General features: G+C 27.3%; 47 protein-coding genes, 7 tRNA genes and 1 pseudogene (1 of these 55 running past the window's edge). 30 read left to right on the forward strand and 25 right to left on the reverse strand.

The annotated features are described in order from the left end of the window. The 3 genes from MBCUT_RS02910 to MBCUT_RS02920 all read left to right on the forward strand — a co-directional run. Positions 1-3,468: beta strand repeat-containing protein (locus MBCUT_RS02910; RefSeq protein WP_157082448.1), on the forward strand; the 3,468-nt coding region annotated here is incomplete at its 5' end. A 346-nt stretch (positions 3,469-3,814) separates the two neighbouring features. Then, the gene (locus MBCUT_RS02915) at positions 3,815-4,141 is read left to right on the forward strand and encodes a hypothetical protein (RefSeq protein ID WP_067258701.1); all 327 of its coding nucleotides are present in this window, start codon (positions 3,815-3,817) and stop codon (positions 4,139-4,141) included. 3 nt (positions 4,142-4,144) lie between these two features. Further along, entirely contained in the window at positions 4,145-4,543 is a 399-nt protein-coding gene (locus MBCUT_RS02920) for a type II toxin-antitoxin system VapC family toxin (RefSeq protein WP_067258703.1), read from the forward strand. 62 nt (positions 4,544-4,605) lie between these two features. Here MBCUT_RS02920 and MBCUT_RS02925 read toward each other — a convergent pair whose 3' ends face one another. From MBCUT_RS02925 to grpE, 6 genes are all read right to left on the reverse strand, one after another. Further along, the gene (locus tag MBCUT_RS02925; RefSeq protein WP_067258705.1) at positions 4,606-4,941 is read right to left on the reverse strand and encodes a DUF2149 domain-containing protein; all 336 of its coding nucleotides are present in this window, start codon (positions 4,939-4,941) and stop codon (positions 4,606-4,608) included. Between the two features lie 41 nt (positions 4,942-4,982). Continuing rightward, positions 4,983-5,633: a MotA/TolQ/ExbB proton channel family protein gene (locus MBCUT_RS02930; RefSeq protein ID WP_067258708.1), complete on the reverse strand. Its 651-nt coding sequence runs from the start codon at positions 5,631-5,633 to the stop codon at positions 4,983-4,985. Positions 5,634-5,906: 273 nt separating this feature from the next. Continuing rightward, a complete protein-coding gene (locus MBCUT_RS02935) occupies positions 5,907-6,614 on the reverse strand; it encodes a DUF2162 domain-containing protein (RefSeq protein ID WP_067258710.1) in 708 nt (235 codons plus the stop codon). 420 nt (positions 6,615-7,034) lie between these two features. Continuing rightward, the gene (gene dnaJ / locus MBCUT_RS02940) at positions 7,035-8,177 is read right to left on the reverse strand and encodes a molecular chaperone DnaJ (RefSeq protein ID WP_067258712.1); all 1,143 of its coding nucleotides are present in this window, start codon (positions 8,175-8,177) and stop codon (positions 7,035-7,037) included. A 503-nt stretch (positions 8,178-8,680) separates the two neighbouring features. Then, positions 8,681-10,555, reverse strand: coding sequence for a molecular chaperone DnaK (dnaK, locus tag MBCUT_RS02945; RefSeq protein WP_067258714.1), 1,875 nt, complete (start codon positions 10,553-10,555; stop codon positions 8,681-8,683). Between the two features lie 328 nt (positions 10,556-10,883). Further along, positions 10,884-11,501 carry a nucleotide exchange factor GrpE gene (grpE, locus tag MBCUT_RS02950; protein WP_084270690.1) on the reverse strand — a complete coding sequence of 206 codons (618 nt, stop codon included), beginning with the start codon at positions 11,499-11,501 and terminating at the stop codon, positions 10,884-10,886. A 257-nt stretch (positions 11,502-11,758) separates the two neighbouring features. Between grpE and MBCUT_RS02955 the strand changes: the two genes are divergently transcribed. Next, positions 11,759-12,259: an ArsR/SmtB family transcription factor gene (locus tag MBCUT_RS02955; RefSeq protein ID WP_084270691.1), complete on the forward strand. Its 501-nt coding sequence runs from the start codon at positions 11,759-11,761 to the stop codon at positions 12,257-12,259. Positions 12,260-12,396: 137 nt separating this feature from the next. Here the strand turns inward: MBCUT_RS02955 and hypF are convergent, their stop codons facing one another. Further along, complete coding sequence (gene hypF / locus MBCUT_RS02960) at positions 12,397-14,739, reverse strand: carbamoyltransferase HypF (RefSeq protein WP_067258719.1); 2,343 nt, start codon at positions 14,737-14,739, stop codon at positions 12,397-12,399. A 516-nt stretch (positions 14,740-15,255) separates the two neighbouring features. Between hypF and larB the strand changes: the two genes are divergently transcribed. Both larB and MBCUT_RS02970 read left to right on the forward strand, forming a co-directional pair. Further along, on the forward strand, positions 15,256-16,038 hold the full coding sequence (gene larB, locus MBCUT_RS02965; protein ID WP_067258721.1) for a nickel pincer cofactor biosynthesis protein LarB: 783 nt from the start codon (positions 15,256-15,258) through the stop codon (positions 16,036-16,038). A gap of 547 nt (positions 16,039-16,585) precedes the next feature. Then, positions 16,586-17,224, forward strand: coding sequence for a GNAT family N-acetyltransferase (locus MBCUT_RS02970; RefSeq protein ID WP_067258722.1), 639 nt, complete (start codon positions 16,586-16,588; stop codon positions 17,222-17,224). 195 nt (positions 17,225-17,419) lie between these two features. On the opposite strand, the gene hisE is transcribed toward MBCUT_RS02970, so the two are convergent. The 4 genes from hisE to MBCUT_RS02990 form a co-directional block, all read right to left on the reverse strand. Beyond that, a complete protein-coding gene (hisE, locus tag MBCUT_RS02975; RefSeq protein WP_067258724.1) occupies positions 17,420-17,710 on the reverse strand; it encodes a phosphoribosyl-ATP diphosphatase in 291 nt (96 codons plus the stop codon). A gap of 25 nt (positions 17,711-17,735) precedes the next feature. Further along, positions 17,736-18,578, reverse strand: a complete 843-nt coding sequence (locus tag MBCUT_RS02980; RefSeq protein WP_067258726.1) for a CBS domain-containing ParB/RepB/Spo0J family partition protein — start codon at positions 18,576-18,578, stop codon at positions 17,736-17,738. Between the two features lie 42 nt (positions 18,579-18,620). Beyond that, positions 18,621-19,976, reverse strand: coding sequence for an Asp-tRNA(Asn)/Glu-tRNA(Gln) amidotransferase subunit GatB (gene gatB / locus MBCUT_RS02985; protein ID WP_067258728.1), 1,356 nt, complete (start codon positions 19,974-19,976; stop codon positions 18,621-18,623). A 592-nt stretch (positions 19,977-20,568) separates the two neighbouring features. Further along, complete coding sequence (locus MBCUT_RS02990; RefSeq protein ID WP_067258729.1) at positions 20,569-21,570, reverse strand: radical SAM protein; 1,002 nt, start codon at positions 21,568-21,570, stop codon at positions 20,569-20,571. Between the two features lie 616 nt (positions 21,571-22,186). On the opposite strand from MBCUT_RS02990, the gene MBCUT_RS02995 reads away from it, so the two are divergent. From MBCUT_RS02995 to MBCUT_RS03020, 6 genes are all read left to right on the forward strand, one after another. Further along, positions 22,187-22,846: a zinc ribbon domain-containing protein gene (locus MBCUT_RS02995; RefSeq protein ID WP_067258730.1), complete on the forward strand. Its 660-nt coding sequence runs from the start codon at positions 22,187-22,189 to the stop codon at positions 22,844-22,846. A gap of 168 nt (positions 22,847-23,014) precedes the next feature. Continuing rightward, positions 23,015-23,087 (forward strand) — tRNA-Asn (locus MBCUT_RS03000). Positions 23,088-23,092: 5 nt separating this feature from the next. Beyond that, a tRNA-Ile gene (locus tag MBCUT_RS03005) sits at positions 23,093-23,166 on the forward strand. A 48-nt stretch (positions 23,167-23,214) separates the two neighbouring features. Then, positions 23,215-23,289 (forward strand) — tRNA-Glu (locus tag MBCUT_RS03010). A gap of 89 nt (positions 23,290-23,378) precedes the next feature. After that, positions 23,379-23,461: transfer RNA gene (locus MBCUT_RS03015), tRNA-Leu, on the forward strand. Between the two features lie 48 nt (positions 23,462-23,509). Next, positions 23,510-23,585: transfer RNA gene (locus MBCUT_RS03020), tRNA-His, on the forward strand. 58 nt (positions 23,586-23,643) lie between these two features. Here MBCUT_RS03020 and MBCUT_RS10770 read toward each other — a convergent pair. Further along, positions 23,644-23,793, reverse strand: coding sequence for a hypothetical protein (locus tag MBCUT_RS10770; protein ID WP_157082449.1), 150 nt, complete (start codon positions 23,791-23,793; stop codon positions 23,644-23,646). Positions 23,794-24,028: 235 nt separating this feature from the next. On the opposite strand from MBCUT_RS10770, the gene hjc reads away from it, so the two are divergent. From hjc to MBCUT_RS03035, 4 genes are all read left to right on the forward strand, one after another. After that, on the forward strand, positions 24,029-24,436 hold the full coding sequence (hjc, locus tag MBCUT_RS03025; protein ID WP_067258733.1) for a Holliday junction resolvase Hjc: 408 nt from the start codon (positions 24,029-24,031) through the stop codon (positions 24,434-24,436). Positions 24,437-24,651: 215 nt separating this feature from the next. Continuing rightward, a tRNA-Cys gene (locus MBCUT_RS03030) sits at positions 24,652-24,723 on the forward strand. A gap of 48 nt (positions 24,724-24,771) precedes the next feature. Further along, positions 24,772-24,911 (forward strand) — tRNA-Trp (locus MBCUT_RS10775). A gap of 184 nt (positions 24,912-25,095) precedes the next feature. Next, entirely contained in the window at positions 25,096-26,298 is a 1,203-nt protein-coding gene (locus tag MBCUT_RS03035; protein ID WP_067258734.1) for a tyrosine-type recombinase/integrase, read from the forward strand. Positions 26,299-27,159: 861 nt separating this feature from the next. On the opposite strand, the gene MBCUT_RS03040 is transcribed toward MBCUT_RS03035, so the two are convergent. Both MBCUT_RS03040 and MBCUT_RS03045 read right to left on the reverse strand, forming a co-directional pair. Next, positions 27,160-27,441, reverse strand: coding sequence for a DUF4364 family protein (locus MBCUT_RS03040; RefSeq protein ID WP_084270693.1), 282 nt, complete (start codon positions 27,439-27,441; stop codon positions 27,160-27,162). 281 nt (positions 27,442-27,722) lie between these two features. After that, positions 27,723-28,004, reverse strand: a complete 282-nt coding sequence (locus MBCUT_RS03045) for a helix-turn-helix domain-containing protein (RefSeq protein ID WP_245634932.1) — start codon at positions 28,002-28,004, stop codon at positions 27,723-27,725. 131 nt (positions 28,005-28,135) lie between these two features. On the opposite strand from MBCUT_RS03045, the gene MBCUT_RS03050 reads away from it, so the two are divergent. The 6 genes from MBCUT_RS03050 to MBCUT_RS03070 all read left to right on the forward strand — a co-directional run bounded on the left by MBCUT_RS03050 (position 28,136) and on the right by MBCUT_RS03070 (position 31,347). Beyond that, positions 28,136-28,489 carry a zinc ribbon domain-containing protein gene (locus MBCUT_RS03050; protein WP_067258736.1) on the forward strand — a complete coding sequence of 118 codons (354 nt, stop codon included), beginning with the start codon at positions 28,136-28,138 and terminating at the stop codon, positions 28,487-28,489. An 8-nt stretch (positions 28,490-28,497) separates the two neighbouring features. After that, positions 28,498-28,893 (forward strand): double zinc ribbon domain-containing protein, encoded by a 396-nt coding sequence (locus MBCUT_RS03055; protein ID WP_067258737.1) that lies wholly within the window; start codon positions 28,498-28,500, stop codon positions 28,891-28,893. 136 nt (positions 28,894-29,029) lie between these two features. Next, positions 29,030-29,458: a hypothetical protein gene (locus MBCUT_RS03060; RefSeq protein ID WP_067258741.1), complete on the forward strand. Its 429-nt coding sequence runs from the start codon at positions 29,030-29,032 to the stop codon at positions 29,456-29,458. 163 nt (positions 29,459-29,621) lie between these two features. Continuing rightward, the gene (locus MBCUT_RS03065) at positions 29,622-29,846 is read left to right on the forward strand and encodes a hypothetical protein (protein WP_067258743.1); all 225 of its coding nucleotides are present in this window, start codon (positions 29,622-29,624) and stop codon (positions 29,844-29,846) included. A 93-nt stretch (positions 29,847-29,939) separates the two neighbouring features. Further along, complete coding sequence (locus tag MBCUT_RS10780) at positions 29,940-30,086, forward strand: hypothetical protein (RefSeq protein ID WP_157082450.1); 147 nt, start codon at positions 29,940-29,942, stop codon at positions 30,084-30,086. Positions 30,087-30,438: 352 nt separating this feature from the next. Further along, positions 30,439-31,347 carry a GIY-YIG nuclease family protein gene (locus MBCUT_RS03070; RefSeq protein WP_067258745.1) on the forward strand — a complete coding sequence of 303 codons (909 nt, stop codon included), beginning with the start codon at positions 30,439-30,441 and terminating at the stop codon, positions 31,345-31,347. 1,793 nt (positions 31,348-33,140) lie between these two features. Here the strand turns inward: MBCUT_RS03070 and MBCUT_RS03075 are convergent. Then, complete coding sequence (locus MBCUT_RS03075) at positions 33,141-36,542, reverse strand: hypothetical protein (RefSeq protein ID WP_067258747.1); 3,402 nt, start codon at positions 36,540-36,542, stop codon at positions 33,141-33,143. A 782-nt stretch (positions 36,543-37,324) separates the two neighbouring features. Here MBCUT_RS03075 and MBCUT_RS03080 point away from each other — a divergent pair. Beyond that, a complete protein-coding gene (locus MBCUT_RS03080; protein ID WP_245634933.1) occupies positions 37,325-37,858 on the forward strand; it encodes a transposase in 534 nt (177 codons plus the stop codon). A 70-nt stretch (positions 37,859-37,928) separates the two neighbouring features. Here the strand turns inward: MBCUT_RS03080 and MBCUT_RS03085 are convergent, their stop codons facing one another. Beyond that, on the reverse strand, positions 37,929-38,174 hold the full coding sequence (locus tag MBCUT_RS03085; protein WP_067258752.1) for a tyrosine-type recombinase/integrase: 246 nt from the start codon (positions 38,172-38,174) through the stop codon (positions 37,929-37,931). Further along, positions 38,146-38,298, reverse strand: a complete 153-nt coding sequence (locus MBCUT_RS11250) for a hypothetical protein (RefSeq protein ID WP_169805380.1) — start codon at positions 38,296-38,298, stop codon at positions 38,146-38,148. The genes MBCUT_RS03085 and MBCUT_RS11250 overlap by 29 nt, the downstream gene beginning before the upstream one ends. Before the next feature lie 137 nt (positions 38,299-38,435). Between MBCUT_RS11250 and MBCUT_RS03090 the strand changes: the two genes are divergently transcribed. Further along, positions 38,436-39,005 (forward strand): site-specific integrase, encoded by a 570-nt coding sequence (locus tag MBCUT_RS03090; RefSeq protein WP_067258754.1) that lies wholly within the window; start codon positions 38,436-38,438, stop codon positions 39,003-39,005. Between the two features lie 364 nt (positions 39,006-39,369). On the opposite strand, the gene MBCUT_RS03095 is transcribed toward MBCUT_RS03090, so the two are convergent. The 4 genes from MBCUT_RS03095 to MBCUT_RS03110 all read right to left on the reverse strand — a co-directional run bounded on the left by MBCUT_RS03095 (position 39,370) and on the right by MBCUT_RS03110 (position 44,281). Continuing rightward, positions 39,370-40,068, reverse strand: a complete 699-nt coding sequence (locus MBCUT_RS03095; RefSeq protein WP_067258757.1) for a hypothetical protein — start codon at positions 40,066-40,068, stop codon at positions 39,370-39,372. Continuing rightward, a complete protein-coding gene (locus tag MBCUT_RS03100; protein ID WP_067258759.1) occupies positions 40,065-43,010 on the reverse strand; it encodes an HsdM family class I SAM-dependent methyltransferase in 2,946 nt (981 codons plus the stop codon). Before MBCUT_RS03100 ends, MBCUT_RS03095 begins: the two co-directional genes overlap by 4 nt. Positions 43,011-43,731: 721 nt before the next feature. After that, a complete protein-coding gene (locus MBCUT_RS03105; RefSeq protein ID WP_067258760.1) occupies positions 43,732-44,103 on the reverse strand; it encodes a DUF2283 domain-containing protein in 372 nt (123 codons plus the stop codon). Then, positions 44,096-44,281, reverse strand: a complete 186-nt coding sequence (locus MBCUT_RS03110) for a hypothetical protein (RefSeq protein WP_067258761.1) — start codon at positions 44,279-44,281, stop codon at positions 44,096-44,098. Before MBCUT_RS03110 ends, MBCUT_RS03105 begins: the two co-directional genes overlap by 8 nt. A 293-nt stretch (positions 44,282-44,574) precedes the next feature. Between MBCUT_RS03110 and MBCUT_RS03115 the strand changes: the two genes are divergently transcribed. Further along, the gene (locus tag MBCUT_RS03115) at positions 44,575-45,855 is read left to right on the forward strand and encodes a hypothetical protein (RefSeq protein WP_067258763.1); all 1,281 of its coding nucleotides are present in this window, start codon (positions 44,575-44,577) and stop codon (positions 45,853-45,855) included. 301 nt (positions 45,856-46,156) lie between these two features. On the opposite strand, the gene MBCUT_RS03120 is transcribed toward MBCUT_RS03115, so the two are convergent. After that, complete coding sequence (locus tag MBCUT_RS03120; protein ID WP_067258765.1) at positions 46,157-46,690, reverse strand: site-specific integrase; 534 nt, start codon at positions 46,688-46,690, stop codon at positions 46,157-46,159. Positions 46,691-47,846: 1,156 nt separating this feature from the next. Here MBCUT_RS03120 and MBCUT_RS03125 point away from each other — a divergent pair. Continuing rightward, the gene (locus MBCUT_RS03125) at positions 47,847-48,467 is read left to right on the forward strand and encodes an MBL fold metallo-hydrolase (protein ID WP_067258767.1); all 621 of its coding nucleotides are present in this window, start codon (positions 47,847-47,849) and stop codon (positions 48,465-48,467) included. 139 nt (positions 48,468-48,606) lie between these two features. Here the strand turns inward: MBCUT_RS03125 and MBCUT_RS03130 are convergent, their stop codons facing one another. The 3 genes from MBCUT_RS03130 to MBCUT_RS03140 all read right to left on the reverse strand — a co-directional run bounded on the left by MBCUT_RS03130 (position 48,607) and on the right by MBCUT_RS03140 (position 51,703). Continuing rightward, positions 48,607-49,257: a potassium channel family protein gene (locus MBCUT_RS03130; protein WP_067258773.1), complete on the reverse strand. Its 651-nt coding sequence runs from the start codon at positions 49,255-49,257 to the stop codon at positions 48,607-48,609. 376 nt (positions 49,258-49,633) lie between these two features. After that, the gene (locus MBCUT_RS03135; protein ID WP_157082451.1) at positions 49,634-51,088 is read right to left on the reverse strand and encodes a TrkH family potassium uptake protein; all 1,455 of its coding nucleotides are present in this window, start codon (positions 51,086-51,088) and stop codon (positions 49,634-49,636) included. A gap of 393 nt (positions 51,089-51,481) precedes the next feature. After that, positions 51,482-51,703, reverse strand: coding sequence for a TRAM domain-containing protein (locus MBCUT_RS03140; RefSeq protein ID WP_067258777.1), 222 nt, complete (start codon positions 51,701-51,703; stop codon positions 51,482-51,484). A 502-nt stretch (positions 51,704-52,205) separates the two neighbouring features. On the opposite strand from MBCUT_RS03140, the pseudogene MBCUT_RS03145 reads away from it, so the two are divergent. From MBCUT_RS03145 to MBCUT_RS03160, 4 genes and pseudogenes are all read left to right on the forward strand, one after another. After that, positions 52,206-53,255, forward strand: a pseudogene (locus tag MBCUT_RS03145) (UPF0104 family protein); the annotation flags it as partial. Between the two features lie 549 nt (positions 53,256-53,804). Beyond that, on the forward strand, positions 53,805-54,698 hold the full coding sequence (fhcD, locus tag MBCUT_RS03150; protein ID WP_067258781.1) for a formylmethanofuran--tetrahydromethanopterin N-formyltransferase: 894 nt from the start codon (positions 53,805-53,807) through the stop codon (positions 54,696-54,698). A 659-nt stretch (positions 54,699-55,357) separates the two neighbouring features. Next, a complete protein-coding gene (locus tag MBCUT_RS03155) occupies positions 55,358-55,891 on the forward strand; it encodes a beta-class carbonic anhydrase (protein ID WP_067258784.1) in 534 nt (177 codons plus the stop codon). A gap of 598 nt (positions 55,892-56,489) precedes the next feature. Continuing rightward, positions 56,490-57,671 carry the 5' portion of a bifunctional ADP-dependent NAD(P)H-hydrate dehydratase/NAD(P)H-hydrate epimerase gene (locus tag MBCUT_RS03160; protein ID WP_067258786.1) on the forward strand. It continues 393 nt past the right edge of the window, so 1,182 of the gene's 1,575 nt are visible here — the first part of the coding sequence; the start codon lies at positions 56,490-56,492; its stop codon lies beyond the right edge, outside the window.

Consider the following 57,671-nt stretch of genomic DNA (forward strand, 5'->3'; position numbering starts at 1 on the left):
AATAGTTCTTCTACTAATGCTGAGATTCAGGCTTTCCTCAGTAATACCTCTGCAGGTGACAATGATGTTACCTTTGAGGAAGGAAATTATAGTCAGATCACTGGTTTAACTGTAGGAAGAAGTGTTAGCATCTCATCCAACGGTACAGTGAATATACAAGGTACTAACACAGGTACACTGTTTACTGTCACATCACCGAACGTAAAGATCGTTAATTTGAATATAAGCAGGTATAACTTCGCTATTAATTTAAACAGTGGTAATTTATCGGTTATTGGTTGTAATATGAGTACAATCGATAGAAGTATCCATTTGTCTGGTGCTTCTTTGACTGGTGTTTTACTGGAAAATAATACTATAATTTCTTCTGTAAACAGCATTAATTATGGTGCTGTATATGTAAACGCCACAGCTAGATCAGTTGTTAACATTACGGTTAAAGGTAATAATATCCGAGGCAACGGTACATCTAACTCGAATAGCGTGCGTTTCAACGTTTCTAGTTGTAATAATACTCTATTTTTCGACAACAACAACATCACAGGAACATACGGTGTTTATCTGTATGCAGAAACCAGCAACAACACCATAACCATCACCAACAACAACATCACAGGATCATCCGCATACGGTGTTGAGCTTCGTGCATACACCAGCAACAACACCATAACCTTCACCAACAACAACATCACAGGACCATACGCTGTTGTTCTGTATGCATACACCAACAATAACACCATAACCATCACCAACAACAACATCACAGGAACATCCTACTCTGGTGTTTATATGTATGCATACACCAGCAACAACACCATAACCTTCACCAACAACAACATCACAGGAACATCCTCATACGGTGTTGCTCTGTCTGCATACACCAGCAACAACACCATAACCTTCACCAACAACAACATCACAGGACCATCCGGTGTTTATTTGTATGCATACACCAGCAACAACAACATCAACTTCACTGATAACAATATTGGGGGTGCATCTTATGGTATGTATGTTAACTGTAATAATAGAGGTTTTAGTGGTTTGTCTGTAGTGAATAACACTATTAATGCTACTAACTCTGGTGGTATTGGTATTGGGTTTGTTAATCTTAATCCAACTGATTTGAGTGATATTCTTGTTTCTGGTAACAACATTTTTGCTGGAACAACTACTGGTACTGGTATTAGTTTTGTTACTGGTCTAGCTTCTGTAACTAATGTTACTATCAATTATAATCGTGTTTTAGCTAATACTGGTTTGAGTATTCCAGCAACAACTGCTGGTAGTGTTGATGCTAACCTTAATTGGTGGGGAATTAACAATATAACTGGTAAAATTAATGGTATTAATACCAGTAACCATTATATTTTGAATATTACTAACTCTAGTAGTTTGGATAATCTTAATATTGGTGACAAAGTTAATTTTTCTCTGTTAGTATTGAATACTACTTTGACCAATGATGGTGTTGGAAATTTACCTGATTTTGTCATTAATGGTACTTTTAATGGTATAGCTTATAATTCTAGTCGTGCTGATAATTTTACTTATATCTTCAATATTTCATCTTTAGGAAATCAGACTGTACATGCTTCTTTAGACGATCAATATGTGAATAGAACTTTTGCTGTAATTGCTGCAATAAAAAATTCTACTAATTCAACTATTGTTATTAGTCTTAATCCTGCTCAAATTGGTGAAAACATCACTGTTAGTGGTCAGTTAGCTAATTATACTGGAATATCTAGTGTTAATGTTACTGTTGATGGCACAATATTTACGAATATTGCTGTTGATGTTTCTGGTTATTGGGAGTTAAATTATACTACTAATCGTACTGGAACTGATTTAGAGATTATTGTTAGCTTTGCTGGTGATGCTAATTACGATGCATTTAGCAATTCTACTACTTTCACAGTAAATAAGAATAGTACTAATTCAACTATTGTTATTAGTCCTAATCCTGCTCAAATTGGCGAAAATATCACTATTAGTGGTCAATTAGCTAATTATACTGGTGTTACTCAGGTTAATGTTACTGTTGATGGCACAATATTTACTAATGTATCTGTTAATAATGGTTATTGGGAGTTAAATTACACTACCAATCGTACTGGAACTGATTTAGAGATTATTGTTAGCTTTGCTGGTGATGCTAATTACGATGCATTTAGCAATTCTACTACTTTCACAGTAGCTAAGAATAGTACTAATTCTACTGTTGTTGTTAGTCATAATCCTGCTCAAATTGGCGAAAATATCACTATTAGTGGTCAATTAGCTAATTATACTGGAATATCTAGTGTTAATGTTACTGTTGATGGCACAATATTTACGAATATTGTTGTTGATGTTTCTGGTTATTGGGAGCTAAATTACACTACCAATCGTACTGGAACTGATTTAGAAATTGTTGTTAGCTTTGCTGAGGATAATAATTACGATGCATTTAGCAATTCTACTACTTTCACAGTAAATAAGAATACTACCAATTCAACTATTGTTATTAGTCTTAATCCTGCTCAAATTGGTGAAAACATCACTGTTAGTGGTCAATTAGCTAATAATACTGGAATATCTAGTGTTAATGTTACTATCGATGGTACACTATTTAATGTACCTGTTAATGGTTCTGGTTATTGGGAGCTAAATTACACTACCAATCGTACTGGTACTTTCGATATAGTTGTTAGTTTTGCTGGTAATGATAATTACACAAGCTTTAGTAATTCTACTAGCTTTAATGTTACTAAGTTAGCTATTAATTCAACTGTAAATGTTCCTAAAACTGTTAAAGTGGGTAAAACCATAACAATCAGTGGTTTGCTTGTTGATGAGAGTGGCAATCCAGTAGCTAATGCTCCGATTACTGTTACTGTTGGTGGTAAAGTTTATTCTTTGACTACTGATTCTAATGGTCGATGGAGTCTTACTTACAAACCAACACACACAGGAACCGTCGATGTTACAGTAAATTATACTGGAAACGATAGATGCTTTAGCTATACCAATACTACAGTTTTTAATGTTGTAAAAGGTCAAGTTATTGTTGATATTGATGTAGTTAAAAATTCTGATGGATCTGTTGATGTAATTGTGACAGTGACTGACGAATACGGCGATCCAATACCAGACTACAAAGTTAATATTGATTTGGATGGTAAAAACATTGGAAATATCGTTACTAATGTTCTTGGTATTGGAAGAATCCATATACCAACTAATAAACTTAGTGTCGGTCATCATGTGATTACAGTCTCATCTGATAATGCAAACTACAATGTTAATCCAGTTTCAGTTGAATTTGAAACCCAAAACAACAATAATGATACTAATAATACTAATAAAACAAGTGATAATCCAGTAGCTACAGCTACTATGAAAAATACAGGAATACCGATAATAACTATCATATTAGTGTTGATAAGTGTGTTTGGAATAACTATTAGAAGAAAACAAAATTAAACATTTTTTTGGGAGGATATTTATTTTTCTCCTCTATTTATTTATTTTTTTTATTCATATTTGTAATTTATTAACTAATTAAAGTTTTTTTTTTTATTGTTTATCGATTAATTATAATAATTATGAGAGTGTTTCATAATTACTTTTTCACTAAATAAATCTACAAGATTTGAATAAATTATTCAGATAAATTAAACAAAAAAATCTCGCTGATTTTTACAAATTTGTTCATACAAAACTTAATTATGAGACACTCCCTATATTAATTTTTTTTAAAATATTTAAATAATATGTGAATCCATATAATATATGTAAAACCATATTAAATAAAAAGGATTTGATATTTATGTCAACTGTAAAAACCACTTTAAATATAGATTCTGAAACAATGCGAAAAATAAAATTAATTGCATTAAATAAAAATAAAACACAGACAGAAATAGTAAATAAAATATTAAAACAAGGAGTAATAAATGAAACAGAAATAAATGAGAATGATACATTAGAAGAGAGAATAAACAAAAATCCAAACCTTAAATTAATGAAAAAATCTAAATATGTTTTAGATAAAGATAATGCTAGAAAATCATTTGAAAATTTAAAAGGGAGTATCAAAACAGAAAAGTCAGTAAATGCAGTTAAACTAATAAATGATGTAAGAAAAGGAGATTAATAAATGATATTTTTAGATGCTGACTTTTTAATGTCATTTTTTATTGATACTGAAGATAACCACGAAAAAGCCACACAGATATATGAAAAAATCGAGAATGAAGAATTAATAATATCTAATTCAATTATATTAGAGATCATGACTGTTTCAAATATTAAAATAAAAGTTAGCAAAGAAAAACTAAAAGAAATTTATATTAGTTTAAACAGTGGCTTATTTAATATAATTGAAGATATTAAAATATATGATGAGACTATGGAAAGACAAATCAATTATCATCCTCAAAGACTTCCTTTTTTTGATTGTTTATACCTTGAGCTAATGGAACAATTAGGAATAACAAAAATAGCTACATTTGACAAACACTTTAATAATAAAGGAATTGAAGTAATAGATCATTGAATTAAGTAAAAGGTTTTTACATAATATAGATGGCTAAAATTTTAATGATCTGTTATTAATTATTATTCTATCATGATTAATTTTCCCGTTTTGGGGTCTTTGTAGACTTTTCCCATTTCAACATATCCTTCACCTGAGCTATTAGATGTGTCTGGGGTGTCATTTAGCTCTTTTCCTTGATTGAGCTCGGAAACTTTTTGCATTGCATCTATTGTGTCTTGTTTTTGTTGTGGGGTTGTCTCATCATTGAAGATAACGGCTTGCATGTTCCAGGACATTACTAAAAATACTAATAGGCCTACTGCTATTACTAGCATCGCATCGACAAGATTTCCTGTACCTGCCATGGGGTCTTCTTCTACTCTTGATGAGCGTCGTGTACGTTTACGTCGGACCATAGTTTTACACCTTTTATATTTTATAAAAGAAAATGTTTTTTTTATTTGTTAAGTTTTAAAAAGTCTAAGGCTGCATCTGATAATGCTTCAAGATTTGATAAGTATTCATCATACCATCTTTTCCTGATTTTAGATACTAGGTATCCTACTGCTCCTGCACCGATACCCACTACTGTCGTGTCAAATGCGACGATAATTGCTTCTGCAAGTGTGTTAACATCTCCACTACCTAGAGCGGCTAATCCTGGTCCCATAGGAATTAAAGTCCCCATTAATCCTAAAGTTGGACCAATACGTGCCATAATATCTGTTTTTTCAAGGATTTTATCTATTGAGTTTTCTTCTTGTTCTATTAGTTTACGAGCTAAAGTTTCACTTGATTCTGTTGATAGATCATTAGATGAAACGAGTTCGATTAAATCGTTTTTCTGTTTGTTGGGAATAGGAGAGTCTGAAATAATCTTTTGAACTTCTTCTTCACTTTTTGCTAATGAAATATCATGAATTAAGTTTTTTATTATTAAAACTGGTATTTTTTTCCTACTGGTATATTCTGAAATGAGTCCTCCTAGAGTTATAACTGCATACACAACAAAAATCAACAATATAATTATCACGGGAATTAGTAAACTTTGGGAAATAACATTCAAACCAGAGGTTAAAAATTCACTTCCAGGAATATTTGCAACCATTTAAATCACCTAAGCATTATTATAAACATATAATTAGAAATATATAATTAATTTAATAAATTATTAATTTAATAAATTTGAAAGATCATATTAAATTTAATAAGTCTGAAAGATTATATTAAATTTAATCATGCCAAATTACTATCTTTAATTACTTAAAATACATTACATTTATTTTTTTATCAATTATTACATATAATATCACTATCTTTAATTTATTAATGATATAATTAGAAATAAGTTGTATCAAGAAATTTCAAGTTAAAACTTATGCTATTTTAAGAAGCTATTTTTTCGAGTTAGTATAATTCCTATAGTTATTAAAATTATGCTAGCAATAGCTATCCATATTATAGCCCCAGTATGTTCAATAGTTATTGAACCCATACTTTTTTGTAAAGTAGTAGCTATATTTGGAAGGAAAAGAGCAGATACTAGAAAATACAAACCTAAGAAAAACATAAAATTTCCAAGAACTATAGGATATGGTTTTTTTATAACTCTCATAAATAAACCAGATGCAAAATAAGAAACTAGTATAGTTACAACTAAAGCTAAAACTACATATGGACTTAAATCATTAACACCTAATCCTATTGTAGGAGCAACTAGTAATATGCTTACAACAATCGATAGAAAACAGCAAGGGCATGGAGCAATAACAGCTAAAGCCGCAGCAGTTGATGTATTTTTCTCATGAACTTTCCATTCTCTTATAGTTAAAACTCCTGCCACAATCATGATAGTTGCCATGATTAGGAAAAACACACTATTATAAGAGTAAATAAATTCAGTCACTTCTGCTGAATAGAAAGAAGCTATTCTTGTAATTAGATAAACACCAAGGCCATAACCAATAGCTATCCCAGCTATGATTTTTTTTGGAAAATTAGCCATACCTGAAGCTAATCCTACTTTAATTCCAAAAACTAAGACTGCAGCAAGAATACCGAATTGCCATAACATACTTATTGTATCCATAATTTATGCCTCGAACTTATTATAATATGATTATTAACTTAAGAACTATATAAAGTTTATTTTAACTTTAATAAAGTTTGTTTGAACACTATAATTTTTTATACATTCTTTATTTGATAAAAAATAGATTAGGTATATTATTGAAAAAAAATGTTTTTATTAGAATTAAAATTAGTAAAAAATAGATTAGGTATATTATTGAAAAAAAATGTTTTTATTAAGAATTAAAATTAGTAAAAAATAGATTAGGTATATTATTGAAAAAATGTTTTTATTAGAATTAAAATTAGTAAAATATTAAAAAAAGAAGTAATAGCTATTAAATCAGCCAATACTAACTTATTGGAATGATCATTGTTTTAGATAGCTATATAATAAATAAATATGTTAGGTAGATCTAAACGGATTACTGCTTATCATTCAATGATTAATAGCTTCTTTAACTTTATCAAAGAAACCTTTTTCATATTTTTGGATTTCTTCACCACTGATTTCAGCAAATTCTTCAAGGAGTTTCTTTTGTTGATCATTAAGCTTTTGGGGAACAACAACGTTAACAGTAACATAGAGGTTTCCTTTAGATTCTCTTCTCATTAAAGGCATTCCTTGTCCTCTTAGGCGGAATACAGTTCCACTTTGAGTTCCTGCAGGTATTTTTAATTTAGCTTCTCCATCAATAGTTGGGATATCTATGTTGTCTCCTAAACTTGCTTGGACAAAGCTTATTTGTTGTTCATAGTAAAGATTAGCTCCTTCTCTTTCAAAGTACTTGTGTTGTTTAATGTTTATTAAGACTATTAAATCTCCATATCCTCCATTAGCATCTCCAACATTTCCTTCTCCTGGGACTCTAAGACGTGAACCTGATTCAACACCTCTAGGAATTTTTATATTAATTGTCTTATTCTCTTTGATTTTTCCCTTACCATTACACTCTTTACAAGGATCTGTAATAATCTTGCCTTCACCATTACATTCTCTACATGGCCTGACATTCATCATCTGACCTAAGATTGTATTAGTTACTTGTTTTACTTGTCCAGTACCTCCACAGGTTTGACAAGTTTCAGGACTGCTTCCTGGCTCTGATTTGCTACCATGGCAAATAGGACAGCTTACATCATGTTTTATGTTTATGTCCCTTTCTATGCCTGAAGCTGCTTCTTCTAAGCTGATTTCAACTTCGCCGTAAATATCTGAACCTCTTTGGGGTCCTCCTTGGCCTCTTCCTCCACCAAATCCAAACATTTCAAAGATATTTCCAACATCAAAACCACCAAAACCTTGGAAAATATCATCAAAGTTGACATTTCTGAATATATCTTCATTAGAAAATCCATTCATTCCTGCATGACCAAATTGATCATAAGTACTTCTTTTTTCTTCATCAGACAAAACAGCGTAAGCTTCACTTATCTCTTTAAACTTTTCACTACCTTCTTCATCTTCACTAACATCTGGATGATATTTCATAGCTAATTTACGATAAGCTTTTTTTATCTCTTTCTTATCCGCTCCCTTCTCAACTCCGAGAACATCATAATAGTCACGCTTTTCTGGCATTTAGTCACCTATAGTATAAAATTGATTAAAAATAAAAAATTATTGTAATTAATATTCTAGTTTCTTGATTCAGTTCTTAATTATATAAGTTATAAATTAATTAATTTTGTAATGGGTATTTTATTTTCTTAATTTAATTATTTTAATTTATTTTAATTATATAAGTTATAAATTAATTAATTTTGTAATGGGTATTTTATTTTCTTAATTTAATTATTTTAATTTATTTTAATTATATAAGTTATAAATTAATCATAATAGTATTCATAATCAAATAAATAACAAACAATTCATTTGTAAAATTAAGTATTCATATGAAAATTTAGAAACAAATTTAAGTATGATTTTAACTAAAAATTAGGTAGGGATATTAGGATACTAATAGTTATAGTTTAACTAGTATATATCCTTTGATATTACTACCTTTTTAATAGATCTTATTTAGATTCTTATTATCTATAATTCATCGATTTAATATCAAATATATTGCTTTTTAGAGATTATTATTTTTTAACTTCATAATCAGCATCGATAGTATCATCATCCTCATTTGAATTAGGATTTTGATTAGGGGCTCCTTGATCAGCTCCAGCTTGATTTTGTTGTGCTTGCTGTGCTTCTTGATATATTTTTGCACCTATTTCTTGAACAATTTTAGTTAATTCTTCAGTTTTTTCTTTAATAGCTGAAATGTCGTCACCAGGAATGAGTTCTCTAAGTTCTCCAACTAATTTTTCAATATTTGATTTTTCATCATCAGAGATTTTATCTTTTAGCTCTTCAAGAGATTTTTCAGCAGTGTAAATCATTGAATCTGCATTGTTACGAACTTCAATCTCTTCTTGTTTCTTTTTATCTTCTTCAGCATTTATTTCGGCTTCTTTGACTTTTTTGTCAATTTCTTCATCAGATAATTTAGTTGAAGCCGTAATTGTAATAGCTTGTTCTTTTCCAGTTCCCATATCTTTAGCTGATACATTAATAATACCATTTGCATCTATATCGAATGTAACTTCGATTTGAGGAACTCCTCTTGGTGCAGCTGGGATTCCTACTAACTGAAATCTTCCAAGTGTGGTGTTATCAGATGCCATAGGTCTTTCACCTTGTAAAACGTGAATATCCACAGAAGTTTGATTATCAGCTGCTGTTGAAAATATTTGGCTTTTTTTTGCAGGAATAGTCGTATTTCTGTCTATGAGCTTGGTTGCAACTGCTCCCATAGTTTCAATACCAAGGGAAAGTGGAGTAACATCAAGAAGAACGAGATCTTTAATTTCTCCAGCTAAAACTCCTCCTTGAATAGCTGCTCCCATAGCTACACACTCCATAGGGTCTATTCCACGTTCAATTTCTTTTCCTATGTATCCTTCCACGAATTTTTGGACAACCGGCATCCTGGTAGGTCCACCAACGAGAATTATCTTGTCAACATCTCCCTTACTCATTTTAGCATCTTTTAATGCTTGTTCCATTGGAGTTCCACATTTTTTAACGATAGAATCAACAAGTTCTTCAAGTTTAGCTCTTGTAAGATTGTTTATTAAGTTTTTAGGGCTTCCATCAGTTCCCATGGTAATAAATGGTAAGTTTACTTCACTACTTAAAGTGGTTGATAATTCGATTTTAGCTTTTTCAGCTGCTTCTCTAAGTCTTTGAACAGCTTGATCATCATCCATAAGGCTGATACCAGTTTCTTTTTTGAATTCTTCAGCTAAATAATTCATTATGATATTATCCATATCGGTTCCACCGAGTTGAGTATCACCACTTGTAGATTTAACTTCGAATACTCCTCCACCAAATTCCATGATAGTTACATCTAATGTACCGCCACCGAAGTCGAATACCATTATTTCAACTTCATCATCGGTCTGTTTATCTATTCCATATGCTAAACTTGCAGCAGTTGGTTCATTTACAAGTCTTACTACGTCAAGTCCAGCTATTGTACCTGCATCTTTGGTAGCTGTTCTTTGATTATCATCAAAATAAGCTGGAACTGTAATAACTGCTTTTTTCACTTCTTCTCCAAGGAAAGCTTCAGCATCCTTTTTTATTTTCTGTAAAATGAATGCAGATATTTCTTGAGGAGTGTACTCTTTTCCTAAAGCTTTAACTTTTCTATCAGTTCCCATACTTCTTTTTATTGCACTAATTGTATTTTCTGGATTAGTAACAGCTTGTCTTCGTGCAGGTTCACCTACTAACCTTTGACCATCTTCTGTAAATGCAACATAACTTGGAAATGCTTTACCGTATTGTGTAGCTCCTTCAGCACTTGGTATTACACTAGGTTTTCCACCAATAAGAACAGCAGCAGCTGAGTTACTAGTTCCTAAATCAATTCCTATGATTTTTTCTTTTTTATCTGCCATAAATATCACCATTTATTTAGTTTAATATTTTTTAATATTTTTTAAATTAATTTTTAACTTTTTATTAAGTTTTTTAATTTTCAAATTTCTATTAATTTTTTATTAATATTTTTTAATTAATTTTTAACTTTTTATTAAGTTTTTTAATTTTCAAATTTCTATTAATTTTTTATTAATATTTTTAATAATATGAATTTTATATTGGAATGTAAATTTTAACTTTAGAAATTATAATTTTTACATAAAACAATTTTGAATTTAAAAAGTATGAAGTTAATGATTCAATCGAGGATTTTTGAGTTATTATAATACTAAATTATTGACTTTTTTATTTTTTACATACTCTAACTTTAGAATATTTAATAACCTTATCTTTTAAAGTGTATCCTTTCATCAATTCATCAATAATCTCACCATTTTCATGATCTTCACTAGCTTCGGCCATAAGAGCTTCATGTTTAAATGGATCGAACTTTTCACCCTTGGTTGGTATTTCACACAAACCTTCTTTTTCAAGAGTGGATTTCATTTTAGAATATATTAGTTCTACTCCATCTATTAAGCTTTTTTCATCTTTTGAATTTTCTAAAGCTCTTTCAAGATCTTCATAAATGTCTAAAATATTTATGATCAAATTTTCATTTGCAAATCTAATAATATCTTGTTTTTGCTTTTCATTTTGTTTTTTAAAGTTTTCAAAATCTGCTTGAAGACGTTGAAGGTGAGATACATATTCAGCTAATTCTTCATCTTTTTTCTCAAGGTTTTTTTTCATATTAGCTAATTCTTCATCTTTTTTCTCAAGGCTTTTTTTTATATTAGCTGATTCTTCTTGACTTTCTTTCAATTCGACTTTTGACTCTTTAGTATTTTTGTCATGAATCTTTGAATCAGATTTTTTGCCATCTGGTTCTTTTTTATTTTTTATTTTATCATCATTAGCCATTCATTCACCTTTTTTTAAATTATAACTAATGAAAAAGATTTTTTAATTATTTATATTTTTTCTGAACTTTTTTCATATATTAGCTATCTTAGAGAATAAATTCTAATAATTATAGCTATTATAGTAAGCTATTTAATAATTATAGCTTTTTACTATCTTAAAAAAATCCAAAAATATTAAAGTTACAAAAAGTTATCTTTCTCATTATGTTATAGTAACAAAAAGTTATATAAATGTTTCGATACATAATAGATATGATGACAAATAATTATATAAATAATCAATTTGATGATGTAGATATGGAAGCTATTCTCGATGTTATGGGATGCCGTACCCGACGAGAAATTATTAATCTTTTAAGAGAAGAGCCAAAATTTGTTAGTGAAATATCTCAAGAACTGGAAGTTGGTCAAAAAGCTATCATAGAACATTTGCGTGCTATGGAAGAACTTGGTATATTAGAATCCTCCTTTAAGAAGATTGTTAGGGGAAGACCCCGTAAATATTATGATATGCCTCATGATTTCAATGTACATATAACAATAACTAAAAATTCATTTGATATAAACATTTCAGATGAAAAATTGAATCAAAAACAACTTCCATCTGGAGATGAATGGTCAAAATTGTTGGATATTGAAAGAAAAATCGATCAGGGACATTGGGAGGCAGTTGAAGAGCTTAAAAATCAAATAAGATTATATAAAAATCTTACAAACAGAGCCGAATATATTTTAGAAAGAACAGATAGAAAATAGCTATCATATAAATAATATATAAAATTAAAATGTATAATAAAATATGCTTAATATGTGAAATGGATAGTAAGTATACTGATTTCAATATTAATATGAACTATTAGCTATAAAAAGAGTATTATGAGTTTTAAAAATGTTTATTTTGAGAGAGAAGAGCTGATTATTGATTGACCTAGTGATATTGATCCATCTCCTGCACAGGAGTTTCTATGTTGCACAAATTTAAAATTTGCATCTTCAATGTGTTTTTTAGTAGCTAATGTAATAGCTTCATTGTAAAAAACTCCTCCTGTAGCTCCAATTGTACTAATACCCTTTTTTTCAGCTACTTCAATAGCTATTTCAGCTAAACCTTTACCAACTGCCTCTTGTCCAGCAGCAGCTATATTTTTTTTATTTTCTCCAGAAGCTATTTTATCCATGATATCTTTTAATATAAGTTTAGTGTCTAGAACTGGACGATTGTCCATTTTTTTGATTTCAATTGGAATATCAATATCATCTTTTGCACCATAGGCGAAGGATTCTAGTTTCATTGCAGATTCTCCTTCATAGGTCCGTTTTCCACAAATATTTAAGGCCGCAGCTATTGAATCAAGAATTCGTCCTGTACTTGTTGTTATTCCAACATTTAATCCAGAGTTCAATTGCTTTAATAGACTTTTTATTTCCATTTCTCCATATTGGAAATAGTCTTTGTAATTTTTCATTAGGAGGGTTTTAAGTTCTTCTTCTTCATAGCTATTTTTTAAAATTGAAGTTAACATTCGAATAGGGTATTTGGTGGAAGTATCTCCCCCTGGCATTTTTTGAGGCATCAAAGAACCTAATCTTTCATAGCTTTTAATATCAGTATATATTATTTCTCCTCCCCAGGCGGTTCCATCATCTCCATATCCTACTCCATCTGCAGCTATATAAACTAATTCATCAAGTGAATTGTCTGCTGATAGCACTGCTCCATGAGCATGGTGATGTTGTATAGAAGTGAGATTAGCATTAAATTGTTCAGATAGCTCTTTTCCCAGTTGGGTGGTAAAAAATTGAGGATGCATATCACAAGCTATTGTATCAAAGTTTGATGTTTTTGTAATGTTCATCAGATGTTCAATAGATTCTTGAAGGAATTCATAAGTTTTAAATTTGTTGGTATTTCCAATATGTTGTGAAACGTAAGCTAAGCCCTGTTTTTGAATACAGAAAGTTACATCTAGTTCTGGACCAAGACTTAAAATGTTCGCATTTTTATTTATGATTTCTGGATTTAGTAATTTTAATAGATCATATGGTTCTGGAGCATATCCTCTAGATCTTCTGATAAATGATAGTTCATTGTTTCTATATCTAATTACAGAATCATCGCACCTATTCATGATTTTTCGATCATGAAGGAGGTAGTAATCAGCTATTCCATAGAGATTTTTTAAAATCTCCTTATTTTCTATCATCATTGGTTCTCCAGGTCTATTGGCTGAAGTCATGATATAAGCAGATTCATCAGTGTAACTAAATAGTAAATGGTGTAATGGTGAATAGGGAAGCATGACTCCGATATTATGTAGTTCAGGAGCCACATTATCTTCGAAATAATAATTTTTGCTTTTTTTAAGTACTACTATAGGCCTTTCTTTTGATAGCAGTGATTTAGCCTCAACATCGGACACTTCAGCGAAAGTTTTAACTGTTTCTAGATTTGAAGACATAACTGCAAAGGGTTGATTGAATCGGTTCAATCTTTTTCTTAAATTTTTAACAGGTCTTTCATCTGTTACTTTAGCTACTAAATGAGTTCCTCCAATTCCTTTAATAGCTAATATTTTCCCTTTATCCAATAGATTAACTGCCTTTTTTAAAGGATTTGAAATAGCTAATTCTTTTCCATCACTTTTATAAAGTGAAAGTGAGGGACCACAGATACTACAACAGCTAGCTTCAGCATGGTAACGTCTATCATTGGGGTCAGTATACTCGTCTTCACATTCATCACATAATGGAAAATCCTCCATCGTGGTATTAACTCTATCATAGGGTATTGATCCAATTACAGTAAATCGAGGACCACAATCAGTACAAGCTGTAAATGGATAATTATATCTTCTGTTATTAGGATCTCTTATTTCTTTTAAACAACTATCACAAATAGCTAAATCTGGAGGAATAACAGAAGCTCCTGAAAAATCAGCTGAACTTTCTAATATTTTAAAATCATTGGATTTCTTATATATATCATATTCATTATCATTTTCATCTATCCATTGAAGTTCAATGGAATTGATCTTAGCTATTGGTGGTTTTTCTTTTTTCAGGGTATCTAAAAATAGATTCACTCCTTTTTCGTTTTCAAAAAGGATAATTTCGACTATGTTCCCAAGATTTCGAATATTTCCTCTGAGGTTCAATGCATTAGCTATTCTATAAACTGTTGGTCTAAATCCTACTCCTTGGACGATTCCTTGAACCCATATTTTAGCTATTTTCATTGAAAATTTCACCAGTTCTAAAATTCTATAAGTTTAAAATATATATATTATTAACAACATAATAATTATTAAATGTTTATTAAATTAAGCATTGATAATTGATATTTTAAAATAATTTTGAGGGTACTACTAAAATAATTTTAGAAATATTTTTTAAAACTTTATTTTAACAAATTATCAATGTATGCTTTATTTATTAATATTATCTACAATTTTCATATTTAATGAGTATAAATAATTGATAATTTAAATATGTTTGATGAGTATAAATAATTGATAATTTAAATATGTTTGATGAGTATAAATAATTGATAATTTAAATATGTTTGATGAGTTAAGTAATATTATTAATTATAAGCATCTTATTAATAACCTTAATAATTTTTAATAATTTTAGTGTTTTATAAACTTTAGTGTTTTATGAATTTTAATAATTTATAAACTTTAGTGATTTATAATTATGTTTATAGTTGTTCTATGATTTTAACTTTTTAAAAATTTTAGTAATGTGATATAATGAGGGATATTCTTCAAGATCTATTAGAAGAAAAAATCAGTATTGAAAATGCTGAAAAACTTTTACGAGTTAATGATATTCTAGAATTAGATCAAATAGCTAAATTAGACATTGGAAGAGAAAATAGAACAGGATTTCCTGAAGCTATTCTGGCTCAAGGAAAGGATCATGATGATTTATTAATTATTATTAATGGTTATTGCACTAAAAAAAATTCTAACAATCTTCTTATAACAAGACTTGATAAGAATGATTATAATCGATTAAAGAAGGATTTGAAACATTTAGAAGAAAAAGGATATAATTTAGATTATAATAATAAGGCTAAAATATTGATTATATCTAACGAATCTAAGAATAAGCTTAGTACTAATTATGGTAAAATAGGAATCATCACTGGAGGAACTTCAGATATACCTATTGCTGAAGAAGCTAAAGTAATAGCTGAACAGGGTGGGGCTGAAGTTTTGACTTCTTACGATGTAGGAGTAGCAGGAATTAATAGGCTTTTTCCTCAATTAGCTAAAATGGTTAAAGAAGGGGTAAAAACCATAATAGTGTGTGCTGGTATGGAAGGAGCTCTGACTTCAGTGGTAGCAGGATTAGTAGATGTTCCGGTTATAGGTGTTCCAACTTCTGTGGGATATGGTATTGGTGGAAAAGGTAAAGCAGCATTGTATGGCATGTTACAATCTTGTGCTCCAGGAATAGCAGTAGTTAATATTGATAATGGATTTGGAGCAGCAGTTTTTGCTTTAACAATAATAAAAAACAACAAATAGCTATTGCTCCTTAGTCTACACTTTATCTTTGATTTAGTATACGCTTTAACACGTCTAGTAGTGCTTCTATTAAGACTTTTATCAGTTTTATTAGAAATTCATTGTTATTTAATGGCATATAGCTTAGTTTCTCTTAGTATTCAATTACTACATAATTTAGTATTTAATTTAAATTTTTAATAATATTTATTTGGATATTTTCTTGGATATAAGATTTATTTGGATATTTTCTTGGATATAAGATTTATTTGGATATTTTCTTGGATATAAGATTTATTTGGATATTTTCTTGGATATAATGTTTATTTGGATATTTTCTTGGATATAATGTTTATTTGGATATTTTCTTGGATATAATATTTATTTGGATATTTTCTTGGATGTTTTATTAAATTTTTAATAATATTTATTTGGATATTTTCTTGGATGTTTTATTAAATTTTTAATAATATATTTTATTAAATGTCTTATTAAATATTCAATTAAAACATTGTCAATATTTAATCATAATGAGAATTGTCATTAAAAAACTATTGAAGGGATTATTTTGATTATTGAAGAACTTAACGTAGATGAACATAATATTGATAAAGTAGCTAATCTCATTTACTATGTTGATGAGAAAACTTATTTTTACATATTTAAAAGTGAAAAAAAAGCTGTTTCAGCAATTAAAAGACTTCTATTAAGTGAATCTAATTTTATTAAAGAAAATAATGTAAAAAATAATAACAAACGGATTAATTTATTCGTTATTTTAGATAATGGAGAAAATAAGAATATTATAGGGATATTGGGTATAAATAAAGGTAAAAAAGAAAATTTTTCTAAGTCTTTATTGTATATGTTCAAATTATTGAATCCTTGGGATGCAGTAAGATTCTCTATGATGTTTTTCATAGATAATAAAATTCTAGCCACTGTTGATGAAGATGATTTTTATTTAGCAGAAATAGTCGTTGATGAAGCTCAAAGAGGAAAAGGACTTGGATCAGAAATAATAAACAAAATGATAGATTTAGCTAAATCAGAAGGATTTAAAAGAGTAGTTCTCGACGTTGATTTTACTAATGATAGGGCTAAAAAGCTTTATAAATCTTTGGGCTTTAAGAAATTCAATGAAAAATCATTTAAAGTCTTTAGTAAGGAGAGAGGAATGCATAACATGGAATATGTCCTAGAATAGTTGTCATGTCATTTATTTTTATTAATCTCTCTATATTATCTAACTTATTATTTTTATTTCTAGCTTATTATTTTTATTTTTCTTAGGGCTATTTATCATGTTTATCTAGCTAATTGTGCTTATTTTTCTTGTTTTGTGTTTATTGTGGGCTTTAGCTAGTCGTGTTTATTAATTCTCAAATTCCATTGTAGTTTGTTATTTCATCCTAGTTTGAAATTCATCCAATAGTTCATCTAAAGTAATTTCTTTATAAACTAGAAGCAAGAGTATATGAAATATTAAATCTGTAGATTCATGAATTAAATTATCTTGATTTTTGGAAGCTATTAAGACTTCAGCTGTTTCTTCTCCTATTTTTTCTAGTATCTTGTCTTCAGCTGTTTTACTACTATTTTTCATGATATTAGATGTATAGGAATCTATGGGATGGTCTCGTCGATTTTCTAATGTTTCATAGAGTTCTCTAATTATCTTCTCATCAGTCATATTTCTTCCTCACAATTCCTTTGGATTAGTTTTTTCTAGTTCCAGGTTTATGTATGGAAGCGTTTTTATTGTTTTGATCATGAGTTTGTTTAAGACTTTCGGTAATAGCTATTAGAGGGTGTTGAGCATCATCAATTATTTCTATATCATCAAATGTATGAATTCCTGATTTATCTGCTGTTTTTTCCATTCCTAGCTCTAAATCCTTTTTTAAATCGATAACATATGAGTCAATTGAATTACATCCTAAATTTCTAGCTGCTACTGCTCTGTGATGCCCATCGACTAGAATCCATCTATTTCCAGTTTTAACAACAATAGCTGGTTCTGCTAATCCTCTTTTCAATTCATAAGTTCTTCCTTGTAACTCATCGGCGTAAACTTTATCTTGTGTGGGTCTTAAATCATCAGTACTCACTTCCATACGCTTTAAACTTGTTTTAATTCCATATAGCTGTTCTAAAGTTTTTTTAAAATAGTTAACTTTTGTAGGAGTTGATCGTTCTATGTGGGATCGAACCATGTCTGTGTTAGTGATTATTCCTTTCAACATTCCATTTTCCCCAACAACTGGTAATCTGGATATGCCTTGTCTAAACATAACTCTTGATGCATCATTAATTGACATATCTTGACGAGCTATAACTACATCTGTGGACATAATGTCTTTGACTAAATCTTCCCATTCCTTTAACAAAAGATCAAAAGCAGTTACTATGCCTACGATATTTTCATCATCATTAATAACTGGAAAACCATCGTGTCCAGTTTCCTTCATTAATTTAATAACTTCTTCATTCAAAGTGTCTGGTTTAACACTTATAACCTCTTTGGTCATATAATTTCTTACTAGAGATTTACTACTCATTTTTACCCCTTTTTGATTTATTTTCTCTAATTATATCTATCATTAATTATCTAATATATTTTTTAAAATTTTCACGGTTTCCCCAGGATCTGCTTTTCCACGAGTAAGTTTCATAACTTGACCTACTAAAAAATTAAGAGAAGCCTTTTGTCCTTTCTTATAATCTTCAACAGCATTTGAATTTTCATTTATGGCTTGTTTTGCAGCCTCAACAGTTTCATCTTTTTTTACAACACCTATTAGTCCTAGCTCTTCAGCTATTTCTTTTGGTGTTTTACTATTGTTTGGCATATTTTCAATTATTCTTTGGCCAGATTTTGTTGTAATTTCTTTATTTTGCAAGAGCTTTAAAAGTTCAATGATATTGTATGGTGTGATCTTACTATCTACAAAGCTAAACTTATTATAAGTTAAAACTCTTTTTAATTCATCTCTCATCCAAAGTGCTGCAAATTTTGAATCAATATCTTTAGTTACTTCTTCATAGGCATTAGCTAATTCTAATTCCGAGGTTAAAACTTTTGCAGACTCTTCATCTATATTATATTGCTCCATGAATCTTTCTACTTTGTGATGAGGAGCTTCAGGCATAACTTCAGCTACTGTATGAATTTGATTATCATTTACTTCGATTGGTGGGAGGTCAGGATCAGGTATAAACCTATAATCATCAGCATCTTCTTTAGATCTCATAGCTACAGTTATCATTTGAGATTCTAAATATGCTCTAGTCTCTTGTTTGATTTCAACCCCTCTTTTCAGGAGATTTTTTTGTCTAATCATTTCAAACTGAAGAGCTTTGTAAGCACCTTTAATAGAATTAATGTTTTTTATTTCGGCTCTTTTACCACCTTCAATTGAGATATTTACATCTGCTCGCATACTTCCTTCACCACGAGCACTTTCACTATAATTTAAAACCCTAATAAGCTCTTTTAGAAATGTTCTAGCTTCTTCAGGTGAGTGTATATCAGGCTCTGTAACAATTTCTACAAGTGGAATTCCAGACCTATTGAAATCAACAATACCATGATCTGGTTTAAATTGCCCTGGGTCCTCTTCCATATGTATCTCTCTTATCCTAATTCCATTTAAATCTCCTTCATATCCAATAGGAACGGAAGTTCTTTGATATCCGGAAGGTAAATCAGGATAATCGTAATGTTTTCTCATAAAATAAGTTATGTTTTGGTCTATTTTACAATTTAACATTAAAGCTATAGTTAAAGCATTTTCAAGAGCTTTTTCATTAGTAGGATAAGGCTTAGCACCTGGTTGGTTTAAACAAACTGGACAAATGTTTGTATTAGCAGGCTCATCTTTGTAATTAGTAGGACAATCACAAAACAATTTTGAATTAGTTTCTAATTGTACGTGAATTTCAAGTCCACATTTCATGTTTATATTAATTCCTCCGATATTATAGTAATTAGGGAATGATTCTGATTATAGTATTATGATTAGATTGTGATTATAATTTAGATATGAGAATCATTAATTCAAATGATAATCGTTTATTATAAGTATCTAAATAATTATTATAGATAATGGTTAATATAATAGCTATTCTATATAAAGATTAATCTATTCCTTATTTTATATATAATTTCTATATTTTTCTATAATTTTCTATTATAAATCAATGGATTTTTATTAATAAACGTTATTATTTATTCAACAATTATTATATTTAATTATTTTATATCTTATAAATATTTCCTCATCTATTATAAAATTCTATTATCTTCAATATTTTATAAATTTTTGATTATTTAATATTTTATGATTGGGAGATTTTATTTGTTTTTTAAAGTTTTTGATTATTTAATATTTTATGATTGGGAGATTTTATTTGTTTTTTAAAGTTTTTGACAACTTATATCTTATAGCTATTTTGTTTCTGAATAGCTATTTTATTCCTGAGCACATTTTCTGTGATAACCAGTAATAAGAATTAATCAGTAATAAGATTTCTTTTGAATAATTGGTTTTAATATTTATTTTCTAGTGATTCATCGATGTATCTTTTTATAAAAATATCTAGTTCTGAGTCGAATTGACTTTTATTTGATCCTAGCTTAGAAATGTCTGTAAATGTTCCTTTTAATTTTCGACCAGTCCAATAAATTTCTTCTTCCACACGTTTTCCGTATCTAGTTCCAAACATTTTAAATAAGGGAAATTTTGTAATTCCATTTGCTCCACTCATCACCAATAGCCCAATGTTAGCCAAATTATCAGTCCAAGTTCCACAAATTATCTCTATTTTTGGGAAAGTTAGGCGTATGGTAGCTACAATTCCTGCATAATAGATAGATGATGGTTGGGATGAATTTTCGAATATTGTCCCCTTATGGGGATTAAGAGAGTAAAAAATTACCCTATTTATTTTATGCTCTTTTATATATTGAATAAGATAAGTCAAATCTTCTGGACTTTCTCCTAATCCTAAAATGATTGTAATTGCCTTTTTAAAGCCTAAATCTCCAGCCTTATCTAACATTTCACCGATATCACTCAAAGATTTACTAGGACAGATTTTTTCATGTAATAGGGGATTAGCTATTTCTACTGCTCCAGTTACTCCAACTATCTCTTCTCCATATTTATCTAAATCATTAGTTATTCCAATGTTTAACCAAACTGGAGATCCAGTTATTTTGAAGATTTTAGTAGCTATTGCTTTTATTTCATCAGTGTCAAAAGAATCATAACCTCCTGATAAAAATTCAATATTCCAACCTAAACGTTTACAGAGTTCAGATTCCGCTAATATTGCATTTACTTTTCTTTTAGCTTTTTTTGGATCTTTAATTTTGTTTTTTTGTGTGCTCATATAGCAGAAGCTACAATCTCCTTTATCACACCACCAAGAAAGAAATAAAGCTCTTTCAAGAGTTACTTCATCATATCCTTCTTTTAAACTATGTTTATTGGCATTAGTTATTAAATCCAAAGTTTCAAAGTTTTTTATTTTATCTATAACATCCATAGTTTTCATTTGATCAAATTTTTTCTAAGAATATTTTACTATTTAGTCTATTTATCTAATTCAATTTCTTAGCTATTATTTTTTTAATTATTCTTCTCTGCTCATTAGCTATTATCACCATTTATTATTTTCATCCTTTAGTTATTATCATCATTTATATTATCATCATTTATTATTTTCAATTGGTGCTATTCATAAGTTTATCCACGAATATTTTAATATTCATTTTTTAATAATGTTTTAAAAAATTTGTTCATTAAGGATATAATTAATCAATTCTCCAATAATTTTATATCTTATAAAATGAATTAATTATACTATACTAAAATTATTAATAATATTATAAAATCATGATTACTAATACCTAGTTATAATTATTTTCTAATTGTTTTATAAATTTAGATTATTAATGATTATTGTAAATTTTATATAAAATCTTTATGTTTTGTTCATAATACATAATTTATTAATCATAACTTATTAATGCATAATTTCTAATAAAATTAAATATAAATTACTAAATTAATAATTAATAAATTAATCTTAAATGGTAAATAAGTTATTAATATTAACATTATGATATCATATTTATTAAATAATTGATGAAGTGACTTTAATGGTTTTTTGTAGCTATTGTGGAACTCAAAATCCAGATGGAGAATCAAAATGTGTTAAATGTGGGAAACCATTGAGCTTAATGGGCAATAATCCATCTAATAAACGTAAATATGGGGTTAATTCACCTAAATCTAAACTTGGTTCTAATAATCTTAGTTCTAATAGTTATCATCCAGAATCTAATAATTCTGATTCTATTAATAAGCCTATAAAAGAAAGATATCAAATAAGAGAGAGCAGAAATCCAAATGGTCCTTCCCCAAGAAATAGCTATTCTCCAGAAGCTAACTATCCTCTTGATAGAAATTTCAATCAAAACAATTATAATAATGATGTACGCACTAAACTGGATGATTCATTCATATCAAGTCAAAAACAAGGCTACGGAAATCCATATTATCATAGTCAACAAAATTATGAATCTAAAGAAGTTAGCAAAAGTACAATTGAGTGGGATGTTGTAATTGCCACAGCACTTCTAGTTATAATACTAAGTGCTATTCTTAATAGATTTATCCCAACTTTAGGAATTTTTATCTCTTTGATAATGGGATTAATATACATTTTGGTAGCTACTAAATCTAAATTGAGTCTTGTAAAATCTATTCCTTTAGCTATTGTCATGATTTTAGCAGTTTCTGCTTATTTTTCAATTTGAAGATATATTTTGTTGTGAAATTTGAGTAAATTAATTCAAAACATTGGTCTCATAATTATCAAAAGGTTTATATACGATGATTATCAACTTAAATATTGCTGTTTAATGTTTGTTAAATTTTAAGCATAGGCTGTTATTAAGTTAAAAATATAGCTTGGGTTGTCATTTGCCGTCGTAGCTCAGTAGGTAGAGCGTTCGGCTGTTAACCGATTGGTCACAGGTTCGAGCCCTGTCGACGGCGTTTTTGGGCCCATAGCTTAGCCAGGTAGAGCGCCCGGCTCATAACCGGGCGGCCATGGGTTCAAATCCCATTGGGCCCATTAATATAAGCTTTAAATTCAACTATTTTAAATAAATGTTCATATTTTGCTCCGGTGGTGTAGTCCGGCCAATCATTTCGGCCTTTCGAGCCGAAGACTCGGGTTCGAATCCCGGCCGGAGCATTTTCTATTAATTATTAGTTATATTCTATTTCAAAGAATAATATCATGTTTTAAAGGTTTTTAATGGACATACCTCCTTTTAATCTAAAGCGGGGGTGCCCGAGCGGCCAAAGGGGACAGGCTTAGGACCTGTTGACGCAGGTCTACCAGGGTTCAAATCCCTGCTCCCGCATCATTCTTTAAAACTCTTATTAATTCCTTAAATTTATTTGTAATCAATGCCGGGGTGGGGTAGGCGGTTATCCTACGGGACTGTGGATCCTGCGACTCGGGTTCGAATCTCGGCCCCGGCCCCATTTTTATTTTTGTAAACAATCTTTAACTTCTATTTTTTACTAATTTTTAAGTTCTATTTCATAAATCAATAGTTTCTAAATTCTTATTAATTCTAATTTTTAAATTTTTCATCTTTTTTAGGTCTCCTATAGCTTTAGTTGTATTCCTTGCCTTTTTAGCTTTTTTATATTTATTTTTCCTTCTTCTTTTTGAAATAAAACTTTTCATTTGCTATCATTAATCTTAAAGTATATTTAGAATATAACTAATTTTAATAAATTATATAAATGAATCAGTTATATAAATCAAATAAAATAAGAAAATTACAAAAGTTAAATGAAAATGATTATTAATTGATTAATTACTTAATTAAAGAATTAATTAGTTGATTAATTATCTCTTTCATCGTTCAACAATATTTAATAATGTTTCATCGTTATTACGGATTTAAGTGTTTGGTAACATGGTCAAAAAAGGTTCAAATGAGGAAAGAGATTTAGTTCATAAATTATGGGAGAAAGAATTTGCAGCTATGAGGGCTCCAGCTTCAGGAGGAGCTACTAAAAAACCTCTTCCAGATGTTTTGGCGGGAAATGGCACGATATACTTAGCTATTGAAGTTAAATCAACTAGTAAAGATAAGATTTATATTGATTCACCTCAAATTGATGCTCTTTGTGAATTTTCAGAGATTTTTGGAGCCGAACCTTACTTAGGCATAAAATTCAAGCATACTAAATGGCTATTCTTGACTCCAGAAAGAATGGAAAGGACTAGAAGTGATAATTACAAAGTTGAAAAAGATTTAGCTCTAAAAAATGGTTTAGAACTTGATGAAATAATAGGAAAAGACAAACAAATCAAATTTTAGCTATTTTCCTACTATAATTTATAAATATCGAAAAAGACAACCAGATTACTTTTAGCTATTTTTCAGTCATTGTAAGCTATAAATAATTCTATTTTTAATTTAATTTTAATTACTAAAATGAAGCATAATTTTTTTCAATGTAGTTTTTTTATTTTTATTCTTTTATAAATATCCAAACATTTAAATATTAAATTCACAATATATAATTTTATGATGCCAAGGTAGCTTAGAGGCGAAGCGGTGGACTGCAGATCCATTACACGGGAGTTCAAATCTCTCCCTTGGCTTCGGATTTAATGTTTAAAATCGAATATATTATCTATTTACTAAATAGTGGGGTTATAGTGTAATCTGGCATCATCTGGGACTCCAGTTGTCTTTGAAGAAAAAACGCGCAATCTGACAGTATGATGATCAATTGGAGTACTGAGACATGAGAAATCCCAGGATTGGGGTTCAAATCCCTGTGACCCCATTTTTTACTCTTTTTTTAGCTATTTACTAATTTTCAGCATTTCAATAAATAATTGGAGTATTTTAAGTAGCTTATAGATTTTAATAGTTATTTTTAATCATTGAAATGGTTACAAATTGTAACCGTTTGGTATTACAACTTTTCACAATCTCAAAAATAAGATACGCAGGATTGTGAAAAGATAATGAAGTTTTCAGAAACTGATATAAAACTAATGCAATTAATACAAAGAAGAAATTTAGGTAAAGCTAGCATTAGAAAATATAATATTGTTTTTAGAGAAATATATGAACTAATTGGAAAAACACCTTCACAGTTAATAGCTGAAGCTAAAAAAGAAGAACAACCATTTAATAATGAAAATGGAATTCCTCAGATATTGGATTTATCTGAAAGAAAAGTTAATTCCTACCAACTTTTATATAATAACTTTTTAAAAAGTAAAGGTAATTCTGAAGGGGTTAGAAAACACAAAATAGTATATTTCCGTGCTCTTTTTAAGGAGTATGATATTAAGCTACCTAAAATGATAAAGTATAATACTTCAATTAGGAGAACTCGAATTAAAGATATACCTTCATGGGATGATGTTAAAAAAAGCTTAGATTTTTGTAAAAGCATTAGAGATAAAGCTTTAGTTTTATTAATAGCTACCTCAGGCATGCGAGGAGGAGATATTGTAAGCTTAACAATTCAAGATTTTCTTGAAGCAACATCTATTTATAAACATAAATCTAAATTGGATAAACTCTTATCTAAAAACCCTTATGAAATAATACCTTGTTATGATTTTTTCCCTGAGAAAACTAAAAAAGAAGGTAACCTTTGTATCACTTTTAATACAGGTGAGTGTAGTTATTTTATTTTTGAGCACCTTAAAGAAAGGATTAAAGAAGGATGCACAGTTGAATTAGAATCTCCTCTATTTATAAGTAACGGAAGTAGTTCTGATTTTATATCAGCTGATTGGTTAAGAAGGATACTAAAAACTTTAAATGCTACCTTAAATTTAGGAAAAGATAAAAATGGTCTTTATGGAAAATTTCGAGGACATAATCTTAGAAAACTATTTTCCACTACTTGTAGGCAGAATATAACTAATGTTGTTGTTAAAGCTGATAAATACAGTGAATTAGATGTTGTGAGTATATTTACAGGACATGCTCCTCCAAATATGAGTAATTCTGATGTTTATGATGCTGTTGATAGTGAAGATAGCTTTGATAGCTACTTAAGAAAAAACTATGAAGCATTAATACCCTACTTAACAATTGATAAAACACAATTCCTGGTTGAGGAAGAAAATAAAGATTTTGAAAATGAAATTATGAAGATTAAAAATTCAGTTGATGTTTTATTGAATAACAAGGAACAATTAACTTCATAAAAAACTATTCTTTTTTAAATATCTTTTTTTTTATTTTATTTTACTCTATAATAATATCATATTTTTCTTCATTTTATTATATTAAAATCTCAATATATTGAAACAATTATAATAAATATATGCTATTAACTATTTCTTCATTTCATCAGATAACAGCTAAAAAAACATACATTATATTGTAAAAAAATCACGCTTATTAAACTCCGAGCTGGCTGCGATTTAATAGAGAGAAATTATTATTTTTATTTTACCTCTATTAAATATATAACGCCAGATCGTCGTCGAAAGCGACTTTTTTTCAAGCCTAAAGGGCAATTCGCCAAAAAGAAATTATTTTTTTATATCATGCTTTTTGGCTCATTGAATAGATATAAAAACATGGTTAAGGGCGTATTGATTAATCACGGCTTATTTTAGATATTACTCTTCATTAACTCTACCAAAAAGCTAATACTATATTAAATACAATATAATAATATAGAATAAAGCCAAATAGATGTGGTATGGTTAAAATGAGAATAAGGCCAACGTATTATACTTCAAGTTTTTATAACACTATTGAAAAAACTGGACTATATCTTTTTTCCTGGAAAGGCCGACGAAAACCTATTTTTTGTTCATTGAAGAATTTCAGAAAATTTTTTTAAGAGTATATAGTTACTTATTATTAGTGAGTTTTTATAATTTTAGAAAAAGAGTTTACTATAATGAATATTTTCTATTGATATAATGGATTATTAGTGCTTTTATTTTAATAGTTATCTTTATTTCTTATAGAAATTTTAATCATATATTTCATATAATTAAAAGACATAATTTTTTTCACATGTAATAGTTATTAAGATGTCCATAGATCATACATTATTTATCTAATTCTTCCATGAATTCTATTACTTTTTCTCCTTCTGGAGTTATTTTATAGTATCTTCCTTTTTTGCTTTGTTCATTCAAACAAATAATAAGACCCTTTTCTTTTAATGAGTTAAGGTATCTACTAAGGTGAGTATATGATAGATTATCTTTTTTTCTTATTTCTGATGGCATCATTATTTTCTTTTTTAGTATTTTTAAGATTTTTGTCCTGTGTTTTGATAATTTTACGAAAGATACTTTTTCAATTAGCCCCTCTTCTATTTCATCCATATTAATAGATATTTATTATTTTGATAAAACTACTTAAAGCATCCATTAAGACCCTGTTAAGACATAGTATTTAAATATTAAAAAATTTATATACAAATAAAATGTTAATAATTTAGAAAAAGATTACAAAATATCACGAGACTTATGGATATGGTTTAAAAAGTGTATGTAAGTAGCGATAAATAATAAATAAATAGTAAAATGGATTCCAGATTATATTAATAATTGCAGATAAGGAATATTTTCATCTTGGAAAGAATATTGTATTTATAATATAATTATTATTTTATGTATTTTAATACTTCTTTTCCTAAATCTGTGATTTGATAGAGTCTTCCTTGAGTTTTTTCAGGATTAAGGACTATGATAAGTTGTTTTTCTTTTAATTCTTTTAAAGTACGGCTTACATGGTTTATTCTTATCCCGGTGGATTCTGCTATTATTGAAGGAATTTTTAATCCTTCTTTCAAATCGATTAATACTTTCATACGATACTTTGACATCTGAACATATGAAATTGCATCAATGGTTTCTTTATCCATATTAATAATAAAGTCTTGCAAAATATTATAACTATTAACACCAAAATATTATATATTTTTACCAAATACACACCAAACTATATATAAGACATTTATCAAAAATTTTCATAAATACAATCAATTTTATAATAATTAGAAATAGGTGATAAATAATGCGTTATGAAGATGTTAATTCTAATCAAGAATTAAATCAAAAAGTCACAGACTATGTAGCATTGGGCTACAAAGTAGAAAATAGAACATCTAGCTATGCAAGATTAGTTAAAAATGATTTTAGTTGGGGAATATTTGTTGTTCTTTTTTTATTTTTATTTATAATAGGTGCTCTTATATATTGGGCTGTGAAAAGTGGAAATAAAGATGAAATAATAATCAGAGTTAAAGAAAATGATACTCCAAATCCTATTATTAGTTCCAATGCTATTAAATATTGCACAAAATGTGGAGGAGCTATAAACTCTGAAGAAACAAAATTCTGTCCAGAATGTGGAACAGAAATTAATTAGGTGAAACTATGGCAAAAACAAAGAAATGTATGGATTGTGGAACTTTTAATGAGCAAGATTCTAAGTTTTGTGAAAAATGTGGAAACTCGCTAAATCAAAATGACACAACAAAACCTCAAGAAAGCACTGTTAATATGATTGATTGTCCTTTTTGTGGGCAAAAAATACCAATGAATTCTGAAAAATGTAGCCATTGTGGTGAGTGGCTTGATCCATCTAAAGACAATCCACATGGTGTTTCAATAGTTTTAGGATACATAATTAGTATATTTGGATGGTTAGGATTAATTCCAGCTATTTATTTATTAACTCGTGTTTCATCTAGTGCTAAAAAGCATGGTGTGATACAATTAGTTCTTAGTATAATTTTTGGGTTTTTGGGCCTGTTTGTTAATTTTTATTAACTTTATTTTCTCCTAGCTATTATTAAATAAAAAAATGAATGAATGATGTAGTTTTTAATGGTAAAAACAAAGAAATGTATGGATTGTGGAACTTTTAATGAATTATAGTTTTATGAAAATAAAAGGTGATTGAGTTATGGATGATAAAAATTTCGGAATAGGATTAATGGTAGTGTTATTATTACTGGGCATTGTTATTTTTGGAGCTTATGTTACAAATATTGGTACTGATAGTTCTGATGTAAATATGAACGATTCTATTGATAATGGTTCTAGTTCTGTGGATTCGGATGAAACCAACATCACAAGCACGGATAGTAGTGAAAAATCTGATAATGCTCCTATTGATACTTCAAGTAGTAGTTCTGGTGGAACAGAAGAGATATTTACTAACAATGTTTTAGAAAGATATGATTTCGATGGAGATGGAAGAATTTCAAGAAGCGAGTGGAATACATGGTGTTCATATGAAGGATATGACTCTATGAGTAATTGTGATACTAATGGTGATGGATATTGTAGTAGAAGTGAATTAAATACATATTCGCATAAATATGGATATTAACTACAGAAAAATGGAACTAATAAAGGATAAAAGTTAGTTATATCAAAAGAGGGATAGTTGATATGGAAAAAAATAAAAAATAAGATTATATAGGTGGGGGGACAAGCAACCCCACGTCAACGTTCATATCCAAAATATTTAAAAAATTTTAAGAGGTGAAAAGATGAAATGGAAAAGTTTAGGAATAGCTGGAGGATTAGGAATAACAATGACTTGTTTAGCATTGAGAGAAGCATTATCAGATACTACAATATATTTTTTAACACAACATCAAGGTGCAAGAATAGGATATTTACAAGAAATAATTCCATTTATTATAGCTATCGTAATAATTAGCTTTATAATATATAAAATAGCTATTGTAGCTGAAGAAAAAGGTTATTTATAGCATAGAAAGGTTTAATTGGACCTTAGTAAGTCCTTAAACTACTACTTTACTCAGCCATGACCTGAGCATGTCGATAAATTAAAAGGTGAAAATATGAGACAATGCAAGTTTATAATTAGATGTGTGAAATGTGATTATGAAGAGCCAGACAAATATACTGAAAATTGTGATTTTGAAGGAAATGATTCAGGGATAGTTTGTTCTAATTGTGGAGGAGAAATGTATTATTGTCTTGAATGATTATTTTAGATGAAAAATATAAAAAATTATTTTATAAGTTAAATCATATAGTGGGAAGGTATTGGATATATGTCCATCCGTAAAATTAGAAAATCATGGTCATCAACAGGAAATGAATCAATATATACAAAATTAAATAGATTCTTATAAACTGTCAGGGAAAAATTAGCATATTAAAAAAGACCATGCAACTGAAATACTGATGGTTTATTTAAAAATTATAGCCTATTTTTTCCAGATTTTCTTTTATTTAAAACATTATATTATCATGATATGATTACAAGTTTGTTAACTATGATCTATAAAAATTTTGAGCTTTTTTTATTATTTAAGATTACAATGGTGTTGAAAAATGACTTATATATATGCACATTTCTTTAGTAATGGAGATAAATATGTTGGGATCTCTAATCATCCTGAAGAACGATGGAAAGAGGGTTTTGATTCAAATAATTCAAGACAATATAATCATAAGGTTTTAATAGCTAATGAAAAATATGATAGGTTAAGTTTAGTGATTAGTGAGAACTTACCAAGGCGAATAGCTGAAACAATGGAAGCTATATTAATAAATGGTTTTGATGATTTTAATTTGAATATAAAAGATGAGATAATACCAAATTTACATGGGAATGATGTTGTTTGTATTTATACTGAGAATTTTTCGCATGTTTATCCAAAAATCGATGGAGAAATATTATATCATTCCCCAGAAATAGAAGAAAATAATAATTATCAATTATACGTGGGAAAAGTGTTAACAAGAATAGAAATAGAAGAAATAAAAAAAGAAAAAGAAAAAATAGTAAAAGAGGAAATAAAAGAAGAATATGATAAAATAAAGGACGAAATCTCTGAAAAAGAGTTTTGGGAAAAGTACAATGAAAAAAAGAAGGAATATGGAGATATAAATTTTTTGAATGGAGTTGATATGGCTAGATCTATTGTAAGTGAATATATCATCGAAATAGCAAGAAGAAAAAGGAAAGAAGAAGAAAGAAGAGAAGAAAGAAGATTATGTAAATTAGCACAACAAAATGGAGTAAGTGTGCATGAAATAAAAAGACTAGAAAAAATAGAAAAGGAAAGAGAGAGAAAAATGAAATATATGGGTAATGGAAAAGGAGGAGTAAATTTAGGAAAAATATTAGAAAATAATAAAAAAGGACATAGAATTGAAGAAAACTATGGTAATGGAAAAGGAGGAGTAAATTTAGGAAAAATATTAGAAAATAATAAAAAAGGGCATAGATGGGGGTAAAAATAATTAGGGAAATATGAAAATGACCGATGAGGAAATAGAATGGTGAAAAAGGCGATATAGGAAGAAAAATGGAGAATATGAGGTTGAAAGAGAAAATTATGAGATTTACGATGAAATACTAGAACAATATAATAAAATTAAAAAAAATTTCTAAAGAAGAAATTTTAGTAAAGATGGACGAACTAAAAGAAAACATAAAGATATAGATTTTATGGGTGATATTGACATAGCCATGATTATTGTAGGAGAATATAGTAGTATTTTTTAAAAATTATTTTGGCACAAAACTCTCGCATGAATCATTGTCTCCTTTCAGTTCTCCTGTTAAAGTACAGCCAGCACTCCAGCGCCCTATCCTATAATAATCATCTACAAGGCCGTAGTATATACAATTTTTACAGAAACCCATATTGAATCACAAGAGTTATTTATATTTTTTAGATTATTTATATTTTTTCACCAATCAATACACATATAATGTTCTGATTGGGCTATATATGGAAGTAGTTTAATTATATTTGATTATATCAAGATAAATCTCAATCAGGCGTTAGATTAGGTTTAAAGCAGATGAAAAGTGTGGAAAAAATTAAATAATTGTAATAGTAACTTCAAATAAAATATAAAGAATTTTAACAGATATAAATAATATAAAATTAAATATACAAAAATGAAGTAATATAGTGTAGTAAGGCTGATTGAATATTGATGGTTTATTGTTTTAATAATTTTGACATATGGAAGATTATTTCTTAGATGAACTGATTTATTGTTCTTTGTTTAAAAAATCGGATGTTTTTTGTGAGTTATAGGTAAGCACAGTTTGAAGAAATGTCGCCCTGCTTATTCTAGAGATGCCTTTTTTTATGAAAGGTTTTTTTTATTCTTCATCTGCTGAACCATTTTTATTATTATAGACTAATTAATAGTGGCTATTGATAATAATGATAGCTATTATAGATTCTTATTAATTTTATTAACCATTACTTTTATTATTTTTGATATCGTCATAGAAAATTCATATGAAACAAATGTTTATCATTCATAGAGTAGTTTACTTTTTTTAGAGAATACGTCTAATTTTTGTGCTGGCGGTTCACAGGAGACCTGTTATTATGTTCATAGCTGATTTTTGGATAATTTTTTTGAAAGTCATTGTAGTAAAATTATAGTCTTAAAGTAGTTTATTATTTTTGTTATAAAAAAGTTGCTGTGTGTTCTTTATTTTTAATTTATTGCTTAATTATCAGTTGTATGAAGAATTTATTTTTTAACACTATAAAATTTGTTTTTCGTTACATTTTTTTAAAGGGATGATAAGGCTTATTTTCTTGATTTGATGGGTTTAGCTTCCTATTACATTTTTTGAGTGTAATGAAAAATAAAAACTGTAATGGTTTTAAAGCGCGACTCTTGGGTCTTAAGGATTGTGGAGAAAAGAGAGTCCTTGGAAAAAATTTCATTACAGTTATATAAATATATAATTATTATATAATACTCTAATAATATATTTATATATATGGATACTGGAATTCATAGACTTTTATATATAGGGGGTCTTAATTTGAAAAACTGTAATGGGAAAAATCAATATTTTAACTTCTCTTCCACACACCTTTAAGAGCTTTAGTCGCGAAATGAAAATTAAAAAATCTAATAAAATAATAATATATGATATATTAAAAAATAAAAAGAAAATATAGTTTTTATTAAAAAAATAGCTGATTTTAGATGTTTTAAAAAATCTGTAATCAGTATATTAAAAAGTGTAATGAAAAAAAATAAAAGTGTTAAAGCCCTAATACCTCAATAGGAATATTAACATATCGTATATTCTTTCCATCACTATCGATTCCGGTGTTATGTTCTTTGAAGAGATTTAATATAGTTCGGATATTCATATTATCGAATTTATGACCTTCTTTCCTTAATCTCTTATTTATTTTACCTGTAACTCTAAGATACTTATTATTACTAGTCATGGATAAGTAAGGTATTCTTTGTTCCTCAACAACTCTAATGAATTTAGGCTCTCTACTTTTTTGAAGTTTTTGGTTTCCTAAAGTTTCATCTTCAGGTAGTTCGCCACGATATCTATCTTCATAGTTAAAGTCTTTAATTATTACATCAAGGATCGCTTGTCTATACATATCATCAATATTCTTATTCAGATTTTCGCTATCGTCGTATTCTAATAAGACTTCTTCAATACTTAAACTTTCTAAGAATGAATTAAGTATATCTTCAAAGATTTCTTTTTGGTATTTTTCCTTAACTTGATGGAAGAATTCTCTGCCAAAAGCTTCAAAAGCTCCAAAGTCAGAGTTTTTGTAACCTTCATTATCGCTGACATTAAAAAGTTCTTTAAACTCTTTTCCTTTATCTAAAGAGACATCTTCAGGACCAAAAGACATATTAAGAACTCTTTTTACCTCAGATTTTTCAGTAGACTCATAATAAGTATTACTGGTAAATATAGCTATAGAAAGCGCTAGTTGCTCTTTTTGAACCCATTCACCATCGATCCATTCATGTTTACTTCTTGATGAGTTTCTATCACGAACAGATTTAATCATAGGACGTAATTCGTTATCAGAAAGTAGAGCATCTGCTTCATCTATTAAATCCGGCCAACTGGATACTTTTAATACTGCTGCAAGATTAGCTGCATTTGATACATCTGTTCCTTTTCGACGACCTTCTTTTCCCCATGTAAGATTACATATTAAACACAAGGCAGTTTTACCTGCGTCAGATTCGCCTATAAGGTTAAAAAACTTAATATACCCCCCATTTATTTGTCTATCACGTATAAGGTAGGCAAAAGGAGCTGATAGATACCATTTAAAGATAGTAGCTATTTTACTCTTATCTTGAATAGAAGTATGCTTAAACAGTTTTTTTAGAACTTCAATAGCTTTGTTTAATTCATCTTTTGTTGGTCTTTCTACTTCTTTAACTCTGTTGTTTTCAAACCAGCAGAGTTCATTGTTATGGGTGAAGATTCCATCAGCTGATGAATAAAAGCCGTGTTCATAATTTACTTTATTTTCTATGATAAAGTTCATAACTCCTAATATAGCTTTTTTAGTTGTATCAGTTTTGCCTTGTACACCGATGATATTATCTATGTTTTCAATAAATTTTTTAGTTTTATCGAATTTAATTTTTTTAAATCCTTCTTTAGAGATAATTTCAGCTTCTTTAACATCTTTTTCACCAAGAACATCTTCTAAAATGGTCAAGCCAATAAATGCGAATTGGCCAATAAGATCTATGTCCCTTTCTCCATAGATATCTGTTTTTACCTGTTCACCAGTTAAAGTAAATTCTGATTTAGCTATACTCCTTTCTTCAATAACCTTCATCTCTTTAACAATACTATCATTTATGACATATAGATTATTCATTAAATTAATTTTGTTTAAGGTGTCGTTGGATATTCCACGAGCCTTTTCACTATACTTAATATAATCATAATTCCTTGAATTATGAGCTAACTTCTCTTTTGCAGAAGAAATACCATTATCCTTAGTATCTTTTCCAAGTCTACCTTTTAGATGCTTTAAAAATAATGATACTGCATTTTTACAAACTGTAACACTAAAATAATTAGTAGCTTGACCGATATACTGATTTCTGTTAGATTCTGATTCATCTAAGAATTTTTGGAAAACATTTGGAGTGATATTGAAAGATAAATCATGAGACCATCCATAATGGTAGCCCATCTTATCTTGCATAACAACAAGATATGCAAGTGTATCAATATTATATTCTTCAATATTTTCTAAAACTTCTAAACACTTTTCATCAGGATTTTTCTGCTTTAGTGCTTGTCTAATCCAATACTCGCCATCATATAATATGAACAGTTTGTTTTCTTCTAAAATCATCTCATCAGTACTTAGTTCTTCCCATATAGGGTTACATATATTATCGACAACATCTGCATTTTCCTTTTGAAAAAGATTATAGAAAAATTCTTTTGTTGAGTCGAGAGCTTCTGGAATACAAAATTCATCTATTGCTTTTTGTAAACCAGTTATTCCAGATATAGTGTCATAGCTAACACTGTATTGTTGATTTATATCTACACTTATTTTTGCAAGATTCTGCTCTATTGGGAGTTCTTTAAATATTTGATAAACCTCATCTGTATCGTAACCAGCTCTTCTGAAATTAGCTATTAGCTTATATCCAAAAGAGTTCATATTTCCTTCACGATAACAGTTTAAAATATTCTCCTGTAACTCATCAAGGTCATAATCACCTTTTTCATAAGAATAATTTCTTTTACTATTTTTAGAAGATTCTTTATCTGTTTTTAAAGGTTTTTCCTCTGTTGTATCTACACTATCTGTGTCTAAGCTATATGTAAATCCTGCTTTTACAAATGCATTTTTTAATTCTGCATTTATATCTTCTACAGGTTTCATCTTTAACAGTTCGACAGGTTCATCATCTACAAAAGTATACTTTTCTGTTGGTGAGCATGATACATATTTTACTCCACCTTTAGAAAAGACTTCTATAAATTCTTTGTTCCTATCTTTTGTGTTGCTTATTTCATTTATTCTGAGTCCTTCAAATTCTGAATCTTCAGGAAACTTTAGGTTATTCAGATGATAAACTTGTTTTGTTAACACTTGTTGTTTAGTTACATACCATAGGTGGTATCCTCCACCTTGACTTTTTTCTGCAAAGAAATCAAAGTCGGCATTTTCGCTAATAGCTTCGTATAGCTCATCACAGGAACGTTTTCTAATTTCATCATCTGTGTCATCTTTGGTTTTGTAGCCGTCGATGTCGACACATGCGAGTCTGAGTCCACCATCATCTTTTTGAAGAAATTCTTTGTTTGATCCTCTACCGATTAGCACACACCAGCCTTCTGGTTTTGCCACATCTTTATCATTAAGTTTGCCATTAGAAATATCTATTAACTCTTCAAATGAATCAAATGGGCTTTTATCCCAAAAGAATGCATGAGAGAAGAATTTTTTCTCTTCTCTATTTTCTAACCATTTTTTGGCATCTTCATCTATTCTTGAAAAGGAAAAACCTATATTATGATAGCTTCCGTCTTCTGGAGTTGCGAAAACCGCGGGAGTTCCTTTATCAGCAGCAGGGTAAAGGTTTATAATACTTTTTTTCCATACTTCTTTTAAATCACTAATCTTGTTAAACACAAGACCAACTCCTTTCTGTAAAGAGTTGATTCTCTTTTCTTTCTTCTGCTTTTATTCCATATAAAAGCATTTTAATATTTATTATCATTTTTTCACCTATTATAATCAAAGTGATGCGTAAAATAGTTTTTTCATAATAAGATATTTTTAGTTAGATAATATGAGAAAAAATGGACATAAGCAATTAGATACTTAAAATAATAATCTTTAAATAAGAAAAAGAATATATTATATTTAAGTAAATGCTATATCATTTGCTTATATGTTTGGTTTCTCATTATAAGTTGAAATAATAATATCTAGACCATATTATATTTTTCAACTTCTAACCAAATATCTTTTTTATAAAATTTTATCAACCACTTCTTTTGTTTTTTTTGTTTTTAGTAATAGAGAATTTTAATTCACATTATTTTATAAATAACACTAATATTTTAGTTATTCTCTAATTTAAATATCGTATTTTAATTTTATCTATAATAATCATTATATATTAATAAGAAAAAAATTTTAATATAATTTTTAACCTATTATCTCTATTACATTATTTTCACTCACTAAATCTTTAATAGATTTTATAAGCAATAAATATATAGGTTTTTTATCTTATTTATAGCTTTCTGAGACGGTTTTCAGTGGTTTAAAAGTGTATAAATTGACTTTTTATTGAAAAAAGTGTTTTGAATATGGTGCTTTTCATAAATTTTGCACCATCTTCTATACAAAAAATTAATGTTTTTTAATTTTTTCTAGTTTTTTAAATTTTATATGATATTTTTTTGGTGCAAATAAAAGAAAAAATATATCTTGAAAATTCTACATATCATATTATTATGTTTGATGATGAGTTTTCTATTCCAGAAGAAGCTAGAGCAATGAATGTTTTTAGAACTATTCGTTGGCCTAAAAGTGAGATATATTGCCCAAAATGTAAATCAACTAAAATTCATGATAAAGGACTAAGGTATGATACTCGTAGATATCAATGCCAAGAAAAAGATTGTGCTCATAATTTTAGTGATACAGATGGTACTGATTTTCATTATAGTAAGCTTACTATGGGCGAAATTTTTTATATTTTATTTAATATTAATTACAAATCTGTAAAAGTAATGTCTGAAGAATTAGAGCGTTCACGATCAGCAGTTAATGACTTAGTTAATAAATTCAAGGAATCTTTTGAAAAAAATGAGGATTTGGAATATGATGTTGAAGAGGAGGAAGATGATTTAACTATAAATGAAGTAAATGAAATTCCTACTGCTCCAATGGGAAGAATTCTTAAAAATGCAGGTAGCCATAGAAAATTGAAATAAATATATAATTTTTCAAACCTTTCTTTTTGTTCACCATGATTATATAATAAATTTTTTAGAGAGTATATTTTCACCATTTAATAGATTTATAACCCATTTTCATATCTTCATTATCTACTCTTGTGTATATTTGGGTAGTAGCTATGTTTGTATGCCCGAGTAGCTGTTGTACTTCATTCATAGGTCTTTTAGCTATGTTCAGTAAGTATATTGCGGAGCTGTGTCGTGGTGTATGTGGTGTTAGTTTCTCTTGATAGTTTGTGCTTTTTCCTTGTTCTTTTAGTCTTTTATCTGTTTTTATTGCCCATTTTAACAAGATTTTCAATAACTCTTATTGATAGAGGTTTACCATATTTATTTGTAAATAGATAGTCAGTTTTGTCTTTTATTTTTTTGTAAAATGTTCCTAAAATCTTCATAATAGGAACAAAATTTTCCACATAGAGCTACATACTTATAAGAATTAACATGAAACATATTATTTTCTGTTCCTTAGTATAAATATTTATATGTTATCAGGAACTATATTTAGTTAATGAAGCTAGAAATTTAGCTGAAAAGGAGGAACATTTTTCTTATGATAAATTTAAACAAAGAAGAAATCATCATATTATTATATAAGATTAAGGAAGATCCAAAACATTTTGAGAAATACTTATTCTACAAGCTACAATACTTCTATGCTCGACGAAGTCAAGAAATAGCTACACTAAAAATAAATGATATTAATTTCATAGCTAATGAGATAACATTTCACATAGCTAAGAAAAAAGAAAACACTAAACTAACTTTAACAATGATAAAAGACATTGATAAAGATATTAAAAAAATAATTGAAAAAAATGGACTAAAAGACGATGATTATGTATTCTTAAAGGGGTCTAATGAGGAAAATTTTAAACGGAATATGCGAACATACTTAGAGCGAAATAGTGAAAAATTAATAGCTAAAATAACTAATAAATCTAATATTAGTTTGAATACTCATGATTTTAGACGTTTAAGAGGTCAACATTTATATCTTGCAGGTAATAGTATAGAAATAATTCAAAAATTATATTATCATAAATCAGTAGATCAAACATTAGATTATCTTCAAATACACGAAATCGAAGTCAATAGAATGTTGCTAGAAGATACTAGTTAGCTATATGTTGAAAATATATAAAAATAGAAAAGTAAACCATTAGCTATTTGGATATTATTCCTGAAAAAAGTGTTGTTTTATTTATTAACTAAGGAATATTAGGATACAGACCCATGTTTATGTTGTACATGCAGTTTTTTACAGAATTTTTTAAAACGCATCATTATTAATTAAAGTATGTATGTACTACACTTTCTATACGAGAAGTAGTAGCACACTATATAATATGTAAAAAAACCTGTAAAAAGTAATATTTAGTATAGGTATTGTAGAAAAATAAAATCATGATTAATTAATAAAGATTAAAAAGTAGCTATTGAAATATAAGATGATAGGAATTAAAATAAAAATTAGACTTAATTTATTAATTAAGTATTGTGATATCTTTATAATCAAACATTAAGTGATGGATTAAAATTGTGGGTAACCTTGAATTCCTTTTGTGTTTTGAATTATACATATAATCAAAATTTTCAACTGTATTTACAGGACTCAAAATCTTTAAAGTATGTATGTTTTTAATATTATTTAATTTTTTATTAAGTTTATTAATTATATCTGAAATTTCTCCTTTTTCTATATAACCTATCATAATTGCATTGTTCTCATTGCTTGAATATGTTCCAGTTATAAATTTCATCAGTCCTTTTCTTATATAATTATCATTGAGTGTATTACTGCCATCTAATCTTTTGCATTCTATGACAAAATATTCTTTGGGATTAAGTGTGAATGCTTGTGTTATATATGTTATTCTTATATCATTGCGACCTTTTTCATGATAAGTTGTTGTCCCATCTTGAGTTTCATTATTTGCTAGGATATGTTCTAATGAAAAATTTGAGTGAGATTTATATTTATTTATATAATCCTTTAGTTCCGCATTGTAACAATCTTCTGGTCCAAATCTTTTTAATCTAATATACTCTCGAGTATATGGCTTTGACTTTCTACGATTCATGATTTTTTCGTATACAAATACTAATAAATCTAATATTTTTTCGTATATGACTTCTTTGGAAAAGTTGTCTTTATATTTAAATTTATCAGAATTTAATATCACAATTCCTCCTTCATTGTTAATGCTTCCATAAATTCAATTATATCATGCCTTGCAACAGCAGGATGCCAATTTTTAAATTCATTAGGTTTTATCACATAAAAATAGTCTTCATCAAATCCTTTAATATCTCTTTGCTTATATAAATGTTTTTTTTCTTCTAAAGAAATATTGCCCAAAAAATTAATTAAATCATTATTTTCTTCATAAGTAATCATTTGTTCTGGTTTTTTCTCATCTACATTAAATTTCATCCCACTAAATTGAGGATTATTAATTATATTTACATTGAAAAACTCATTATTTTCTTCATTGAAATAACTTTTAAAATGCTCAATAAAAATATTTGCATATTGCTCTAGTGTATCTTTATTAGCTTCTTTAAAAATATTCATTTTCGTTTTTTCATCTCTAGTCATTGGAATGGAAATATTAATAGCATAATCCACTAAATCCTCTTCTATTTCACCAAAACTAAATAGTGAAAAAATTTGATTATCAATGACATTTTGAATCGTTTTTTTCTCTTCAAAAAACCCTTCAGAAACATTATTCATATTTTCAGTATTCAATTTCAATATTTTATTAACATTTTTAACTATTTCTTTACTTTCAACCATTGGGATTGAACGGAGTTCATTTTTAGAGAAAGTGTCTCTTTCAATCCCTAAAGATGAAAAATCCATTAATGCAAAATAAGTAAAAAGTTTAGAATTTATTACACCTAAAATTTTCTTTAATGTATCTATATCGGTCTTTTTACCTTTAATAGCAAACACACTATTCTTAAAAGCCCATTTATCTTCAGATAATGTAGATATACATTGCATATGCTTGTTAACACTTAGTTTCATTAATAAATAAGGAGGTTGTAAAATTTCAGGATCTTTTTCTGGAGTGTTTTTATCTTTTCTATCTCTTTCGACAAACTCTAATTCAGGAAATTCATCTTCCCATTTTTTAACATTACTCTTTTTAATAAAATACCGTTGAAGCATTCCCTTTTTGAGATCTAAATAGTTATATTTTTTCAAAAATTCTGCACTTTTTTTTTGTTCCGAAGCAGTATTTCCTACTAAGATACCATTTTTATCAATAATTTTTTTATTATTTATATATTCTCCTAATGTTTGATTAGATTTTAATCTCTTCATGAGATTAATATCTAAAATGTTACCATATAATAAAACTTTCCATATCCAATTGTTATTAATAACAAAATTTTGGCTAATATGTTTAGTATCAAACTTCTGCTCCACAACAGAATTTAACAGATAGAATAATCTATTAGGTTTTAATGATATATGTTCTATAATATTATCTTTATCATCTTTTGAAAATTTTTCATAAAAAATAATTGCACCAGGTCCAACTGCATTACTAAATATTTCTTTTCTTAATGTAGAAAATTCTAAAATTTTATTAATCTTGAAATTTTCTAAAAAATAATTCATAAACTTTGACTGTTTTTTATATAAAATTTTACTAGACACAATCAAAGCTATACTAGATTTTGTACTAATTAATTCTCCAGATTTAGCTAAAAATGATTCCGCAATCTGTTTGTTTGAAACTGGAATTTTCTTTTCTTTATACCAATCTAAATGATATCCATTATCAGAACCCCACGGAGGATTTCCAATGATAAGATCAAAAGGTTTTAATTTGTTAAGATTGAAATTAGGAGTAGGATTAAAAAAATCATCATCAAAAAAATTAGTGTATTTTAGCTTTGGAAATCTGAAATTTTTAATATCTTCATCAGATAAATAGTCTAATATAGTTAGATATATTGAAAAAATGGATATATTAATCGCATCAGAGTCTTTATCAATTCCATAAATATTTTCAGTTACTAAACTTATTAATTTATCACTTGATATTTTTCCATTCAATCTATTTTTTTCTATGATTCTTCGTAATGATTCAACTAAAAAAACACCAGATCCACATGAAGGATCTAAAATTTTACATGAAGAATTAGAAGACAGATGTTTATCTAAGGTTTCATCTAATATGTAATCAACCAAAAATAAAGGAGTGTAATAAGCTTTTTTTTCTTTTTGTTTATTTTCCTTATTTAAACGTTCATAGGTTAGAAAATATTCATAAATATTGCTTATCAATTCAACAGGAATTATTTTGAAATTATATATATCTCCTAATATTTTTTGGTTTTTTTCAAGATCTGTTCCTTCAAACAATTCAAATAGAATATTTAAATGTTTTTGTTTAACTTTTCTTTCTTCAAATGGGATTATTGGAAATAAATCACCATTGAATTTATTTTTGAGTCGTTTAAAAAAATCATAAAGCTTTTTTTTATTTTTTATAAGTTTAGAAAATTTTAATTCGTTGTTATCTTGATAAAGCTCTTTTAATTTAAAATTCCTATCTATAAGATATCTTGAAAATAATAATCTTCCAAATAAGTTGTGAATTATAGGAATATCCAATCCATCGTCTTTAAGTTTGATCTGTGCTTGCTTTAAATTGTCTAATAAATAATCTTGGACTTTTTTGCCTTTGATTTCATATTCTTTCCATGCATTTCCACTAGATATATTATTTATATTAAACTTATCTAAATCAGCATCATTAATATTTAATTTCTCTAAAAAGCTTTCTTTTTCATTGAAAATTTTTGAGTTATATATAAATATTTGATTAGAAATTATAACAAATAAAATAGGAATTTCATTCAAGTTCCAAATATCATTCAACAAATCATTTATTTGCTTAGTATATTGATTATGGTTATCAAATTCTTTGAATATTATTAAAGGATTGTTATTAAATATGAAAATAGCACTATAATCTATAAATTCTAAAGAATTCTTAATACGAAGAGGAACATCTTTAATTAAATCATTCTTATAGCAAATTCCATTTTCTTCGCTTAATCCTAACTTAGCTAATAAATTATCTAGTGATGAAATTGACATTAATAATAATTAAGGATTTGCTTATTTATATCTTTTTCCATATTTTCGTATAGTTATACAAACTTAAAGTTTTTTTTCTTTTGTATTGTAATTTATGGATTTTATTTCAAATTTAAAAGTTTTAATCATTTAAATATATAAAAATCTTATTCCTCACACATGTCCTATTTTTGTTTTTTAGTAAATTTTATATTGTTTATTATTTTAATATATTTATGAGTTTGTGAATTTTTGTAAGTTCTAAAAATTGTAAAAATAATAAAATATTCTGGGGACTCCAGTTGTCTTTGAAGAAAAAACGCGCAATCTGACAGTATGATGATCAATTGGAGTACTGAGACATGAGAAATCCCAGGATCGGGGTTCAAATCCCTGTGACCCCATTTATTTTATTTCTTTATTTTTTTCCTTCTTTCTTTATTTCTTATAATTTTTAGAACTTACAACAATTTACAACCTCATAGATATATTAAAATAATAAACAATATAAAATTTACTAATTTATTATGCTAATTATTCATGTTGAAAAAATAGTATTTATGTTGAAAAAGCGATAGTAATATATCCTAATTATTCAAAATGAAAAAATATGTCTATAATGTATTGTACTAATTTTTAGATTATGTGTCTTAAAATATTAAGTATAAAATATATTTTTAATGAGAGTCAAAAAACATATGTTTTAATGGACTCTAATTAAAACCCCATTAAAAAAGAATTTTTATGCTGTTACTAAATTGGCATCCCATTTAGGCAAGTTAATGTCATTGGCAATGCTTGCATTAGTCAGTTTGATTTCTTCATGATTACTAACTGGAAGAGTGAAAATAGCATTAACAAATATTACATAATCAGTTACTTTAACAGATAAGCTAATATCACGAATATTTTCAAGGCTGGATTCATTAACATCAAGTACATATGATGCATTAAGTATTTCTAATGCAATAAACTCATTATCCTTGTTAAAGTCCATAATAACATCATCAGTTAATTCAACACTTCTTTCATGTTCATAATTTTTAACTTTAATAGATAATGCATCAACAGTAGAATCATATTTATAATCTACTAATATTGGTTCTTTAATCATGGAATTTTCCCCTCATTCTTTCAGTTGGAAAAGTAGTTACTAATCTAATCTCATCAAGATTTTTAATAAATATCACAACTTTGACATGATATTTATCAGATTCAGGATGATTATAGAATACAAGAAATTTATTATTCTTGGAAAGTTTCATATAAACTGGTAAATCGTTTTTAATCAAGTTATAAACTGTATCATATTCACAATATTTTCTCTTTGTGTTATCAAGAAAATGTTCCGAATCTGTTAAATAATATGTTCATTATTTTTTAATTTTTCAAGAATAAATTCCATATCACTAACAGTATACTTAATAACAACCACCAAATAATTTTGTTTATAATTAATAGCAATATATTATATGTATATATTGTATTTATACCTTTTCAAATAGTTAAATAGGAGTTCAACAGAAAAAGCTAATAATTAATAATAAACTAAAAATAATTAACAAAATATTCTGGAAGTATGTATATGAAAAAGAAAAATATCCAAATCATAGGATTTGATAAAAAATCACTAACTGATAAATTTGGAGAATCTGTATTTGCTAGTACTTTTAAAACACCATTAGATTTCAATGAATTTGAATTTAACTTCATTGATATGACTAACACTAAAATATGGGAAAATAATGAAGACAATGCGCACAATATTAATTGTCAGAAAGACTTAATTCATTTAAAAGAAATGATTGAAGAATCAAATAAAGAAACAATTATTATGTACCCACGAGAATCTGAATTTAAATTTGATTCATATGGTCCTACAAATGCAAAAAAATATGATAGTCACATTGATTTGAAAAATAATTTAGATAATATTGTAGAAATACTACAAGAATCTTTTGGAATCCCAAAAGAAGAGATAAAATACACAAATCAAATCACCAAAATTAATGACCATAACTTTATTTCTAATTTTTATTTTGCAGGTTCTGAATTAGAAACAATAACATTTTCAAACTCGAAAAAACAAACAACATTAAAAGCAAACAACATTATTCTAACTACTATACTCATTAACAGCTATGAAGAATTACGGATATTTTTAGAGGGTATTGGATGTATTAAAAAAAGTCAAAAAATCCCTGATTGGTTCACAACCATTGAAATGTTCGATGATGATAAACAAAACGAAAAAATTGAGGAAATTGATGAGGAAGTTTTGAAACTTAAATCAGAAAAAATAGTTGCTTATGAGAAACTTAAAGAAAATAATAAATATAAATCTATTCTATACACTCAAAGCACAGAATTGGAAACCGTTGTTCGTGAAATATTAGATGAAATATTAGATACTAACTTATCTGACTTTGAAGATGAAAATTTATCTGATTTTTTAATTGAATTGGAAGATTTAATATTTATAGGTGAAATAAAAGGATTGACAAAAAATTTGAAGACAAGAAATGTTTCACAACTAAGAACACACAAAGAAGAATATCTTAATGAAATTGAAGAAGCTAGAATAAATGAAGGAATAGATTTAAAAGATTTAGAAACATATATTGAAGAATTAGATAATAAAATTAAACCTTTAATGATTGTAAACAGATACTTAGATATTCTTCCAGATGAAAGAGAAAGAATTAACTCTCGCCAAATTAATTTAGCTGAGAGTGATGGTAGTTTATTAATCGAAACAACTGTTTTACTTAGTATGTTTGAACAATTTTTGAAAAGTGATTTAACAAAAGAAGAAATTATTGAAATATTAAAAAATAGAACTGGTTTATTAGAATTTCAAGAATAGCCCACATCCTGTTCTATACACCATTCATCTTCGCGAACTACCTTGCCTTATTAGTTTCTTCCCGTCTTTATTTCTTAGTTTATTAAGAAATTACAGCTTTTTAATTAATTTTATCTGTTTTTATATAAATGCTTTATCCAATATTTTCATGATATTTTTTAACTACAGAATCAATATTATATAAATTTATAAATCATACCAAGTAAATAATATTAACTGGAGCTGGAGCATTTTATCTGCTTTTTCTTTGTTTCTGTCTTTCTTTCTTAGTTTAAATCTTTCATTAGCATTTTATTTACTTCTATTTCTTTAATTTGTAAGTATCTATTGTTTGATCTAAAGAATTGTGTGCATAAAGGCTTTTGATAATTTCTAAGTCATTTCCTACGAGATATAAGTGTTGACCTCGTAACCTTCTGAAATCATGTGTGTTTAGAGTAATATTTTTGTTTGTTAGTTGTTTTATTATTTTATTACTGTTTCTTTCTAAATATGTTCGCATATTTCGCTTAAAGCCATCAAGTTTAGTCTCATTATCAACAAAAATATAATCATTTGGTGTTTTAGTATTATTTCCAATTTGTTGTTTTATTTCATCACCTATATCATCAAGCAATATTAAAGTTAGTTTAGTCTCTTGTTTTTTCTTAGCTAAATCAAATGTTATTTCTTTTTTATCAAAATTTATATCAGTTATTTTTAACATAACTATTTCTTGACTTCTTCTACCATAGAAATACTGAAGTTTGTAAAAAAGATATTTGTTAAAGTGTTTTGGGTCTTCCTTGACTTTATGTAAGAATAAATTGATTTCTTCTTTTTTTAAGTTTATCATATTTTTTGTTCCTATTTTTTGTAGGATTTTTTGAAATTCTATTTTAATATTGTTCCTTATGATATATAAATATTTTTATTTAGGAGCATAAAATCTAATATTCACACCATAATTTATAAAAAGTGTATTGAATGAGGAAAATTTTGTTCTGATAATAGTTATATTCTATACATCATATAAACTTTATTGAAAAAATAATCTATATATATATATATATATATATATATCATAAATAAGTAAATAAAAAAACTTCATATACAAAAAAATCTAAAAAAGAGAGTGTTTCATAAGTAAGATTTTTAAAAAATTTAATAAAAGTATTCCTCATTTAAAATCTTTAAATATTATATAACTACCTATATTATTTTATTTATTAAAAATAATATTTAAAAAATCTATAATTTAAATTTAAAATAATATAAATTCTTTAAAAATTGAATTAAATAAAATAATTAATTTATTATAGCTATTAATACATATTTTATCAACTATTTAATATTTAAATGATTTTTATGGAAAATAATTTCATGAAAATTTCTAAAAAAGTGACTTATGAGACACTCCCAAAAAAGAGATATTTATTAATTACCAAAGTTTAGCAACAGATAACCATAATTGGGAAACATCTTCTAATGCTCTCTATAAACTCTTTAAATTTTACTTAATGACTTTTTAATAGTTTTTTATGAAACTATTTAAAAATAAAAAATCCATCAACATAGCTATTAAAATGTATCAGCTACTTAAGATATCTCGATGAATTATTGAAAATCTAAAAACTTATTAGCTAAAAAACTAAATAATATAGCACAAGCAAAAAAAACTAAAAAATGAAAGAATCATCTAGGCTTCTCCTGTCTTTAAATTAAAAAATACTCAATCTAAGTATCTATTTGGGTGTTGAGACATGAGAAATTCTAGATCGGGGTTCAAATCCCTGTGACTTCATTTTTTAATTAAAATATTATAAATATTGTAGTTTTTACTTTAATGTTTTGAAACTATAGTAAAATTATCTTAACTATATTTTTTATTGTATATTTATATAAATTTATAATACTTTATTAAATGATTTATATTATTTTTAATTAACTAAATAATATTTTAATGTTTTTTAATTTCTAGTTTTTTTAGATTATAAATAAAGAGGGATCAAATGGAAAAAATAAATGATATAATTTGCATTCAAGGTTTTGGTGCTGATTCTAATTGTTATTTAATCGATAATATTTTAGTAGATACTGGGACTGGCTTAAATAATGATTATTTGTATAAACAAATTAAAGAATTAGAAATGAAACCTGACGATATCGATTTGATAGTTAATACTCACTGTCATTATGATCATGTAGGAGGAAACTATCTATTTGAAAATGCAAAAATAGCTATTCATGAAAATGATGCCGCACCACTTGAAAATGCAAACAATCCTTTGACTGCATCTTTTCTCTTTGAGAAATCTATTAAAAGACATGATGTAGATAAAAAATTAAAAGAAGGGGATGAAATAGCTAATTTTGAAGTTTTACACACTCCTGGACATACATCTGGAGGAATATGTTTATGGGATGGAAAAACTTTGATTTCAGGAGACACCGTTTTTGCAAATGGGGGATTTGGTCGATTGGATATCGGTGGAGACTCTCAATCCATGGCAAATTCTCTGGAAATGCTTAAAAAATTAGATGTAAATTATTTACTCCCAGGACATGGTCCTTGGGTAGATAATGGAAAGAAACATATAGAATTAGCTAACCAAATGTTTTTTAGTATTTAATTTAAATGTTGTTTTCAGTTAAATTAAAGATATAATTAATTTTAATTTTTTTTATTATTCTATTGGAAGTATAATCATTGACTTTAACCAATAATAATTATTGAAAGTATAATCGTTGACTTTAATCAATAATTATCATTTATGCTATAAATTGTTTAGTTGCTTTTTTAAAGGCTCCTCTTTTTACTAATATTGAAATCTTATTTCCTTTATTTAAAACAGTATCATGGGCAGGTATTTTTAGTTTGTTTCCATGATAAATAGCTATTATAATGTAGTCTTTAGTTGGAGACACTTCTGAAACTTTTTTCCCATTAATTTTTTCGTTGGTAATGACCATATCAAGAATTTCAGCGTCTCCTTTTCCAAACGCCGTTAGATCAGCCACATTTGGCCGTGTAATTAACTTTTCAAGAAATCCTGCAGCAGTTCGCTCTGGACTTATTACATTGTCGATACCTACCTTTTTAAAAGCTTCTTCATGGTCAGGATTACTTACACGAGCTATTATTTTAGGTATTCCATAATCTTTAACTAAAATACAAGAGAGTAGGTTTGCTTCATCATTACCAGTGGCTGCTACAAAAAAATCAGCATCTTGAATATTAGCCTCTTCTAGAGTTCTTGTATCTGTACCGTTTCCACAGATAATCAAAGCATCTAATTCAACAGATGCATTTCCACATAATCCTTCGCAATTTTCAATTATAGTTATATCATAACCATCATCTATTAGAAGTTCAGCAAGATTGAGACCTACACGCCCTGCTCCCATTATTACAACATACATTTATTCACCCAGTGTCTTAAATTTAAAATTTTTATTAATTTCAATCTATTAATAATTTTAATAGTTAATTATTTTTAGATAATGTCTTATTATTATGTCATCAAATCATTATAAATATACTTATTACGCCTAAATATAATTTTTATCTTTATATATTCATTAATATTGAATTTAATAGTAATGCTTTAGTTTGATAATGTTTTAATGAATTTTCATTGATTTTGATAAAATTATAGATATATTTGATAATGTTTTAATGAATTTTGTATTGATTTGATAAAATTTTTATAGTTTATCTCTAATTTTTGTATTTATAAGCTTTTCTAGAATTCTTTAGTTTGAATTTATTGAAACTAATAATCTTTCGCGTTTTATATCAATAAGCTTTTCTAGAAGTCTTTACTTTGAATATTTCTAAAATACTTCTTAAAATAACAAGTACTGGGATAATTTCTAACCTACCTATCCACATATTAAATATCATTACTATTTTAGCCCCCATAGGCAATGTCTCGTCTATAATGCCAGAACTTAGTCCTACATTACCTTGCATGGAAACTACTTCAAATAATGAATCTAGTCCATCGTAGCCATACAATACTAAGGCTATCCATCCAATAGCAATAAATAGGAAATAAAGAGATATGTAAGAACTTGTTTCTGCAATTTCACGTTCCTTTATTTTCTTATCTGCAATTTTTACATTTACCACTCTTCCTTCTGGAGAAATTATATTGGTAATGTTTTTAGAAACTGATCTTAGGAAAATTATCACTCTAGATAATTTTATTGCACCAACTGTGGAACCTGCAGACCCACCAATGAGCATTAGTAATAGTAGTATAACTTCCATTACAGATCCCATTATTGTTATATTATTAGTACTATCTATGTTCGCTCCAGTTGTAGTTATAGCAGATATAGTATGATAAACTATGTTCATTGGCATAGAAGTAGTGGCCAAATATATTATCACACTACTTACTATTATTAAAAAAATCATGATTCTAAACTGTAAGTCCTGAAAAATAGCTAATCCTTTAGTCTTAAAAGCCCTATAATGGGTTAAAAAGCTTGTAGCACCTAAAATCATCAAAAACATTGATATTAAATAAAAAGTATTGTTATTATAAAATCCCATATTTGCATTTTTTATAGACATCCCACCTGTGGCTATTGTGGTAAATGTATTGTTTATTGAATCAAAAATAGGCATTCCAGCTATTATAAATAACGCTATTCCAATAATAGTATAGACCACATATATCTGCAGTATTTTTTTTAAGGTATTTCCTACACTAGGTTTTATTCTTTCTTCTCTGGCTTCTGATTTATAAAGACGCGCAGCAGCTTTTCCTGAGTGGATAAATATAGAAATTATCATTACTACCACTCCTAAACCACCAATCCACTGTTCTAAACTTCTTAAAAATAGTATTGATTTAGGTAAAGCTTCAACATCTGGAAACATTGTAAAACCGCTGCTAGTCCATGCAGACATGTTTTCAAAAAAAGCATCTAAAAATGAGACATCGAGACATATTATCATTATTAAGCTACCTACAAATGCAGCCCAAAGCCAAGCTAAGGAAGATATCATCATTCCATGCTTTAATCGTATTCTTCCCTTATCAATATTTATTTTAGTAAGTACAGTCCCTATGCCTATGGATATAAAGGCAGGAATTATAAATCCTAAAAAATTAGAATATTCTTTATAGATTAAAGCTACAAGTAATGGTATTAAGACACTTATACCCACTCCTTGCATGATTTTTCCTAGATAGTGAGCTACAATATAAATGTCTTTTTGATTAACATATCTCATCAATTATCATTTGTATTTTAAGTATAAATATTTATTCAAATTATAATATTGTTTAAAAAATGTATTATTTATAATTCTGATAATAATAGTTTAGAAAAAATAATATTGTATATTATTAGCTATTTTTCTATATTTTTTAAAATTGTTTATAATTTTTTATAGAAAAGATACTTTCTTTTAAATATATTTCAGTAATAAAAATGAGTATTTTATTGTAATTGATTTTTTTATTTTATGAAAATGAGTATTTTGATATTAGTAGATTTTTTTATTTTATGAAAAAGAATATTCAATATAATATATGGAATTTTATATATGAAATTAATATTGATTAATAAATAGCTAAAATAGCTATCTATCAATATATTAATTCGTGTCAATTATAGTAGTATTTAATTATTCTACTATTTCACCAAAAGCGAATTTTCGGCGAGTTGCATTGACTTTTACTTTAACTTCTTGACCAACTTCAGCGCCAGGAACGAATATAACAAATCCTTCTACTCTAGCAATTCCGTCTCCAGTCTTACCTTGGTCTTCTATTTTAACGTCATACTCTGTCCCAACTTCCACTGGGCAGGAGTACTCTTCTTGTTTACTATAACTATCTTCAAACATTTAAATCATCCTAGTATTGGACTGTGCTTTCTAGCAATAAATATTTCAAATCAAAAATTGAATGAAATAATCTCGTCCTACTGCAATGCAAAAATAATAATAACATAAAAATTAATTTAAGCAACCAATCAAAATTTTAATTTTGTAGAAATAATTATTAAAAAATAATATTATCAATCTAATAAAATTTAATTAATCCAGAAAAAAACTTATGATATATCTCTTTTATGCATTACTATTACACTGTTTTTTAAAGTATATAAATATAACTAATTTTTATAATTTTTTTTATCAGTTTTACTTTTTTCAATTTGATTATAATTTTATTATTACTTATTAATATTTACTAAATCTTTATATCATAATCAATTTAAATCAAGAATTTTATAATTTTACAATACATAACTTTAATAGATATTAAATCCAAGTTCATTGATATAAAATAATTACTCATTAATCATAATTTATTACTTCTATTATTCACTTGGTAAGGGAGAGTGCAATGAAGCATAAGTCATTTATACTTTTATTAATTGGTCTAGCTATAATGGCTGTAATGTTATATTTTGTAGGAATTGAGAAAATATTCGATGCCTTGAAATATGCTAATTTTTGGTATATACTACTAGCTATAGCTATTCAAATCATAACTTACTACTTATTCGCCCTTAGATGGCAGTTAATAAATAAAATAGCTGATATCAACATTGGAATCAAATCTTTAATCCCTATGGTTTTAGTTGGAATGTCAATAAATAATATAACTCCTAGTGGACGTGGAGGAGGAGAACCTGTAAAGGCTTATTTATTATCTAAATACAGTGGAAAACCATCTGAAGAAACTTTTGCTTCTGTAATAGCTGATAGGGCCCTAGATACATTTCCTTTTTTAGTTTTAGCTATTATTACAATTATTTCAGTAATACTTTACTTCAAATTAAGCTATTTAATTGTTACTATTTTAATAATTTCAGTAATTGGAGTAACTGTAGCTTTCCTTCTCTTGATTTATATGTCTATTAATCAAAAAGCCGGAGAAAAGATAACTGGTTGGATAATAAGGATAGTTAAATTTTTCTATAAAAAAGGACCAGAAAACTTAGAAGAAAGAATCAAAAAAGCTATTTTAGGTTTTCAAAAGACTATGAAAATGGTACTTTCAGATAAAAACATTCTTTATTATGCTTTGCCTGTATCTTTCTTACTTTGGGGTGCTGAAATCTTAAGAGTATATTGTGTATTTCTTGCTTTTGGAGCTACTGTTTCTCCACTTCTAATTGGGGAAGTTTTCATAGTAGCTAGTTTAATTGGAATGATCCCCATTCTTCCAGGAGGTCTTGGTGCAGTTGATGGTACTATGATCCTTTTATTTAGTTCTGCAGGGATACCTTCATCTATAAGTGCAGCTGCCACAGTTGTTGAAAGACTTATATCTTTTTGGTTGACTACAATAGTTGGTTTTGTTATATTACCTTATTATGGAGCATCTGTGCTAGATAATATTTCTCTAGGCAGTATTGGTGAAGAAAAAACAGTCGAAGAAGTAGTTGATGAATTAGATTATATCGAAGATGATCCTGATTTTCCAAATGATTTTAAATCAGACACGAATAAAAACTCTGAAATTTATGATGATGATAGTGTTGATGATAGTGAAAAAGACAGCACTAATGATGATGTGGATAATAAGGGTCTTGAAAGGAGTCGTGATGATTTAGAAGAATAGTTAGATTTTTTCTTTATAGTTTTCTAATTATTTTTTAACTAATTTTTTATTTTTATTTCTTTTTTAATTTTATTTGAATTAACTAAATATTTTTTGATTATTTCTATTTTTTGGATGGGATGTTTAATTGGATTACTTCTATTTTTTGGATTGGACATATTATTGGATAGTTTCTATTTTTTCAAAATCGATGAAAATTGAATAGAATTTTTCAAACATTGAAAATTAAATAGAAAAGTTTATTTTATTATATTAATATAAAATTGAATTATAATGAATATATATAATTTATAAAAATTTAGTTATAATTAATATATAATTTATAAAAATTGAATTATAATTAATATATTTTATAAAAATTGAATTGGTGATAATATGCAAATAAATGGTGTAGATATAAAAGATACTTATGCAGAAGCTTTTGGAATAAAAGTTTCAAGGTTACTGGTTACTGCAGCTACTAAAAAATTGGCTAAAATTGCAGCTACTGAAGCTACTGGTTATGCAACATCTGTTATAGGATGTCCTGCAGAAGCTGGAATAGATGGTTATGTTCCTCCAACAGAAACTCCTGATGGGAGACCAGGATATAATATAATGATTTGTAATTCCAGTAAAAAACAACTTGATCATGAATTATTAGAAAGAGTTGGGATGGGAATACTAACAGCTGCAACTACTGCTGTATTTAATGCACTTGAAGATGAGGATGAAAAACTTAAAATTGGATTTAAATTAAAGTTCTTTGGAGATGGCTATGAGAAAGAACTTGAAATTGACAACAGAACAATTTATTCAATTCCAATAATGTCTGGAGATTTCTTAGTTGAAAGTGAACTCGGTATAAAAGATGGAGTAGCTGGAGGAAACTTTTTCATATTAGCTAATTCTCAAATGGAAGCATTAATAGCTGCAGAAGCAGCAGTTGATGCTATTCATGCTGTCCCAGGAACAATAACTCCATTCCCTGGAGGTGTTGTGGCTTCTGGTTCTAAAGTAGGCTGTAATAACTATAATTTCTTAAATGCTTCAACAAATGAAAAAATGTGTGTTACTTTAAAAGAAGAAGTTGTAGAAACTGAAATCCGAGATGATGTTCATGGAATTTATGAAATCGTTATTGATGGAGTAAATGAAGAACAAATAAGGAAAGCAATGAGTGAAGGTATTAAAGCTGCCTGTACTATTAGTGGCGTTAGAGAAATTAGTGCTGGTAACTATGGTGGAAGTTTAGGAGCTTACAAAATCAATCTAAGAGATTTATTCTAATCTCTTCATTTTTTATTTTTTATTTATTCATAGCAATAACCTATATCTCATTTTTGTAGTTTTTTTAAATATAACTTATTTTTTTATAAAATATTTTTTCTAACTATATTACTTGAAAAAAGTTCTTAAAATTATAGTATTTATTGATAATATTAATTTTACTCCTTATTTTTTATAAATAAAATGATTTTAATGATTTAAAATTTATTATTTATAAATCAAATGTTGAGTATTGTAATTAATTAATTTTTTAAATTAAATGTTGAGTATTGTAATTAATTAATTTTTTAAATTAAATGTTGAGTATTGTAATTAATTAATTTTTTAAATTAAATGTTGAGTATTGTAATTAATTAATTTTTTAAATTAAATGTTGAGTATTGTAATTAATTAATTTTTTAAATCAAATGTTGAGTATTGTAATTAATTAATTTTTTAAATCAAATGTTGGATACTATAATTAAGCTTTTTAAATTAAATATTGATTATTGTATTAACTTATTTTCAATATTTTTGTTCTATTTTGTTCTATAAATCAATAATAATTAACTATTTTCAATATTATATTATTTTATTAATCAAAGTTATTACTCATTTACAACAACTGACTATCAGAATATTTTAAATATTAAGTAATATAAATCAGTTATGAGGTTGTAATAATGATATTAGATGAAATTTTACTTAATAATAAGGAATTTGTAGAAAACTTTGAAGTTGTTAATTTAAGCCATCTTCCTCAAAAGAAGTTAGCTATTGTAACATGTATGGATACAAGACTAGTTGGATTTTTAGAACCTGCTCTTGGAATTGAAAGAGGAGATGCAAAGGTAATAAAAAATGCAGGAAACAATGTAATAGACTCCGACGTCATAAGATCTGTAGCAGCAGCTATTTTTTCTCTTGGAGTAGAAGAAGTGATGTTAATAGGTCATAAAAACTGTGGAATGGCTAATGCAGATGTTAACAAATTAAAAGCCTCAATGATAGAAAAAGGAATCGATCCAGAAGAAATAGCTAAAGTTGATCTTAAAGAATGGATTGGGGCTATTGAAGATGAAGAATCAAATGTTTTAAATGGTGTTGAAAAGATTAAAAATTCTCCTTTAATTCCTGAAACCGTCCCTATTCATGGATTAATAATAGACCCTACAACTGGATCTTTAGATGTCTTGATAAATGGATATAAATAAAATTTTACAATATAAACACATTACTTTTAAAATATACATTTTTTAAGCTATATTGGACAAAAATTCTCAAAATTATAATATCTTTAATAATATTAATTTTAATCATTATTATTTATAAATAAGCTATTGAGAATTTCAATTTCTTTTTTCTAGGCTGTCAAAAATCGATTAGATATTTAAATTTCAGATTAAAGGTTTTAGAAAGCCACATTCTAAATCTTATTTTTCCTGCCTTATTTGAAATAAATAGTCCAATCTTAAGAGTTTTTTTGTTTAATCAAATAGAAAGCTTTTATTAAATTTTGAGAAAATCTGGCCATTATTTTGACAGTCTTATTAACTTTATGGACTATTTTTAATTTTTTAAACTTTTACTTTCATAAAACACTATAATTATAATAATTATAAAATAGATAATATTACAAAAAGACAGTTAATTTAAATATTATCCTTATTATCATTAATCTCTATCTAAAAAATTAATGTAATTAAAATGGAGTAATTATAATTGATTAATAAATTAATAACTGAATAATCAATTATAATTTAAAATAATCATAATATTGAAGGAAAATAATCATAATACTGAAGGGAGAATATGAAACCTATTGATATGATAGCAACTGATATTAATTGTGAAGATTTAGGTCTTTCTAGACTTTGTTTAATGGAAAATGCTGGTAAATCATTATCTGATGAGGTAGCTAAACTATCAACTTACACCTTTTCAAAACCAGTTAAAATAGCTATTTTTACAGGATCTGGAGGTAATGGGGGAGATGGTTTTGTAGCTGCTCGTCATCTTCTTAATCGTGGATTTGAAATTGAAATATTCATGCTAAGTCCATTGGAAAATATAAAATCTGCTGATGCTAGAAAAAATATTGAAATTTTAATGAACCTGACTCCTAGATTTTCAAGACTAGAGATTAACTATATTGATTCAATAGAAGATTTAGAAAAAATATCCATAGCTAAATCTACAAGCTTCAGTGAACACATAATTCTCGATGGAATACTAGGTACTGGAATAAAAGGAAAACTTAAAAAGAAAGTTAAAAAAGTTATTGAAATTATTAATGAATCTAATGCTTTAAAAATTTCTATCGATGTTCCATCAGGAATGAATCCAGAAAACGGAGTTATTGAAGATGTAGCTATTAAGCCAGATTATACATTAACCTTTCATAATATAAAATCTGGTATTAAAAAAGCTGATGAAGAGTTAATTGGTGGAATAATAACTTCTGATATTGGAATTCCAATTGAAGCTCAAATTTTCCTTGGAAAAGGTGATCTTTTAAGGTTGAAAAAAAGAGATAGCTATTCTCATAAAGGTAAAAATGGTAAAATTTTAATTGTAGGTGGAAATGAAGATTACACTGGGGCTCCTTCAATTGCAGCCTTATCATCAATCTCAACTGGTACAGATATCGTTTACATTGCCACTCCAGAGACTGCAAGTTTAGCTATAAAATCCTATTCGCCTGATTTCATAGTTAAGCCTCTTAAAGGAGATTATTTAAATCCAAATAACTTAGACGACATTTTAACTATTGTTGAGGAAGTTGATGCAGTTTTACTAGGTCCAGGATCTGGCCTTAATAAAGAAACAGGTACTTTATTTAATATTTTAGCTTCAAAAATCAAAAAACCTATAGTCATTGATGCAGATGGATTAAAATTAATTGATTTGAGTTTAATTAAAGATAGGGAAGATATTATAATAACTCCTCATCTTTTTGAATTTAAATCATTCTTTTCAAAAATAATCAGTGAA

The sequence above is a fragment of the Methanobrevibacter cuticularis genome (assembly GCF_001639285.1).
In the GTDB taxonomy this organism is placed as follows: Archaea; Methanobacteriota; Methanobacteria; order Methanobacteriales; family Methanobacteriaceae; genus Methanobaculum; species Methanobaculum cuticulare.

What these genes read in the sequence shown, in the direction of transcription:
- grpE (WP_084270690.1), bottom strand. Translation starts at nt 11,501, where the DNA reads ATGGCTAATGATGATAAAATAAAAAATAAAAAAGAACCAGATGGCAAA.
- hisE (WP_067258724.1), bottom strand. Translation starts at nt 17,710, where the DNA reads ATGACTGATGAGAAGATAATTAGAGAACTCTATGAAACATTAGAAAAT.
- MBCUT_RS03065 (WP_067258743.1), top strand. Translation starts at nt 29,622, where the DNA reads ATGAAATGGAAAAGTTTAGGAATAGCTGGAGGATTAGGAATAACAATG.
- hypF (WP_067258719.1), bottom strand. Translation starts at nt 14,739, where the DNA reads ATGAAAATAGCTAAAATATGGGTTCAAGGAATCGTCCAAGGAGTAGGA.
- MBCUT_RS03120 (WP_067258765.1), bottom strand. Translation starts at nt 46,690, where the DNA reads ATGATAAACTTAAAAAAAGAAGAAATCAATTTATTCTTACATAAAGTC.
- MBCUT_RS02930 (WP_067258708.1), bottom strand. Translation starts at nt 5,633, where the DNA reads ATGGTTGCAAATATTCCTGGAAGTGAATTTTTAACCTCTGGTTTGAAT.
- MBCUT_RS02920 (WP_067258703.1), top strand. Translation starts at nt 4,145, where the DNA reads ATGATATTTTTAGATGCTGACTTTTTAATGTCATTTTTTATTGATACT.
- hjc (WP_067258733.1), top strand. Translation starts at nt 24,029, where the DNA reads ATGGTCAAAAAAGGTTCAAATGAGGAAAGAGATTTAGTTCATAAATTA.
- MBCUT_RS03070 (WP_067258745.1), top strand. Translation starts at nt 30,439, where the DNA reads ATGACTTATATATATGCACATTTCTTTAGTAATGGAGATAAATATGTT.
- MBCUT_RS02935 (WP_067258710.1), bottom strand. Translation starts at nt 6,614, where the DNA reads ATGGATACAATAAGTATGTTATGGCAATTCGGTATTCTTGCTGCAGTC.
- larB (WP_067258721.1), top strand. Translation starts at nt 15,256, where the DNA reads ATGAGGGATATTCTTCAAGATCTATTAGAAGAAAAAATCAGTATTGAA.
- MBCUT_RS02995 (WP_067258730.1), top strand. Translation starts at nt 22,187, where the DNA reads ATGGTTTTTTGTAGCTATTGTGGAACTCAAAATCCAGATGGAGAATCA.
- MBCUT_RS03115 (WP_067258763.1), top strand. Translation starts at nt 44,575, where the DNA reads ATGAAAAAGAAAAATATCCAAATCATAGGATTTGATAAAAAATCACTA.
- MBCUT_RS10780 (WP_157082450.1), top strand. Translation starts at nt 29,940, where the DNA reads ATGAGACAATGCAAGTTTATAATTAGATGTGTGAAATGTGATTATGAA.
- MBCUT_RS10770 (WP_157082449.1), bottom strand. Translation starts at nt 23,793, where the DNA reads ATGAAAAGTTTTATTTCAAAAAGAAGAAGGAAAAATAAATATAAAAAA.
- MBCUT_RS03140 (WP_067258777.1), bottom strand. Translation starts at nt 51,703, where the DNA reads ATGTTTGAAGATAGTTATAGTAAACAAGAAGAGTACTCCTGCCCAGTG.
- MBCUT_RS03105 (WP_067258760.1), bottom strand. Translation starts at nt 44,103, where the DNA reads ATGATTAAAGAACCAATATTAGTAGATTATAAATATGATTCTACTGTT.
- gatB (WP_067258728.1), bottom strand. Translation starts at nt 19,976, where the DNA reads ATGAAATGTGGACTTGAAATTCACGTACAATTAGAAACTAATTCAAAA.
- MBCUT_RS03060 (WP_067258741.1), top strand. Translation starts at nt 29,030, where the DNA reads ATGGATGATAAAAATTTCGGAATAGGATTAATGGTAGTGTTATTATTA.
- MBCUT_RS02925 (WP_067258705.1), bottom strand. Translation starts at nt 4,941, where the DNA reads ATGGTCCGACGTAAACGTACACGACGCTCATCAAGAGTAGAAGAAGAC.
- MBCUT_RS02915 (WP_067258701.1), top strand. Translation starts at nt 3,815, where the DNA reads ATGTCAACTGTAAAAACCACTTTAAATATAGATTCTGAAACAATGCGA.
- MBCUT_RS03090 (WP_067258754.1), top strand. Translation starts at nt 38,436, where the DNA reads ATGATAAATTTAAACAAAGAAGAAATCATCATATTATTATATAAGATT.
- MBCUT_RS03055 (WP_067258737.1), top strand. Translation starts at nt 28,498, where the DNA reads ATGGCAAAAACAAAGAAATGTATGGATTGTGGAACTTTTAATGAGCAA.
- MBCUT_RS03040 (WP_084270693.1), bottom strand. Translation starts at nt 27,441, where the DNA reads ATGGATGAAATAGAAGAGGGGCTAATTGAAAAAGTATCTTTCGTAAAA.
- fhcD (WP_067258781.1), top strand. Translation starts at nt 53,805, where the DNA reads ATGCAAATAAATGGTGTAGATATAAAAGATACTTATGCAGAAGCTTTT.
- MBCUT_RS03035 (WP_067258734.1), top strand. Translation starts at nt 25,096, where the DNA reads ATGAAGTTTTCAGAAACTGATATAAAACTAATGCAATTAATACAAAGA.
- dnaJ (WP_067258712.1), bottom strand. Translation starts at nt 8,177, where the DNA reads ATGCCAGAAAAGCGTGACTATTATGATGTTCTCGGAGTTGAGAAGGGA.
- MBCUT_RS03130 (WP_067258773.1), bottom strand. Translation starts at nt 49,257, where the DNA reads ATGTATGTTGTAATAATGGGAGCAGGGCGTGTAGGTCTCAATCTTGCT.
- MBCUT_RS02990 (WP_067258729.1), bottom strand. Translation starts at nt 21,570, where the DNA reads ATGGATGTTATAGATAAAATAAAAAACTTTGAAACTTTGGATTTAATA.
- MBCUT_RS02980 (WP_067258726.1), bottom strand. Translation starts at nt 18,578, where the DNA reads ATGAGTAGTAAATCTCTAGTAAGAAATTATATGACCAAAGAGGTTATA.
- MBCUT_RS03100 (WP_067258759.1), bottom strand. Translation starts at nt 43,010, where the DNA reads ATGTCAATTTCATCACTAGATAATTTATTAGCTAAGTTAGGATTAAGC.
- MBCUT_RS03125 (WP_067258767.1), top strand. Translation starts at nt 47,847, where the DNA reads ATGGAAAAAATAAATGATATAATTTGCATTCAAGGTTTTGGTGCTGAT.
- dnaK (WP_067258714.1), bottom strand. Translation starts at nt 10,555, where the DNA reads ATGGCAGATAAAAAAGAAAAAATCATAGGAATTGATTTAGGAACTAGT.
- MBCUT_RS02955 (WP_084270691.1), top strand. Translation starts at nt 11,759, where the DNA reads ATGACAAATAATTATATAAATAATCAATTTGATGATGTAGATATGGAA.
- MBCUT_RS03050 (WP_067258736.1), top strand. Translation starts at nt 28,136, where the DNA reads ATGCGTTATGAAGATGTTAATTCTAATCAAGAATTAAATCAAAAAGTC.